Genomic DNA, 57,671 nt, shown 5'->3' with positions numbered 1-57,671 from the left:
GTGTAACCCGGACTTGAACGCACTCACCTCTTATGAGACTAAAACAATCTTTCATTCATACACCGATGTTAACAGGCAATGTTAACCGATGTAGACAACCGCTCCGCCGCGCCTGTACGCTTTCGGCAGTTCCGTCTCGAGCAGCTCGAGCCTGCGTAACATGTGGTCGAGGTCGTCCCCATGCATGTGGCTTCGCGCCCATTCTTTAAGCTGGGACACTTCGCCCAAGACAGCCGGGATGTCCTCGGACTCCACGTCCGTACCGTCCTGAAAAAGTGCGACCCACTGCAAGTTCAACTCTTCCACCGCCGGCACCCAATATTTCTGGAAAAAGGATTCCGTCGCCACTGGAAGCATAAAGGACCGTTCAAATTCGTCCTCCGGGTCCACAATAATGACGCTGATTGACATGTTATTTCACCCCAAATCGAATGTTGAATGTATAATCCGGGAATTCTTGACGCAGCTTGTTCAAGCTGTTCTCCGCGGCTGCCCGTAACGCCGGCGAGTCCCCGTCCAGCTGAAACTCGAAATGCCGGATTCCTTTGATTTGCTCCAGCGTCGGAATCTCCGCCGTTCCATCAGGCGTTGTTCGCGTCCCAACCGCCTTCTGCATCAGGTTGTTGATCCGCACCTTCGTTTTCTGGTACAACTGCTTATCTGTAAATTGCTGCGGCGTCTGCTGCGGCTTACCCGTTTTTGGATGGATACGGTCGAGCCCTTGCGCCGACTTGGCTTCATAGAAGATGCCCTTCTCCAAATCGACGCCGTCAAACTCCCCAAGCGCTCCGTTCTTGGCATCGTGGAGCTCTACCCCGCGGTACTTCGCTTTGCTCCAATGCACATAATCGTCTGCATCGTTCTTCGGCGGCTGCTCCTCGGGATCTTTCTCCTTCTTTGACGGAGGATCCTCCCCATCCGGCTTATGCGGCTTCTTGGGCAGGTCGGGTTCCGGCTTCGGCTCCTTTCGCCGTTTAAGCAGCTTCTCCAGCCAATCCTTCAGCCTGCTGCCGCCCTTCTTACCGAAGCGTTCGGCCAGCCTGCCGAACGGAACACGGCTCAGCGCCAGCGCAAGCAGCGTAGAGATCACATTTTCGGGGGTGAGCAGCCTTTTCGGATCGCGGATATCCTTAGCGATTTCGTGGCCGCTCGCCGGTATGCTCGCTGCTGTTAAAGCAATACCGAGTGCCGGCCAGAAGCTGACGAACATCAAGGACAAAGCGAACGCTCCGAGCACGATGGCGCTTTTTTCCCAAAAACCGAGGCGGTCCCACCAGTTCTGCAGCGAATCGAACATGCATGAGAAGCAAGCCGGATCGGCGGGATGGACGTGCGCCTGGAAATAAGCGGCGAAGCCCGCCAGCCCGGCGACCACCAGAAGGGCCGCGGTTACACCCGCGGCGGCACGGAAATGCTTCAGCATTCTCGTCTGCAGGTCACCCTGCAGCGCGGCGGCTTCCTGATTGCCGTATAGAAGCGAGAAGCCCAGCTCCCTGCGTTCCCGGGTCCAAGACATGACGCTCGCCAGCCGTTCCCTGCGGGTCAAGAGAGACTCCAGCATATACCACAGCTCTGACACCGGGTTGATCCATCCTTCGCCTTCCATTCTCGGCAGCCGGCTTTTCACCCGATTCAACGAGACGTAATCCAGGACGAGCCCAATTGCCAGCATCAGGAGGAACACGCCTTTCGTGCGGTATCCGCTGCCGGTCAGGTCGCTGATTTTCATAAACCAGTCCGACAATGAGCCCTGCCCGTTATAAGCGGCATGATCGATGATCGACCAGACGAGCAGCAGTGCAGGCAGGGCGAAGATGGCGGCCTTCAGCCGCTTGCGGTACCGTACAGCCAAACCAAGCCCCAGGGCGACCATGCCGGTGTGCACGGGATGACTGACCGACATGATGGTCGGAAAGATGCTTTCTTCAAACCGGCCGGGGAACAGCGTCCAAAAATCCCAATGGATTGTTTCCCCTCCAAGCATCGTCACACTGTAGCCGTACGTCCGCCCGATGATGCCGGAGTTCAGCCAGCGGCGCGTCAGCTCTTCCATCAATTGAAAGCCCACGCCCGCCCCGGCTCCGGCCAGCGTATAATCGGCAAGGCTCATGGAGGAGGCGCGCCGTGAAAAGAGCAGAAACAGACCGAGCGGCAGCAGCTTCCATACTTCCTCGAAGATCGGGGTCAGGACGGCCTGGGACCAGGTGTCCCGCGTATCCCCGCCAAACAGGCCGTGAGCCGCGAGCAGCGTCAGCGCCGTGACCGGGATGACGAGAAAGATGCCCAGCAGCATAAACATCGCCGCCTGCTTCCAGGTAAATGTTTTGCTCCGGCAAAGAAACCAAAACTGCAGCATGACATAAAAAGACCATAAATACTGAACGAGCATCGTGCGTGAATCCCGGTACAGGAACAGACCCAGGATAAAAAATAAAAGGGATATCCAGCACCATATCGTATATAAGGTTTTGAGCCAGGGGAGACGCTGGAGCGTTTCCTGCACCCACCGATAGACCCCTTCGGCGATATCCCTGATTCCGTTTCGGATATTCCAGATCGTATCCGTTTCAATCTCCTCCTTCATGGCATCACCCTGATTCTGAGGGGCTGTCCTGACGAGAGCTGTGAAGATATAAGATTCGCTTCCTCCCCAATATACCTTATATTCGTCTTGGGTTGGGCAGTGAATATGGGGATGCAAACCAAAACTGGACCATTTTCCCCCTCCAAGGGGACTAAGGTCAGCCGAAAGGCCGCCGCTAACCGGCACGACTGGTGCATAGCTCCTATAATCAATCCGCCCCTGTTCACTCGTTTCTGAAGATCTGCAGGACCGTTTCCGAGATAACCTGCTCCGGGACGTCCCCGTGCAGCGTATACAGAAAATCATCCTTCACGAAACGATACACCACTTTCTCCGTTCGGTTATCGCGAAGCTCCTTCGTCGATGGAACAGCTTTCTGGTGAGACAGAACCGGATAAGGGGACGGACCGCGCAGCCGGGTAACGGACAAACGTAATCCATTCGGGTAACGGATTCGAATCTCCGGTTCCATAAATTTATCGTCATACACCTGAACCGAACGAATCTGATCTTCATCCGGAAAACGCAGCTCGCTTCGAAGAAGCACCCGCGCGTCTTGCATCGTACTTGGGCGAAGGTTTCGGTCCAAAACATGGCCTGCACTCAAAATCATCAATACGACCAAGGCTGTAACAGACATTGCACTGATCAGTATAAAAAGAAGCTGTCTGCTTTCCTTTTCCAAATTCCTGCTCCTTCCCCAAACGGTTTGAATATACGTGTGTTTATATTAACGACTTGAGTATACGGGCAAGAGTTACGGGGGTTAACCCGATACGAAATATAAATTTAATTAAGTTGGACGCGGTCACTCCTGGAGGATCAGTTACATAGGATTTCAACTTGATATTAACCTGTACATGCGGGGCAAGACTCTGCCGGGTCATGGCGGGGATCGATACTTATTAATGAGATTTATAATTAATGTGATTAAGCAAAAATTGTAACACCCTCTTTTTCCTTTAACATCGTGCCTATGAAACCGAAAAGCACGCTCCCCACAGCGGGAATCGTGCTTTTTAAGGGTGATTCGGTAATTAATTCATGCCATTAATCATTGGGTGTCCGTCCTTTAGTTCCGAAAGTCATTTCCCATCGGGCTCCTGCGCCTCTTCCAACCTGCGGCGCTTGGCATCCCGCATTTTACGCCAGACGGAAACGAGAATGATGCAGCCGGAGAGAATGATATTGATCCAGACCGACAGAACAACCACTACATACGGCCCGGAGCCGGGCTTTACCGCCGTCAGGGAGACGAAACAGAGCAGCAGCAGGACTAGTGACATCGAAAGAACGATTCTGGACAGTGCTCCGAAGTCGCCCATCACACGCTTTTGATGGCGCCGATGTCAGCCATCTTGCGCTGCCACAGCTCATGCGCCTCCTCCGCGTAATGACAAGCCGTCTGCTCCGAGCCCACCAAGCGGAGCTGGGGCTCTTCCGAGGAGCAGCGGTCCGTGGCCATCGGGCACCGCGGATGGAAGCGGCAGCCAGACGGCGGTTCGGCCGCGTTCGGCATCTCCAGACTGCGCAGTGGCAGATCCGCCATCGCTTTGGCGATTTCGGGATCGGGCGTCGGAACGGCGGACAGCAGCGCCTGCAAATAAGGATGCTTCGGATGGCTGAGGACATCGTTGACCCCGCCAAGCTCCATCACACGTCCGAGATACATGACGGCCATGCGGCCCCTTCCGGCGATATAGCGTGCCGTTGCCAGGTCGTGCGTAATATAGATGATGGCAATGTCCAGCTTGCGGTTCAGCTCTGACATCAGGTTCAGGATCGAGATGCGAAGCGACACGTCGATCATGGAGACGGGCTCGTCGGCCACGATGATCTTCGGATTCAGCGAGATGGCGCGGGCCATCAGAATCCGCTGGCGCTGGCCGCCTGACAGCTGGTGCGGGTATTTATCGAGGAAGCGTTCCGGCGGCGTCAGGCCGACGGTCTGCAGCAGCTCGATGACCCGCGCCCGGGCCGCCTTGCGGCCGCGGACGATTTTACGCTGCAGGATGGGGGCCGACAGCGACTGGTAAATGGTCCGCATCGGATTCAGCGCGGCATAGGAATCCTGCTGCACCAGCTGAACGTCGCCGCGGAATTGGTTCGCCTTCTCGCCGCTGAGCTTCGTTACCTCCTGCCCCTTGTACAGCACCTTGCCTGAAGTCGGCTTCTGCAGGCCCGTGATGATGCTGCCGAGCGTCGTCTTTCCGCATCCGCTCTCGCCAACCAGTGCAATGATTTCGCCGGGATGAATATCCAGGCTAACATCGACGACGGCGCCCACTTTCTGAGGGGGACCAAACATGCCCTGGTTTCGTTCAAAGTACATGCTTACGCTATCGAGCCGCATCAGCACATCGGAACTCTCCGTTCTGGCCGCTTCCCGCAGCCGCTGTCTGGGCTCCACCTCAAATTCGATATTTCTGGCATTCATGACGTACGCACCTCCGCAACCGACTCGGGATTCGGGTATAAATGACAAGCGACTTCATGCCCGGCGGGCGTATATACCTTGACCGGGTTCTGTTCCTTGCATTTCGCATGCGCATACTCGCAGCGCGGGTGAAACGGACATCCCGGCGGCATGTTGAGCAGATCCGGCGGTGATCCGGGGATCCCCTTCCGTTCCGACACGTCTTCATACAAGCTCGGAACAGCTTTCATAAGCTTCGCGGTATAAGGGTGCTTCGGCCGCTTGAACATATCGTAGACGTCGCCGGCTTCGACGACGTTGCCTGCATACATCACGCCGACCCGGTCGGCGGCTTTGGCGACGACGCCGATATCGTGAGTCAAGAGCAGCATGGTAATATTCATGTCTTTGTGGATCTTTTTCAAAATATCGAAGATATAGGCCTGCGTAATGACGTCCAGCGCCGTCGTCGGCTCATCAAGGATGACAAGCTGCGGATCGAGCAGCAGGCTGAAGGCGATCATAACCCGCTGCTTCATCCCGCCCGAGAGCTCGTGGGGGAACGAATTCAGAACCCGGTCCGGATCAAGCCGGACATAGTCGAACAGATTCCGCGCCTTATCCACCATCTGCTTCTCCGTATACGATTTGGAATGGGCACGAAACGTCTCGATGATCTGTTCCTTGATCCGGACGACCGGATTGAGCGCATTTTGCGCTGCCTGAAACACCATCGACACTTGCTCCCATTTATACGCCTGCAGTTCCTTTTTGCTTAGGCTCATCACATCGCGGCCGTCAAATGTAATCGATCCGCCCGACACGCGTCCGGGAACCGAAATCGCCCGCATGATGGCGGATGCCATCGTGGATTTGCCGCTTCCGCTCTCCCCGACCAGGGCGGTAATCTGTCCTTTGGGGATGACAAAATCCGCTTCATCGACGGCCCGCAGCAGTCCTGCGCGCATCGGGAATTCGATCGTCAGCCCCCTCACTTCCACCAATGGTTCCATCATTTTCTCCTCCTTCATCGCCGGCCATTACGATCTCAGTCTCGGATTCAGCGCCTCTTCCAGCCCGTTGCTGAAAAAGATGCAGGCCATTTGGAACAGCCCCAGGCACATGATCGGCGAGATCAGGTAGATATAGCCTTTGGGGTTGAAGATGCCGCCGGTGTTCTGTACGGCCAGCTGGATCATCATCCCCCAGTTGGTCGGGGAATATGGAGCAAGACCGAGCATCATCAGACCGACGCTGGCAACGATGGCCCCCTGGGCCGCCATGATAAAGTTGATCGCCAGATACGGTGTCAGGTTCGGAAGAATTTCCCGGAACAAGATATAGGGCGTTTTAAGCCCCATAATCCGGCAGGCGACAATAAAATCTCGGTTTTTCAGCGACAGCAGCTGCGACCGAATCGCCCTGGCGAGCGGCGCCCAGGACCATGCCGCCAGAATAAAGGAGAACATGATCGGATTTTTGATCTGCACAAGCGCAGCTACGATCATCAGCACGGGAAAGCTCGGAACGGTCAGAAACAGGTTGGTGATGAACATCAGCACTGTGTCGGTTTTGCCTCCGACAAAGCCGGATACCGCTCCGATCACGAATCCCAGTACCAGCGTAAACAAGGCGGCGAACAGCCCGATCGACAGTACGTCCCGAGAGCCGTACACCAGCTGCAGGAACGTATCCCTTCCGCCGTAGTCGGTGCCCAGCCAGTGAGCGAACGACGGGCTCTTATATCGGCCGTCGAAGTTGACGGTCATGTCCAGCGACGCCATCATGGGTCCGAAGATGGCCATAAAGATGAAGATCGCCAGGATAATCATGCCTGAGAACGCTTTCTTGTTGCGGTACATCGTCTGCCAGAAATCGATAAATCCTTGACTCATCCGTCAGCCCTCCTCCAGCTTGACTCGGGGATCCAGCTTGGCGTAAATGAGGTCCGAGGCCAGGTTGGCCAGAATGACCGCGATGCTGGTCACGAGCAGCAAGCCCTGCATCAAAGTATAGTCGCGCTGCTGTGTTGCCTGCCCGATGTAATAGCCCATACCGGGATAACTGAACACATTTTCGATCAGCGGCGATCCGCCGAGCATAAAGCCGAAATTGACGGCCAGCGTCGTAATCAGCGGCAGCATGGCGTTGCGCTTGACGTAACGGCTCATCAGCGTCCGTTCGGAGACCCCGCGGATGCTGGCGGCGACGATATAATCCTCACCCAGCACGTTGACCGCGCTCCCCTTCATCGTCAGCGCCCAGGTGCCGATCGTCGTAATGACGTAAGTCAGAATCGGCAGCGCGCCGTGATACAGCACGTTTAGGATGAACGGAAGGTTGAAGCCGGGCTCCACGATCGGGTCATACGCCCCGTTGACCGGGAACCAGCCGAATTGAAAGGCGAAAATAACAAGCAGCAGGATGCCGACGATAAAGTTAGGCACCGAGGACGTCAGGATTGCATAGATCGAGATGATCGGATCCAGGACCGTCTTGCGCTTGAACGCCATCATGGCGCCCAGGTTAATGCCGATCAAGAAGCTGATAACGAGCGACACGCTGAGCACAAACAGCGTCCAAGGCAGCGCGTTGGCGATAATTTCGTTTACCGAAACGTTCTGATAGATCATGGACATGCCCAGATTGCCGTGCAGCAGTCCTCCCAGGTACCGCCCCAGCTGGGTGAAGATCGGCTCCTTCGGATTATAATTGATCATGGCCGTAATCTGGCGGTACGCTTCCTCAAGACTCATCCCGCGCTGGGTGGCAAAGTCCCTCGCCCACGTATCGATCGCACTGCCGGGCGTCATCCGCAGCAGGAAAAACGTAAGCAGCATCGCGAGGAAGACCGTGATCAGGGAAACACCGATTCTTTTTAAGACCCCTTTCAGGCTCATTCCTGTCACCTCCAAGTGTTTATCCGGCTTGTGCGGCCGTTATCTCGGCCAATACTCTTCCGGCATGTACGTTGAGTTGAAGCCGTGGTTCAGGTGGGTGATGGCCAGCTGCTCATCCGGATCGGTAGCAAGCGGCATATCCCGGTTGTATTGAACGATTTGGTCCATCATCGGGAAGTTCCCGGACATCGTTTTGGTATTCAGCCAGGCGCCTGTGGCGTTCTGGAAGAAGTTCACGCCCCAGCAGTTTTCGTTGGCGATCCAGGCCAGGTTGTCGATGATTTTGCGGCGCTCCTGTTCGTCCTGAACATAAGGGAACCGTTTCATCTCCTTGTCGATATCGTACACTTTCCCGTCAATGCCCTTCAGCTTCAGATCGAGTTTGCCGGTATCGACTTCGTTGCCGTCAGCGTCCTTCTTCTTGACGTTCGGGAAGCCGACCTTCGTTTTCGTTCCCTGCCAGAACAGCACCCGCATCGAGCTCCACGGATTCTGGAAGCCCCAGGACACGTCAACCCAGTCCATGGACATATCGTATTGTCCCTTGTCGGCGTTGGAGAAGTAGATGGTGCTGTCCACAGCCTTCAGCTTCGTCGGAATGCCGAATTTGGTGAACTGCTCCGCGGCGATCTGCGCCGAGTTCACGCCTGGTGCCCAGTTGTTCGGCGCTCCGATGATGAAGGAAGGCACCTTACCGTCAGGATCGCGCCATAAGCCGTCGGATCCTTTGGTCCAGCCGATCTCCTTCAGCAGCTCGGCCGCCTTATCCAGATTCGTCGTATAATCGGTCATCTGATCAAGCACGGTTTTGTCGACTTCTTTTTCGAGTGACGAAGGCATGATGCCCGTCATCGATATTTTCGGGTATTCCTGGCCGTAAAAGTTGCCGATTTCACGCAGCTTTTTCTTATCCAGCACATAGGTCAGCGCCTGCCGGAATTTGAGGTTGTCGAACGGCTTGTTGCGGATGTTGTACATCAGCCCCACGCTCGCCGGATCATACATCCGGTAGTGAACCAGATCCTTGTTCTGCTTCAGCAGCGATTCCAGGATGTCCTTCGGCGGGGTGCCGTCGTACCAGTCGAGCTTGCCGGCTTTGACGAGAGCGTATTGGGCCGAGAGCTCCGGAACGTTTTTGATCCAGATCTTGTCAAAATGGACCGCATCGGGTCTCCAGTAATCTTCGAACTTATCCAACAGCATATCGGTCGTCGTCACTTTTTCAAACTTATACGGTCCGGTGCCGACCGGAATTTTCGGGCCCGCACGGGTGAATTCATTCCAGTTCAGGGCAATTTTTTTGCTGAGCTCGTCCGTAATATCCAAGTTGAACGGTCCGTCCTTGGATTTGTCTGTAAGCGGTTTCGCTTCTTTCAGCAAAGCGTCGGCCTTATCCACGTATTTCTTGTAGATGTGGTAAGGAATTTGGCCCTGGAGATCCTGGGCGAGGAGCAGCTTTCTGAGTTCGGGATACGGCGCAGGGTTCATCCAGTGAAAAACAATGGTGTAGTCATCGGGGGTTTCGATCGAAGTCAAATACTTCGTCACTTCTGCCCCGTTGTTCAGCCGGTAGTACGCCCATACATCTTTACTGGTAAAAGGGGCTCCGTCATGCCACTTTACGTTCTGATGCAGATGTACGGTCGTCGTCTGCTCGGTATCCTCGGAGGATTCCGCCAGCCGGTTGTACACGTTGTTCATTGACCGGATAAAGAAGAAGAGGCCCTCAAACATGTAGCGGTTGTTCGTATCCCCGGTTCCTCCGGAGCCGAACGGGTTGCCTTGGTACAGCGGGGGCTTGGGCCATCCGCCCAAGACGTGCCAAATCTTGTCCTTGTTGTACTTGATCTGCGCATCCGGAACCGGCTGCTGCATATCTTTCACTTCGCCGGCGCTGAGCCGGTCCACCAGGCCGGGAGCTGAGGTGCCGCAGCCTGAGACGATCATACTGGCTCCGAGCACAATGCTTAAACAAAGGCCTGATATTCTTTTGCGTCCGCTCAAGAGGTTCATGCAGTTCCCCCCGTCTAGGTTATCTTCTCCGGAAGATTGGCTCCCGGAGTATTCCCTATTATAGCGAACGATTCTAAAATCAAGTTCATAAAAACGCTTACAAACTCTCCTGAAAATGTATAGAATCGTTTCGTTTTCGACGGTCGAAAACTTTTATATTCATTCTCTACCAGATGTCCGCAAACGGCTGGCACAGCCCCTGTTAACAGCAAAAAGGCCCTTTGGACAAGGACCTTCCGAGTTATTCACAGCATTAACTTTCCCCGCTGCGCCTCCATTCCATCGGGGTCATGCCCACATGCTTGACGAACAAGTCATGAAAACGGCTGGACGAGCTGAAGCCGACTTCAGAGGCGATAAATTCAACGGGCTTGCGTGAGGTGTGCAGCAGCCGCTTAGCTTCGTCAATCCGCAAGGAAATAATGTACTGTTTAGGTGACATGCCGATGCGGTCGGTAAATTTTTTGCGGAAAATGCTTTCCGACAAATAGTGGTTCGCCGCCAGATCCGACACCTTCAGCGATGTATGGTAATTCTGGTGAATTTCCTTCAGCGCTTCCTGAATCATTTGCTCTTCAGGATGCTCCGAGGGGGCTTCAGCCGCTTTGTCGCAAGTTCCCGTATGATAAGCAAGCAGCAGTGTCTCCAGAGCATTGCGCAGCAGATCGTAGGAATATTCGGTCTTCTCTTCCCGCCTGCATTCTTCCTCGATCTGGTGCATGGCGGCTAACGCGCGCTCTGCGGCGCCAGGGGTCAAAGACGCCTTCAGGATCGGACCCGGACGCTGCGAAAACGCATGCGACAACAAGTACTGGCAGTAAGGGGGAAGGTTCTGATCATAGATGTGCAGCGAATAGCCTTCCCAGGCCTTGACACAGACGTAGCTGTGCTTCAGATCCGGCGGAATGAACAGCAGATCCCCCGGAAGTACTTCTACGTTCTGTTCTCCTGCGGCATAATAACCCTCTCCCCTTACGAGGAGGGTAATTTCGGCGGATGGGTGGGAGTGGGATAGAAATAATCCCTCCTTGTGATCCTTGTCGCTCGGATTCGTATGAAAATACACGATGCTGTCCATAAATCCGATATCCATCAGCGATCCCTGTCCTTTTCAACTGTAATTGTAGAGACGGTAGCATTACGATAACATATCCCCTATAGACTGTATGTCAGACGGAAGTATGGGGACGAATGTCCCCTGCCAGCCTTGAAAAAGGGGTCTCTTCATGCATTGACGTCCGTCCCTCCTTGCATGCTCCTGCAATCTCAGCGCTTGACCCACACATCCTTGTAGTTGATTTTACCCCAGGTATCCAGGGTAATTCCTCCTAGGGATTGATCATGTCCGACGATGTGGATGCTGTGGTACATAAACAACAGATGATAGTCTCTCTTTAACTGATCTTCAATCCGCCTCAGCAAAATCCTTCTTACCGTGTAATCCGGATCCGCCAAGACCTCGGACAGCGCCCGGTCCACCCCGTCCCTCGCGGCTTCGTCCAAATGGTTGCGGATATATCCGTGATGGCAGCGGTACATTTCGATCAAAGACACGGACGGCTCGTTTCCGAGTACCTCTCCGGCATAAATCATATCGGCTTGTTTCAAGACGAAAGGGTTCGTAAGATCACGGATCGGCATCACATGGACTTCCACCTTCACCCCGATGTCTTCACAGGCACGGCGGATCCATTCGGTATCCAGCTCGTTACTGGTCATTTCGTAAGTGTACAGGGTCAGCGTTTCTCCGCGGTAGGCGGATTCGGCCAGGCAGGCTCTCGCGTGCATCAACTCTCCGCCCCGCCCGTACGCCTCGTCATGGTCATACGGATTAAAGCCCGAGGAGGGCTGTTCTCTCTTTCCTCCCAGCTCCTTGACCATCTGTTCGCGGTTAATAGCTAAATGGATTGCCTCCCGAAGCTTCATGTCATGAAGTATTCCGTCCCTCGACAGATTAAAAGTCAGATAAGTACTACCCTCTTCGAGCCGGGTCAGCAAAGTGCCCGTTTTCTTCTTACCTGTCGGTTCAAAATAGAGCACCTGCGTGTCACGTTCCTGAAGTCTGTCGGGCTTCAGATGCTCCAAATAGTTCGGCCAAACCCAAATCTCGATGCGGTCCATCATCGGCCGGCCTTGGAAATACCGCTCGTTCGCTTCGAGGATCATGCCGTTATCGCTGTTCTCCTTCATGACAAATGGGCCTGTACCTACCGGCATCCGCCGTATATCCCGGGTCGCCGCAATGCGGTCCAGATCCTTAGGTACGATGGAGAAGCGTTCCGAAGCCAGCAGATGCAGAAACAGGGCGTTAGGTTCGCTTAGGTGAAAACGTACGCTGATATCGCTAAGGACCTCAACCCTTGCCACATTCGCCATGAACCAGTCCGGCGGATTCAGCTGCCCAAAGCGCTGGAACGTAAATTGAACGTCTTCGGCCGTCATCACCTTCCCGTGATGAAACAGAACTCCTTTACGCAAATAAAAGGTCCATTCGGTGTACTCGCGATCCGATTCCCAGTAATGAGCGAGCCCCGGTTTGATCACATGACCGGTCGTGTCGAACTCCACCAGCGTGTTCAAAATCTGTCGAATCAGGTGGGTCTCCGTGCGGCGAATGACGAACAGCGGCTCGAGATCGAGCACCGGCCGGTAAAACGGGAAACGGAGAATGTCCTTATGGTCGGAAGCCTTCTGCGCACCAAACTGCCCGGCCAGCCAATCGGAAAATTGGGATTCGGCCAAGGGGTCTGTATGCGCATGCAGCAGCCCGAACGCCTCGCCGACATGTCCTTTTAAAGCCAGTTCTTTGGCTCTGTCCAGTAGCAGCTCCTGTGCATCGGCAACCAGGACGAGCCGCGACGTATTGCCCCGGCCCAAACCGCTCTGCCAATCAATTAGCCCCTGCTCCTTCATTTTCTGCACGAGCAGCTGTGCATTTCGCCGAGTGCATTCCCATATGTCCTCCAGCTCCTGCATCGTCACCTGGATCGAAGAGCCTCGGGGCTCGGAAGCAAAGTGTTGATTCAGTTTATTGTAGTAATGGACAACGTCCATATGAATTCCCCTCCTTTGCCATGAAAAGGTGAAAAATAAGTTCGCAGCTTTCGCCTTTCCCTTCGCCTTTTTCAAAATTATAATTTGACTTGTATGAAACGTAAAGAGGAGGTATTGAAACATGTTTTCGGCAGAGCCCCGGCAAGGTCCGGGCGCCTACTATCTTACGGAACACTTCTTACTTGATGCTTTCTTGTATCCGTCGCCATCCCGGCTCCGGGGGAAATGTATGAACTGGCGCTGCCCTTCTATGTATGATCTTACATAATCTTCGCTCGTGATGTCTATGTGCGCGGAGTTGATGTTCTCCCCCATACCGTTCATTTCCCTGGAAACCGGTCAATCGCCGACCGTGGATCATCTATACAACCGGGTTTCTGCTGATGACCTTCGAACGCTGGGCCGAGCCAGGCCGTGGGCCTGCTGCTGTGGACGTTGAGCATCTTGGTGATCTACACAGCCAATGGCGCTTCCGGAATGATGGTTACAAACATCATCTTGTATGCCAAATATCACTTGGAGTTCTCGCGCTATTGTATTGGGATTCGTTCTCTCTGCAGCTGAAGCAGGCTGGATTCATGACGCCGCTGGTTCACACACAATAACAAACGCCCCTAGTGTACAAATGTCTTGGACGACTTTAGGGGAAATTCCGGTAAGCTTCAACTTAAGCTAGCCCCATTTAGGTCAGACGGTTAAGTTCGGTGAGATGTTGCGCTTGCTGGTTGCCCTGACTGCTCCATATGCCGCCTAGGCTTCAGTTCTTCTTCGCTTAAGCGGTGCAAATGAGATGATGAAGCCGTACCCAATGAAGCTCTGCCCAAGCGGGAAATCCGCGCTCCGAACGATCAAATTATTTCTTGGGTAATCGCAAAATGTTCATAGGTTCGACATCCGCTTATGTCCCTCTATGTCGTTCATGCCGTTAAATGATTGAGGCAATCTGTCGAAACAGCACCGATTGAAAACGCTGCAATTTCCGATTATACTAGCTCCGCGGGTACATCAATGAACAACGAACGATTGCGGAGGATGATGCTGACATGTTCTATTTATTGCCTCTTATGCTGGAAAGAGTCGGCATCCTGATTATCGTCGCCTTTCTGCTGTCCAGAATGCCGTCGTTCCGCCAGACGCTGCATCATGAGGATCGGCTTCCCGCGAAGCTGCTGCTGATCGTCATTTTCGGCGTATTCGGTATGATCAGTAACTATACTGGTGTAGAAATTCATGGAGGTGCCATCGGCTCCGAAATCTGGCAGGCCGGCGTGCAGGTTGACAGCGCACTGGCCAATACGCGGATTATGGGCGTGGCCATCGGCGGTTTGCTTGGAGGACCGCTGGTCGGACTTGGGGCCGGGCTGATCGCCGGTTTCCATCGGCTCACGCTTGGCGGATATACCGCTGCGGCATGCTCTATATCTACCATACTGGCAGGTGTAGTCACCGGCTGGATCGGCAGGAGGTTCCGGAGGTCCGATCCCGGCGCGCCATGGCGTGCGGTTGCCATCGGAATCCTGATGGAATGCGTACAGATGGGGATTATTTTGCTGATAGCCCGCCCTTTCGACGCCGCAGTTCAATTGGTTTCGGTCATCGCCCTGCCGATGATCGTCATGAACGGATTTGGCACCCTGATGTTTATGCTGATCATTCAGTCTATCCTGCAGGAGGAGGAGCGGACTCGCGCCCTGCAGACCAACCAGGTGCTTCATATTGCCGACCGTACGCTGCCCTTTTTTCGTCAGGGCCTGAACCCGGCATCGTGCCGGGAAGCGGCAAGCGTCATTCTGGAGGCCACTGATGCGGATGCGATCTCGATCACGGATCGGGAGCAGGTGCTCACGCATGTAGGTGCCGGCTCGGACCATCATGTCCCGCTCCACAGCCTGGCGACCCAGCTTACCCGGTCCGTACTGGAACAGGGACGAATGTCTGTTGCGACATCGAAGGAAGACATTCAATGCTTCCATGATGGCTGCAGCCTGCAGGCTGCGATCGTGCTTCCGCTGCAGGTGCGGAGCGGCACCGTCGGGACGCTGAAGCTTTATTATACGAACCCGGATCGGCTGGACCGTGTTCAGCGGGAAATGGCGGAAGGCCTTGGCCGCTTGTTCTCCACGCAGCTCGAGCTGGCCGAGGCGGAGATGCAGAGCAGGCTGCTGAAGGATGCCGAAGTCAAAGCGCTCCAGGCGCAGGTGCATCCCCATTTTCTGTTTAATGCGATCAATACAATTTCAGCGCTGTGCCGGACCGATCCGGACAAAGCACGGGAGCTGCTCATTCAGCTCGGAGTCTTTTTCCGCAGCAACCTTCAAGGTGCACGGCAGATCCTGATCCCGCTCAGCCAGGAGCTGAGGCATGTGGAAGCCTACCTGACGTTAGAGAAGGCGCGCTTCCCTGATAAATTCGAGATGACATTCGATATCGAGCCGGAGCTGGCGGATTTGGAGATTCCGCCGTTTACGCTGCAGCCCTTGGTCGAAAATGCCGTGCGCCATGCCTTCCATGGACTCGGTCCCCACCATAAAGGGAGCGTATGTATTGCCGCGAGCCAGAAAGGTCATGAAGTCATGATTGTCACGGCAGATAACGGCAAAGGAATCTCGCCGGAGCTGCTGGACCGGCTTGGTGAGCAGGCCGTTCATTCGGAAGACGGTACCGGCACGGCGCTGCATAATATCCGTAAGCGGATCGCGGAGATCTACGGCAGCGAGGGCTCGTTCCAAATTGAAAGCGATGCCCATACCCCCGGAACCCGAGTCGTGATTACGCTGCCTTTGCATCTTGCACATAGGAGGGAAATGCATGCTTAAAGGATTCATTGTCGACGATGAGCCGCTCGCCCGGGACGAACTGGCTTATCTGCTCGGGCGTACCAGACAGGTTCATATTGTCGGAGAGGCCGATTCGCTGGAGACGGCGCTGCAATCGATTGCGGAGATGGCACCGGACGTCGTGTTTCTTGACATCCAGCTGGCGGAGGATAACGGCATGGAGCTGGCCAAGCAGCTCTCAGTTCTGGAGCAGGTTCCGGATATCGTCTTTGCCACGGCTTATGATGAGTATGCGCTGCAGGCGTTTGAAGTCAACGCCTTGGACTATATTTTGAAGCCGTTCGAGGAAGAGCGGGTGCGGAAAACCGTCGACAAAGTCATGAAGCTCCGCTCCGCCCGCGAGAAAAGGGCTGCCCCTTCTCCCCCGCTGGGACCCGATCGTACAGGCAAGCTGGCGGTCAGCGCGGAAGAGCGGATTCTGCTAATTGATATCGACAACATCGTCTACGTGGGATCCGAGGACGGCAAGAGCGAGCTGGTCACAACAGGCGACCGGTACAAGCTGAATGAGCCGCTGGTCCATCTGGAGCGCCGGCTGGCCGGAACTTCCGTCGTCCGGGTGCACCGGTCGTACCTGGCGAACTTGAACGCGGTCACCGAAATTCAGCCGTGGTTCAACTCCGCCTGTATCCTCGTCATGAAAGACGAATCCAAGGTTCCCGTCAGCCGATCCTTCACCAAGGAACTGAAGCAGCTGCTCGGATTGAGCTGAGGATCAACAATCTACCGTCATTCTGAGATCATACCTTTACAGGCGGCAGATGGCCGGCAGTCCCTTTGATGTCTGACTTATCTTTTGGGGGTCACCCGGAATACATCTGCCTGCCATTCACCGCCTTCTTTTGGCCGTTCATCCATTCCTCCCGACTTTTCGGCCTGAAAACACCTTGAATCGGTTTTCATCAGGTATAGTACGGATAAAATCTCTTCACCCGTTACTAGCGGGGTGTGAATAAAGGAGGAACTCCAAAAATGAATGCGGTTACAATCGTCATAGCATCCATCTGTATTCTCATGATCGCTTACCGCCTGTATGGGACGTTCATGGCCGCCAAGGTGCTGAAGCTCAGCAACAGCACGCCTACGCCGGCCCATGCCCTTGAGGATGGCAAGGACTACGTACCCACGAACAAATGGGTCACCTTCGGCCATCACTTCGCCGCGATTGCCGCCGCGGGGCCGCTGGTCGGGCCGATCCTGGCCGCCCAGTTTGGTTACTTGCCAGGCCTCTTGTGGCTGCTGATCGGAGCCGTTATCGGCGGTGCGGTTCATGACGCGGTAGTGCTGTACGCGTCCATGCGTAAGCAAGGCAAGTCGCTGTCCGAAGTTGCCAAGGAAGAGCTTGGACCGGTCGCCGGCTTTTGCACAGGTCTGGCCATGCTATTCATCATCATTATTACGATGGCGGGCTTGTCCATGGTCGTGCTCCATGCGCTCGAAAACAATCCTTGGGGTACCTTCGCCGTCGGCATTACGATTCCGATCGCCATGGGCGTCGGCCTGTACTACAAAAAAACCGGCAAGCTGAAGACCGCGACCACTGCAGGATTTATTCTGCTTATGATCGGCGTATTTGCCGGTCCTTATATTCAGGAAACGGCCATCGCCCAATGGCTGACGCTGGATGCCAAGACGCTGGCTGTGATTCTGCCGATTTATGCTTTCTTTGCAGCGGCGCTGCCGGTATGGCTTCTGCTCGCTCCCCGGGACTATCTGAGCAGCTTTATGAAAATCGGCGTGTTCGTTGCCCTTATTGCCGGCGTGTTTGTCATTAACCCGGTGATCCGCTTCCCGGCTTTTACCGAATTCGCTGGCGGCGGAGGTCCAGTCATCGCTGGTCCTGTCTGGCCTTTTATTTCGATTACGATCGCCTGCGGAGCCATTTCCGGTTTTCATGCGTTCGTCGGCTCCGGAACGACGCCGAAAATGATCAATCAATGGACCGACATCAAGGTCATCGGGTTCGGAGCGATGCTCGTCGAGTGCGTGGTCGGCATCATGGCGCTGATCGCCGCAACAGCACTGCATCCCGCCGATTATTTCGCCATCAATTCCGCCCCGGCCGTGTTCCAGACGCTTGGGATGCATGTGGAAAACCTTCCGCAGCTCAGCAAGGAAATCGGAATGGATCTGGAAGGCCGAACGGGCGGAGCGGTTACGCTTGCGGTCGGCATGTCGTATATTTTCACAAAAATTCCGTGGTTCAGCCATCTGGCACCGTTTTTCTTCCAGTTCGTCATCATGTTTGAGGCGGTGTTCATTCTGACCGCGATCGATTCGGGGACCCGCGTCTCCCGTTATCTGATCCAGGACTTTTTCGGGGAGCTCTATAAACCGCTGAAGCGGACCGATTGGCTGCCCGGCAATATTTTTGCGAGTGCACTCGCCTGCTTCATGTGGGGATACTTACTCTTTTCCGGTGATATCAGTTCGGTATGGGCCTTGTTCGGCGTCTCCAATCAGCTCATGGCTTCCATCGGCTTGATTATCGGAGCAACCGTCATTTTAAAAATCGCAGATAAGCCGATCTACGCTCTGACGTGCATCATTCCGCTTGCGTATCTATATGTCACGGTGAACTACGCAGGTTATTGGATGGTACGTCATGTGTACTTGAACCCTCAAGCTTCGGGATATAACGTTCTCAATGGTGTGCTTTCGATCATTATGCTGATCTTGGGCGTCATTATTTTAATCACAGCCATCAAAAAATGGATGGAGCTGTTAAGCTCGCCTACGTTACAACAGGGATCGTTGATTCCATAATCCGTCTAAAATATTTTTCATCTGCATACCAACCTGCCGCAAGGTCTTCCACTAAAGGCCTGGCGGCTTTTTTCGAATCATCCCCTGACATGGCAAGCCAATAATTAGCATTTGCTTCCAATATCAAGGAGTGATAATATGTATAGCGGCCATTCTGAGGCTGCATGAAATCATGATCATACAGGAAGAAGGAAGTAATTAACTACATGAATAACTCGATCCGTTTATTTAAGGTGTCCGGCATTGTGCATAAGGATCAGCTTGTCGTCTGCGTCAAGGAATGGAAGCTCCTGAAGGAAACCGGGCGTTATTACGAAATCAAATCAGAAGATGCCAGCGTCAAGAGAGTGTATAAAGAAAAGCTCGGTGTGATCCAAGACGACATCAAGGCATATGCGAACGGGCTGATTTCAAGCCACACCTTTTGTGCACATGAGGACATTGAAACCATGAAATCGCTCATTATCACGGAACTGGACTCCAAAATATCTTCCTATCTGCAAGACTTGCTGCTGAACAGAAAAGCACTGGAAAACTCTGACGAAAACTCGATTTCACTTCATATTACTGAGCTGAATCGTTAACTTATAAATGATATGAATACTTATGCAAGGGCGCCCATCGACTCGGTTGGCGCCCTTGCTGCTTGTAACGAGAATCATCTGTACCTGCGGTCCGATTCCTGAATCGGATAATCGTTGCCGCTCATATCCCGTCTTCGCATCAGCCCTTCTTCATCAAACTCCCAATGCTCATTCCCATGCGTTCTCATCCACTGTCCCGTGTCAGCGTCCCGCCATTCATACTCGAAACGCACCGAAATGCGATTGTCTGTGTAACACCACAGTTCCTTCATCAACTGGTAATCCAGTTCTTTCGCCCACTTTCGTTTCAAAAAATCCCGGATGGCCTCCCTTCCCTTAAAAAACTCGGTGCGATTCCTCCACTCCGAGTCGGGAGAATAAGCCATCGCCACCAGATCCGGATTTCTTGTGTTCCAGGCGTTCTCGGCAGCTTTTACTTTGGCAAGCGCTGACTCATGGTTAAACGGGGGTTTAATAATATTAGACATGGACTCCACCTCACGATATGAACTAACCACAAAAATGCAGTTGTTATGGTTAGTATGATATGTACTTTCCATTAACCTGTCAATCCATTATTATTAGGTTAGTTAAAAAGAATGTCAGTTGGAGGAAATTTCATGACGTTAAATAATACAGGCTCGTTTCCACTGCTCTCTGGTCATCCTTCACTGGATTTGGTCAATACCGAGCTGGTTCGCAGAGGCATCCGCCATGATCTGCTGATCCGTCAGGAAGATCTAACCGCTTGGCTTGAAGCATTAAATATGAAGGAAAGTCTGCCTTCACTTAAGCATGCATCATCGGAAATCACCAAAGAAGCGCTGAATAAAGTTAAAGAATTTCGGATTGTCGTCAGAGACATGTACGAGCGGCTGGCAGACGGCCAAGAGGTTACCCTCTCATGGATCCGCCTCATGGAAGCGTGCATTGCCAACGCTCCATTGTCCTATCACTTCCTGGACGGAAGACTCGCTCCCGTTCCGCTGGGGTCTGACACCGATGCGATCCTGTCCCTGGTCGCCCTGGATGCGCTCCGGCTGCTGGAAGCCGGTGAATTAGCGTATCTTCATCGGTGTTCCAATCCCGAATGCGTCCTGCTCTATGTTGACCGTTCGGGACGACGGAAATGGTGCTCCATGAAGATTTGCGGAAACCGGAATAAAGTGGCGCGAAACCAGGCCAAAAAAGACCACAATCAAGATATGTGATCACTAACACCACCACCAACACAAACACCAATACAAACCAAACAAGCTTTTTTTGTATTACATTAAATCTCTACCGGGACACAATAAAGGTAGTGGTTACGTAATATATATTATGTTAACCATTTATTGCGCGGATGACCAAGGCGCACTTTCAAGATGTCCTGGCTCCACGAGTTTAAACTTACAATAATCATTTTTTCCTCGTTAGGATTGCATAAGCTTTTCGTAATAGTCCAATTTGGTTCGTGCTTCCGTGATCGTTTGGTCCAGCGCCTGCCGCTGCTCCTCCAACCGGTCCAATTGAGCCGTTAGAATAGACTTCCGGCTTTGGATTAACTTCATCTCTTCATCGTCCAGAGATTCCTTGTTTCTGAAACACTGCCCGTCGGCAATAAAATCCTTAATGTCTTCCAGCGACAAACCGCTCTGTTTTAAGCATTTGATCGATAAAATTTGGTGGACATTTGCATCGCTATAGCTCCTGACACCACCCGTTCCACGCGAAGCTGGTTGGATCAGTCCCATTTTTTCATAATAACGTAGTGTGTCCAGACTAAGTCCAGTCATTGTGGAAGCTTCCCGAATGTTATACATAGAAAATCACCGCCTTTCCCCCTTATTGTAAACGCTGGAGCTGACTCCAGGTCAAGGGGAACGTCAATAGAAATGTGGTATACATGTATGTATTTGGAGTGCTGCCCTTTTACTGATAGAATCAAATTAAATTAAATGACATGAAATACTTTCGCTTTCAGAATCGTGTCAGAAAGAGAGGAGAAGTGCAGGATGAAGGTACTTCAAGTGTACACACGAGTGTATGTGAATGATATGGAGACGTCCCTTAAATTCTATGAGAACTTGTTGAATGAAGTTTCAACTTTTAGGTTCAAGTATGAAGCAGCGGGATTGGAATTAGCATCTGTGGGCGACATTTTGATTTTGGCTGGATCGAATCAGGCATTGGAGCCATTCCGTAAGACCAAGGCAACATTCAAGGTGGACAGCATTCATGAGTTTAATGACCACCTAAAGAGTTCAGGTTGCCAAATAATCCGGGATCTCACAAGAGTTCCAACGGGCACAAATTTTACGGTACAGCATCCGGATGGCGAAATTTTTGAATATGTTCAGCATCATGAGTAGGTAATCGCCCGCTATTGTGCGGGTTTCTCATTTTCCGTGCTTGGTCCAATGTTCATGATAACCAGTCAATACCCATATAATGATAGATGTTTTTTTTGAAAAATGATATTTAAGTTTACATAATAAAAGTTACGTTAACTGGATGCTATCCCAACCTCTTTGATGCCGCCCAGCGGCATTCGTGAATACTTGAATCACACTTGTTTTCATAAAAAAAAACGTCTATCGACGTACCTTTCAAAGATGACAGACCGCGTTTAGCGGAAGTTTTTCTTGCGAGATCAGGAAGCGGAAGCTCCGAAACTTATACTTTCTGATCTCATAAAAAACCCATCCCCGTATCCGGGAATGGGTTGAAATCGTTCTACGCTATGCTTGCTGTATTCGTCGTATCGTCGTTTGGAGCCGGTCCAGATCTTTTTGAAAAGGACTGAGAACGCTGTATACTTCAATGCCGGATTTCTGTTTCCACAAATGCTTCGCGAAGTTGGCCAGCGTTCCGGACGGCCCTAGATCAATGCAAATATGCTCCGATGAGTTCAGGCGCTGCATCGCTTCCGGAAAGCGGATCGGATGCCGAACCGCATCCCAGACATAGTCCGAAGATAATGACGTGATGCCCATTCCGTACAGGCCGGAAACCAGCTTCACCCGCGGCCGGTTCACATGGATTCCTGTCAGGTAAGGTTTATATGCCGATTCCGCAGCGTCAATTGATGCGGAGTGAAATCCGTAGCGCACAGGCAGCACCTGGTGAGCGATCCGAGTTTGCTTTAAATACGCTTCCGCCTGCCGGATACCCTCGCTTGTGCCGGAAACGACGAAGTGGGACTGATAATTGACGGCCGCCAGCTCGGTATTCGTATGAAGCTCTGCGGCTTGCGTGAACATCGCGGGATCACTTGCGATGGCGATCATGCCACCCGGCTCACAAGTATTCTGGACCGTATCGGCTTGATTCGCAACAAGCTCCAGAGTTGTTTCCCAATCGATGACGCCGGCAACGGCGCAGGACGCAAATTCGCCCAAGCTCGTCCCAAGAACGATATCCGGATAGACTCCGTTTTCCATTATCACCTGCGCCAGTGCATATTCCACCATAAAGATGGCCGGATGGCTGTAAGATAAATGATCCAGCGGTTCCTCTGAATTTCGGCCGCTGCCGTACAATTCCAGGACGACAGACCTGCCTGTCGACTGGTACAGCCGCCGATCCATGCGGTCCATCCATTCCCGGAATCCGAAATGCCGTTCGTAGAGTTCGATTCCCATCCGGTAATATTGAGAGCCTTGACCGGGAAACAAGAAAACGACGGATTTTGCCATAATCGAATTGACCTCCGTAAGGTAGAAAAAGTCTTGATGATGATATTCTTCTACCAACTTACCATTTCATGTTTCCTCCGTCCATCTCCCTTACAAGCGGACCCTTGATCAAAACGCATAACCGGGTTCAAGCCGCACGGTTACCCCTGTCTCCCCCGCCTTCCGCACTTGGTCCAGCAGCTCGTGAACCGCAAGTGCAGTTTGAAAATCCGGCGCCTCATGTGTGTCTTTCGCCAGATCCCGGTGGATCTGCTGGTAAATGCCCGCCACATTGTAAGCGGGTGTTCCCATTAGCTCGGCCGGAGGCAGGTGGATATGCCCGGGCAGCGTCAGTTCCTTCAGCTCTCCCCTCCCCTGCGTGCCAAGCACGATCAGATCATCGATTTGGAACATAAAGTTTTGACGTGAGCGGATGTGTAAATCCCCTTTCGTGCCGTTGATCTCGATCGCGAAGCTTCCCACGTGCGCGTTGCGGATTTGGGAGCTGAAAACGGCCTGGCCCGGCAGAATCCCGCTGACCACGACATGATCCGGTGCCGACGCACGGATGATTTCACCCGTCTCTTCCACAGGGACCTGCCGCGTTTGCGTCTTCAATATGGCCGATATTTCGGAAAATGGACCAAAGAGATACATGATCCCATCCAGAAGATGTCCGCCGGCGATCGTCAGCTGATTGGCTCCGTTCGCATCGTCCAGCAAATAAACGTGGCTTTGGTCAATCTGCTTGGAGCGGATCGGATACGTCGGTATGGCGTAATTAACGTGAACGGCAAGCACATCCCCAACGTAACCCTCTGCCAGAAGTTCCCGGACGTAGCGGATGACGGGATTGGCGCGCGACTGCAGCCCGGCGAAATGGCGAACTCCTCGGTCGCGGGCCGCCTGCAGCAATGCTGCCGATTCTGCGGTCGTCCGTCCGAGCGGGAACTCGCTGTACACATGCTTGCCGGCTTCAAGAGCCGCACGAATCAGCCGGTCATGCTCCGGAACCCGGACGGATACGGTCACCAAATCGACCTCTGGATGCAGGGCCAACTCAAGCGGATCGGAAAAGGCATGCTCAACGCCAAAGTGATCGGCGCTCGCTTCTGCGCTTTCCTGCCGCGACGTACCGACGGCTGTCACCATAAACTCGGGCAGCGCCTTCAGAGCCGGAAGATGTGCCCAACCTCCCCACGCACCGTTCAAACCGGCACCGATGATTCCGACACGAAGAGGTTGATGATTTATATTCATAAGTAAGCCTCCTAATAAATGGATAAGGGATCCACCCGCCTCCTGGCAAATTGTGGAGGGGTTTTCGGGTTGGTAGACATAGATTAATACAGTGAGTACAATGTGAAAAGAAGGCACTTTTCGGTTCGTTACGAACCCGCAGGTGCGTTAGGAGGTGGATGATGGAAAACATAAGAGCAGCGGAACCCGCATTTTCGGTAACGTCCTGCACGGCTCGGCGTGTACTGGAAATCGTTTCGAATAAATGGGCGGTCCTCATCATTTTCGTATTGGAAAAAGGCACCAAACGGTACGGTCAGCTTCAGCGAAGCATCGCCGACATTTCCCAAAAAATGCTGACCCAGACGCTCCGCCAACTGGAGCGAGACGGACTAATTGAGCGCAGCGTCCTTCCGGAGGTTCCGCCTGTGGTGGAATATACCTTGACTCCGATGGGAGAGAGCTTGATCCCCTACCTGCGCCAGTTAAACCATTGGCTGAACGAGCATTATCCTCAGATCGAACAAGCCCGGAAAGAATACGATGCGAGAGAAAAGTTTAAGGCAGACAAAAGCACGCAGACCGTTTAGGTATGCGTGCTTTTTTAGATGCATGGATGGTGTCAATACGAGTCGGTGCTGTGGCCCTTCCGTTCGGCATCTTCCACCGCTTCATGAGTGTGAGTGGCGCCCAGCGGGCCATGATGGCTGCTTGAGCCATGCTGCTTGATCCCCTCGGCGACGCGCCGTCCATATTCCTCGTCACACTGGGTCAGATGATGGATCATCTTCTCCTGTATGACCGGGCTGCAGGAAGACAGGGCGTTAACCAGATTGCTGATCAGCTCGTTCTTTTCAAAATCGTCAAACGCACGGTACGTCTCCCCGGCCTGCTTGTAATCGTTGGTTCGTTCAATGCTGGCCCGCATCAGTTTGCCTTCCACGTGCGGCATGTAGTCGATTTCCTCCCGGGGGGCTTCCTTCAAACCGTTCAGCGAGGACGGTTCGTAATTGATGTGAGGATTCTGTCCAGGCGCCATATCTACATCATACGTCATCTGGCCGTCACGCTGATTGGTGGCCACCCGTTTCTTCGGCGCGTTGATCGGAAGCTGGAGGTAATTTGGTCCAACGCGGTAGCGCTGGGTATCCGAATACGAAAGTGTACGTCCCTGAAGCATTTTATCATCGGAAAAATCCATCCCGTCGACGAGCACGCCGGTCCCGAATGCCGCTTGCTCCACCTCGGCAAAATAGTTCTCCGGATTTTTGTTCAGCACCATCCGGCCGACCGGACGCCATGGAATCTGCTCCTTCGGCCACAGTTTGGTATCGTCCAGCGGGTCGAAGTCCAGCTCGGGATGGTCGTCGTCGCTCAAAATTTGCACGAACAGCTCCCACTCCGGATAATCGCCGCGCTCGATCGCTTCGTACAAGTCCTGGGTCGCATGGTTGAAGTTTTTACCCTGTATGGCTTCCGCCTCGGCTTGGGTCAAATTTTTGATGCCCTGCTTCGGTTCCCAGTGGTACTTGATCAATACCGCATCTCCCTCAGCATTTACCCATTTGTATGTATTGACTCCGGACCCCTGCATCTGCCGGTAGTTCGCCGGGATGCCCCATGGGGATTGAACGAACGTTACCATATGCATCGTTTCCGGCGAGTTGCAGCAAAAATCGAAGAACCGCTCGTTGTCCTGGATGTTCGTGACCGGATCCGGCTTAAAAGCGTGGATCATATCGGGAAACTTGATGGCATCGCGGATAAAGAAAATTTTCAGATTGTTCCCGACCAGGTCCCAGTTTCCGTCTTCGGTGTAAAATTTCACGGCAAAGCCGCGCGGATCACGCAGCGTCTCCGGGGAATGGCCGCCGTGAATAACCGAGGAGAAACGGACGAAGACGGGCGTTCGTTTGCCCGCTTCCTGGAACAATTTCGCCCGCGTATACTTGGATACCGGCTCATCTCCTACCTTGCCGTAGGCCTCGAAGTATCCGTGCGCTCCGGCTCCTCTTGCATGCACGACGCGCTCTGGAATGCGCTCGCGGTCAAAATGCGTGATTTTCTCGATAAATTGATAGTTTTCCAGCGTTGCCGGTCCGCGGCTTCCCACCGTCCGCAAGTTCTGGTTGTTCTTCACCGGATGGCCCTGGCGCGTGGTGAGAGACATTTTGTCTTCGCCAGGAGCCATGCGGCGGTCAAGGGCATCGCCGGAACCGGTCACCGAAGTGCCGTGCTCCATAGGCTTTTGTTGTTGGTCCATATAGCTGCTCTCCTTTTCATCTTTATGTACAAAGGCTGGTTAATTTTAGATGGCAAAGATATGAAGTAGCGTTTCCAGCCGATTCCGTCTTTATGCCTTGAGCCTTCCGCGCTACTAAAGTCCGGACATCAAAAAAATCCATTTTACATCAATTTATTCCGATTGATCCCCCGACTGAAATCGCTTAGCATAATTCTGAGTGCGTCCAATAGCGTGAGTCTCGAACAGCCCACGCCCGCACTCGACACAAATCAAGTGATGTAAAAGGGATTAGAAATAGGTACGTAAGTTGATCAAGGAGGAGCAATCGAAATGGAGAGGATGTTTCATAACCACGAAGTCCGCGTAAGCCGCACTATAGAAGGCACCTGGGATTTTACCGTCGTCGACGAACCCGATTTGTCCGTTCAGGCCGGTCAGTCCTTCCCCTACCGGATGGCGGTGCCATCCTGCTGGGAGACGCATCCCGATTTCAGTACATACCAAGGCGTTGGCGCCTATCGAACGATCGTAAATATCCGGAGGGAAGCATCTGTCCGGCTTATTTTTAAAGGGGTAAGCCACACGGCCCACATCTACTGGGACGGGGTGAAAGTTGCGCAGCATTATAACGCCTACACCGCGTTTGATGTGGTCATCCCGGATGTACGGCCGGGTGAGCATACGCTGATTGTCGCAGCCGACAACCGTTTCAGCGAAGCATCCGCCTTGCATATTCCAAACGACTATTACACATACGGCGGTATCATCCGCCCAGTGGTCCTTGAGGAGCTGTATAGCCCTTACGTGCGGCAGCTTTATTTCACACCTGAACATAAAAGCGGCGAATGGAGTGCCGAGGTCCGCGCAGTCGTCAGCAATCCGAATGACATGGATCGAACGGTCCAGGTAACCGGTACTCTCGCAGGAATCGATTTTTCGCTTGGAACCGTCACCTTGGCGCCAGGGGCCGAAAAAAAGCTGCAGAAGTCGTTTGCCTTTCCGGACGTTTCTTCCTGGTCGCCGGAAGAGCCATCCCTGTATCAGCTTCATGTCCGGCTGTACGAAGACAAGGATACGGGCAGCTCGCCTCTTGATGATCTGATCGAACGGGTCGGATTCCGGACGGTGACCACCCGAGACGGCAAAATTCAGGTGAACGGCAAAGATGTGGTACTTCAAGGCTTCAACCGGCATGAAGATCATCCGATGGCCGGAGCGGCTCTTCCTCTATCTTTGATGCTGCATGATCTCGACCTGATGCGTGATATGGGTGCCAACGCTGTCCGGACGAGCCACTATCCGAACGACGAGCGTTTTCTGGATTTATGCGACGAGCTAGGTTTCTTGGTATGGGAGGAAAATCATGCGAGAGGCTTGTCCCTGGAGCAAATGCGCAATCCGAATTTCGTCTGGCAGTGCGAACAAGTCAACCGCGAAATGGTGGAACAGCACTACAACCATCCTTCGATTATCTTGTGGGCGATCCTGAACGAATGTGCCAGCGATACCGAGGAAGGCCGGGAGCACTACAGCCGGCAGCTAGGACAGCTGAGAGCGCTGGACGCCAGCCGTCCGCTGACGTTCGCTTCGCATCACAGGGAGCGGGAGCTCTGCTTTGATTTGGCGGATATCGTTTCCTTTAATCTGTATCCCGGCTGGTATACGGACGAGGATCCAAAGGCACTCTGTGAACAGGCGCGGGCATGGGCCGACCGGGCCGGTGGCGCCGGCAAGCCGATGATCATGAGTGAGTTCGGCGGGGATGGATATTACGGTTTGCGCGACAAAGCCCGGATGCGCGGCACCGAGGAGCGGCAGGCGGATATCATTGAAGCCAACCTGGCTGCATACACATCAAGCCCCTTCCTGTCCGGCATGTATATTTGGCAGTTTTGCGACTGCCGTGTCACCGATGCGACCGGCTGGCTGTTGTCCCGGGCAGGTGCCCAAAACAGCAAGGGCATCGTCGACAGGTATCGCAGGCCGAAGCTGGCGTACGACGTGGTTAAACGATATTTTAAGGGTTCGCAGAACGTAATATCGAATGAATCATGATGTTTGCACACAAAAAAAGGATGGATACGTCCGGTGCTCCACCGGGCATATCCATCCTTTGCTATTTTAAGATAATGAGTGGCTGAGCAGCCAGGTATACAATTCCTTGTTAGCGTAAGTCTCGGTCCATGAGTTGTGATTCGCGTCCGGATACACCGTAAATTTCACGTTCCCGCCGATCTCTTCCAGCGCCTTCACGATTTGTTCGGATTCCGAGAGCGGAACGACATCGTCCTTAGCCCCATGGAAGGCCCAAATCGGGATATCCTTGATACGCTCTGCATGTTTCGGTTCCATACCACCGCAGATCGGCACGACAGCCGCCCATTTGTCGGGATACATGGCTGCCAGCTGCCATGCACCATAACCGCCCATACTTAATCCCGTTAAGTAAATACGCTTTGAATCCACGCGATAGTGACCCTCCACTTCCTCTAGGAGTGCCATCACAGCGTCCTCCTCCATCCCCCAGAAAGAGTCTTCCGGGCATTGAGGTGAAATAGCAATGAACGGAAACTGCGGATCCTGACCGGCTATCTTCGGAATGCCATGCACTTTGACCAGCTCCACATCGCTCCCGCGCTCCCCCGAACCGTGAAGGAAGAGGATCAGCGGCCATTTTTTCTCAGGCTCACTTTCATATGCTTCAGGCAGATGCAGCAAATAGTCCAGTTTGACCCGCTTCGTTATTTCTTTGTCCAGCCTCTTGGCACTTTGGCTCATGCTCTTGTTCCCCGCTTTCGATTTATGTATTGGTTCCTCGGCTCCCTGTATGCCTGAACGGTGAACCTGCGCTTTCATCGTGACCGAAGTTCCCGACATGCCGACTTCCGTGAACCCGAATCGTTCGTACAGCCTCATCGCACGGTTTCTGGGGTCCACGCTTAAGGATACGAACGGTATCCCTGCAGCGTATAGTTCCTCGAACGCCCGCTGCATAAGCAGAGTTCCAATCCCCTTGCCGCGGTGTTGCGGCAGGATGGCCATGCCCAGCTCCGGCGTATTCTCGTCCACATACCCGTATCCGGGATGTTCGGAATCAAACAACCGGAGCGTGACCGATCCCAGCCGCTCCCCTTCGCTGGAGACGGCAATGAAGGCCATGTCGCCTTCCTTTCCCCAATCGTCCAAGTACTTCGATATTTCAGGGCGTGCAAGGATATCGCGGGATAATGGTGGCTCCCCTTCCGGCGTGTACATGGAAGCGAACAGCATTTCCCACAGAAACGGGAGATCCGCAGCCTCCGCCGGCCGGATGTTGATCGTTTCAGGCATATCTTCACCTCCATGATTGTAGGAGTTATATAAGTTGAAACATCGAAATGGTTTATTGGTACACTCCGTATTCTTTAGTTCAACTTATATAACGCTCGATTTAAGAGATCTGCATTCCAAGTTCAACATAACAGATCGCTGAATTGCTGGTCAATTGTGGAAATGTATCCGCTTTAAATTATGCTTGAAATCCTAAGCGGATGAACTATAATGAACATTATAGAACTGATATAAACCATTATGAACCTATGGAGGTACGAACATGGAAATTAGATACGCATCCCATCCCCAAGAAGTGAAAGCGTTTGATACGGCTCGCCTGCGTCAGGAATTTTTGATCGAGTCGATGTTTGTAGCGGATCAGCTCACGCTCTATTACACGCATGTCGATCGTTTCATCGTCGGAGGCGCGGTTCCGGTAAATCAGAGCGTCAAGCTGGAAGCCGACCCGAAAACGATGGGTGCCGATACGTTCCTGGAGCGCCGCGAGATCGGTATCATCAATGTCGGAGGACCGGGTACGATCAGCGTCGACGGCACGGACTATTCCATCGATTCGAAGGACTGCCTCTACGTGGGACTCGGTGCCAAGGAAGTAGTGTTCAGCAGCAGTGACAAAGCCAATCCGGCTAAATACTACCTGAACTCCACGCCTGCCCACAAAGCTTATCCGACGGTTAAAGCGGCCATCAGCGAAGCTTCGCCGAACAACCTGGGCAGCCTGAGTAATTCCAATGAGCGCACGATCTACCGTTATATCCATACCGGCGGAATCCAAAGCTGCCAGCTCGTCATGGGCATGACGCTCTTGAAGCCGGGCAGCATGTGGAATACGATGCCGTGCCATACGCATAACCGCCGTTCCGAGGTTTACTTCTATTTCGACATGCCGGAAGACGGCAGTGTCTTCCACTTTATGGGTGAGCCGCAGGAAACCCGCCACCTCGTCGTCCGTAACGAACAGGGAGTTATTTCCCCAAGCTGGTCCATCCACAGCGGCGTTGGAACAAACAGCTATACCTTCATTTGGGGCATGGCCGGCGAGAATCAAATCTTTGAGGATATGGACCCTGTCGGCATGGATGAATTAAAATAAGATAAAACTCGAACGAATGGATGAATAACCAATGAACCCTTTACGCCGCTACGAAAACATCATGGAACTGCTCCTGGCCAAACAGGAGGTAACGGTTGCCGAACTGAGCGAACGGCTGAACGTCACCGGCAAGACGATCCGCGAGGATCTGGCCAAGCTGGAGGACAAAGGTCTGCTTCAGCGGGTGCATGGCGGAGCGATTCTGGCGCAAAGCGACCAGCTCGGCATTTTGTCCACCAAGGAACCGCTGGCGCGCCACGCTGCGGAGAAGGCGGATATCGCCCGCCTTGCCCTATCGCGCATCGAACCGAATGACGTCATCGCCCTGGACGGCGGCAGCACAACGCTTGAAATCGCCAAGGCGCTGGACAACCACCCCCTGACCGTCGTCACCAACGATGTCCACATCATTTCGGAACTTGCCCGCAAGGACGCCATCCGGCTTGTCGTTCCCGGAGGTTACCGCGTGCGCAACATGCTGGCGGGGCCGGAAGCGGTCACCTATGTTCGGCGGCTGAATATTCACAAGGCGTTTTTGTCGGCAACGGGCCTGCACCCCGAAGACGGGCTGACGATCTACACCGGAGAGCTTCTGGACATCAAACGGGCGCTCCTCGAGACCGCGCGTACCTGTTACGCTGTGGTGGACCATCACAAATTCGGACAAAGTGCCCTGCTGACGTTTGCGAAGCTGAACGAAGTCGAAGCGATCCTTACCGACTCAGGGTGCAGCCCTGAATTCGCTGATGCCGTTCGCCAAGCGGGCGCCCGTCTCGAAGTGGCGAATGCGCAGTGAAGCATCCAACCTATCCCATGCAAAGGACTGATATACGATGTTTGATTTGACGGGTAAAATCGCCCTGGTCACCGGCACCTCCGGCGGCCTGGGACAAGGCATGGCCGTGGGCCTAGCGGAAGCCGGCGCCTCGGTCATATGCATCTCCTCGACGAACAGTGACCGGACGGTCGAGGAGATCCGCAAGCTTGGCGGGAAGGCGGAGCAAATTTCCGCCGACTTAAGCGACACGGACGCCTTGGATCAAGTATTTGCGCAGGCGCTTTCCTTCTATGGCGGCATCGATATTTTGGTCAACAATGCCGGTATCATCCGCCGTACGCCGGCAGCGGATCATGCGCGCCAGGATTGGAACGACGTGATCAATTTGAATCTGAACACCGTGTTCTTCCTAAGCCAGCTCGCCGGACGCCACATGCTCGAGCGCGGCAGCGGCAAAATCATCAATATTGCGTCCATGCTTACTTTTCAAGGAGGCATTAATGTGCCGGGATATACGGCGGCGAAGCACGCGGTTGCTGGAATCACCAAAGCGCTTGCCAACGAGTGGGCTGGTAAAGGCGTCCAGATCAATGCCATTGCCCCCGGGTACATGGAGACGAACAATACGGCGCCGATCCGCTCGGACGAGCAGCGTCTCCAATCGATTACGGACCGGATTCCGGCAGGCCGCTGGGGCACGCCGGAAGATTTGAAGGGGCCGGTTGTCTTCCTCGCTTCCCAAGCATCCGATTATGTCAACGGCCACGTTCTCTGCGTCGACGGAGGATGGTTGGCTAGATAATGCCATATTCAATAAAAGCTGCGCATTACAGAAAAGGAACCGTTCCCTTCTTCTGAAATGCGCAGCTTTTTTATATGCTGAAGTCTCCCACTTTACAGCATGTTCGAAACGTTTCCGAATGGAGCCATTTTCAAAATTCTGACCAAAGAAGCTCTTCCGTCCTTCATTTTCATCATATGTGCGGGCATGACATCGCCAAGCAGGCTGAATCATCCGGATTTGTCCGCTCATCAGACGTAACAATGTTTCAAAAGTTATAACGATGGGGTTAAACAAGCGGTTTTTTTATAAAAATGATAGTTTATTGACGAATTCCACTCCTCCTTCCCTTCGACATGTTGCGCAACGAGGGCGCGTTTTATCGACAAAACGACAAACCCTGCTGAAAATACCTATTAGCCCGTAATTGCCCGTTAAATAGAACATAACAATGTTGCGTTATAATTAACAACCATCCATAAAAAAGCGACCTGCCGCAGGAAAATTCCCCCAAAGCAAATCGCCTTTTGAACTTTCATATTACGTTCATGTTCATTTTCCAGCCATAGGAGACGTCACTGTCAGCCTAAGTACGGAGTGACTAACTTCCTTACCCGATCAATGCCGTCCCACATGTCGCCGGGACCATCATAGACGATCGTAATCGGTCCTTCATACCGATGCTCCTTCACCAGCTCCATGCACGAAATAAATTCCGCATCGTCGAGGTTACCCTGTTCGTCCTGCTGCGCTTTGGCGTGGATGGATTCGCTTCTGGCAATTGTTCTGGACAATTCCTGCAGCTTGGTCGGCCCCTTAAAATTGCCGAAATCCGTCGTCAATCCAAGCTGGTTGCCGCAGTCATCCAGCAGAGCCAGGCAGTTGTCCGCCGTGGAGGTCATTGCATGAAAATTCTCGGTGACAATGCGGACCTGTTTATCCGCCGCGTAATCGATCAGCCGCTGGAGCTGGCTGGCGGCGAGTCTGAGTGCTTCGGCATCGCCGGGATCGGCATCGCCGCCGATAATCCGGATCCGTTCTGCACCCGCAGCGGACGCAATATCGATCCAGCGCTGCAGCCACTCCATATCTGCCTCACGGCGTGTTTCATCCGGATTCGTAATGTCGCCGTAATCGGCAAGCAGCGTATAAAAGCGCATTCCCGCCTGCTGAATCGCCTCGCGAAGCTCTTGAAGATAGCTGCTGCTCGTGTCCTTGAAATGAAAGTGGCAAATTTCCATCGTGGTGAAGCCCTTGTCTCTCAGCACAGCCGGCAGTTCAAGCAGCGAGAGCTTCTCCGGCTGCTCCTCTACCCGGGTGACGTGTTCCTTCCGCTCATCATCCCACTGCGTCCAGCGCAGCGGTCCCAGATTGCGGTGCAGACTCCACGTCGTCAGCGATAAATTTGGCATCCAATCCCCACACTTTCCTGTAGTTGCTGCCCGTATTGTGAAACCATGGTACAAGTCCACTAAATCTCTTATTCCGTAAGAAATCGGGCAGTTCAATCGTATTTCCTAATGCGGTACTTGAATTGGGTAACGATAAGACACGTCTGTGGACGATGCCCTGTCGGCCCCAAACCCACTTCACCCTGAAAGCGATTGCATCTCCCCCTAATACTGTAACTTCCGATTAGCGTTGTCAATACAGGCTCGCGACATTTCAAAAAAAGGAGGGGAAACGCTCAGGTGGCATCATGAAAAATAACACCGAGCGTATACCGAATACCAGTCTGTACTGTGCTTACCCCATGACGGAGCGTGGTTCGGTAATAGCCTTTAGTCCCTTGAACCGGCCGGTAGTTCGTCGGGAAAATCAGCCCTTCACCCTGCTCGAGCGTGATCACATGCCCCCGGCTCTGCGCCCTAGGACGCTGCTCTACCAGCAGAAACTCCCCGCCGGTGTAATCCTGCTGCCTTTGATTCAGGGCGAACACGACTTGAAAAGGAAAATACGCTTCACCGTACAAATCCTGATGCAGACAGTTGTAGCCCCCGGCTTCGTACTTCAGGATCAGCGGCGTAGGCCGCAGCTGGCCTTGCCGATGGCACTCTTCCAAAAATTCGTCAAGCGATGCTGGATACCCCGCATCCATGCCGAGCTGCTCAAGCCAACGGTTGGCGGTCCGGGATAGTACCGGGTACAGATTTTCCCTGAGCTGCTGGATCGCCGCAGGCAGCGGGCGGTCATAGTATTTATATTCTCCGCTGCCGAAGCGATACCGGGCCATCGAAATCGTGCTCCGGAACAGTTCTTCGCTTGCGTAGGTTCCAATCAGCTCTTCGCATTCTTCCGGAGTTAGGATGGCAGGCAGCTTGGCATACCCTTGATCGTCTAACGTCTTCCGAAGCGCGCCCCAGTCCACCCCTTGAATCCGTTCCAGGATACTAGTTGGCATGGCGCGGTCCCCTAACCGGGATGGATTGGCCAGCTTCGAGCGCAAGCAGCCTCTGCTTCATATCGAGGCCGCCGCGGTATCCCGTAAGCGCCCCGTTCTTTCCGATGACACGGTGGCAGGGCACCATGATCAATACCGGATTGGCTCCAATCGCCGCGCCAACGGCCCGCACCGCAGCCGGGCGTCCGATCTGGTGAGCGATCTCGGAATAGGTTGTGGTCTGCCCATAGGGAATGGAGCAGAGTGCCTGCCATACCTCCCGCTGGAACGGGGTTCCCCGTTCGTCCATTGGAATCGTAAATGCTTCTCTTGTTCCCTGAAGATATTCAGCGATCTCCGTAATGTAAGGAAGCATTGTCACTTCATCACGAACCCATTCATGATTCGGATAACGCTGTGCCGCCCAGGCCTCAAGTTCATCAAACGAACCGTCGTGGGAACCGACATAACCAAGCCCTTGGGCCGTAGCGGCTGCATAAAGGCTCCAGCCGTCTCCGTTGAGCCTGTCCCAATACAGGGTTACCAAGTCAGTTTTGCTTGCTGTGATCATGTTCATATTCATATGTTTGCACCTCCAGGGCAGCGCCGTGCTGCCATATTTGCCGGAATTCCAGCGGAGTTTGGCCCGTCATTTTTTTGAACAGCGTAATAAAATACGGGACATTCGAATTCCCGACCCCCGCGGCAATCTCCGTGATGGATTGGTCCGTGTGGGCCAGCAGGTGTTTCGCTTCCTGTATCCTTTTGCGCTGGATATATTCAACCGGGCTGATACCCTGCACCCGCTTAAAGGTCCGCTGCAGATGAAAAGGACTTCCGTGACAGACATCAGCCAAATGTTCCAAAGACAGCTTATCCCGAAAATGACGGTCGATATAATCGGTGATTTGGTTCACCCATTCCTGATCGGGCAGCTTCTCGCCGGTCGGCTTGCATCGCTTGCACGGTCGGAAGCGGGCCGCCAGCGCCTCTTCCGCATGTTGAAAGATCCGTACGTTCTCCTTGTTGGGCGGCCTCGATTTGCAGGAAGGCCGGCAAAAAATCCCCGTCGTGCTGACCCCGTAAAAGAAACGGAAATCATAATCCGCATCGTTGGAGACAATCGCCCGCCACTTTTCCTCCGGAATATCCTCTTTTATCCGGCGCTTCATCTCGGTTTGGTCTATATCCCGGTCATTCCTGTGATCCTTCATCTGCCTCACCTCCATCCCCAGTATACCCTTCTTTGGATCACTTGGGATGAACTTGGGAATGTAAAAGCAAGATAACGAAATGAAAGCGTCCAGGTTTCGGTATACACTGGTAAGGTAAGCAAGATGCAAAAGGAGGACCTCTTATATGTCTACAACATGCCGACAAGAGACGATGCATTCGGTCTGGGATGCTCCTTATTTTACGGGCGTCACCACAATGAACATTTATTGCACCCCGTGGTGCGGCGGTCATCCTAAACCTGAAAATACAATTCGCTTCCATACCCGGGAAGAAGCCGAGCTTGCGGGGTACCGGCCATGCAGAAATTGCTGCTCCACTCTTCCCCGCGGCTCCTGGGAGGACCATATGCACGAGATCAAGCTCTTCATCCCTGCCGAATTCAATTTCGAGGAAAACGTAAAATATTTGCTGCGCTCCTCCAATGAATGTCTGCACCGGATCGACAACAACCGGATTTACAAAGCGCTGTCCGTCGCAGACGAGACACCAGTGATCGAAATCCGTGCCGGATACTGCCGGGAGCTGTTAGTCCGATTTCTTGGTGATACGGCCCCTTCCCGCAAATGGGTACGCGCCGAGGTGGCCCGTTATGTGCGGGAGTGGTTCGATCTGGACCGGGATATCGTCCCCTTCTATCGTTTGGCCGAATCCGATCCCCTCTTGAAAGGTCCCTTGCAGTCCTTCCGAGGCTTGCGGACCGTCGGTATTCCAGACTTGTTCGAGGCCGTCACTTGGGGAATCCTTGGGCAGCAAATCAACCTGACCTATGCCTATACGCTCAAAAGACGCCTGGTGGAGAACTTCGGAAGAAGGGTGGATTGCGAGGGAGAAACGTACTGGATTTATCCGACACCGGATAAAATCGCGGCATGTTCGGTTGAAGATCTTGCCGTGCTGCGGATGACCGTCAAAAAATGCGAATACCTCATCGATACCGCAAAGCGAATCGCCTCCGGTGAGCTCAGCAAGCTGGGGCTGCTGCAAACCGGAAGCCATCAGGCAGCTGAAAAGATGCTGACGAGTATCCGGGGGATCGGGCCTTGGACGGCGAACTACGTATCCATGCGGTGCCTGCGGTTTCCGTCGGCGTTTCCGATCGATGATGTCGGATTGCACAACGCCATGAAGCATATTTTGGGAAGGGACAGCAAGCCGTCTAAGGCGGAAATCCGGCAGATGTCCGCAGGCTGGTCGGGATGGGAGTCATACGCCACCTTTTACCTGTGGAGAGTCTTGTACTAGTTGTTTCCTATGAACACATCGAAAAGGGCCATTCACGACGAACGCGGAATGACCCTTTTTGCTTAACCTGTATGGAACAATCGCTTAATGTGTTTCAAGTATTATTCAATAAAATAGACGGGATTGGTCAGGCAGGTCATCACCTGTGGCCCCAGTTCCCCCATATCGCGTCTGGCCTCCATCCGGTAAAAGAGCCGGTCCTGGGGCAGCTCACAGGTCAAGGTTAGCTCGTCATTCACTGCCGTCCACTGCCGCTCCAGTCCTTTGTCGGACCACAGGCTGACCTGATCTCCCTCGGCCCGGCGGATCACGGCTTCAAGAAGAACGGTTCCACGCTCAGAGTTCCGCAGTACCTGATCCCCGGCGCAAGCGCCATTGATCTGAAAATCGATAAACGTGGAGTCCGGATCAAGCGTCAGCACCACATTTCCCCGGCGAATCCCTTCCAGAATTCCGGCTGCGGTTAGTGACTCCGACCGCACGTGCGCGGTCGGCCGTCCATGCTGAACCCACGGATGGGGTCCATGGAAATCGCTCCCTCCCACAGCCACGATCCGCCGGCCTTCGGCCAGCCGTTCCTGCCACCAGCGTACCGCCGTTTCGTTCAGCTCCCGCCACGGGCCGTTCCACACCTCGATCGCATCGAACGGAACGTCAAAGCCGAATTCCCACGGGCAGTCCGGGCAGAAAGGATGATTCAGCACCGCAAGCGCTCCCTTTTCCCTTCCTTTGGCCAGCTGTTCCGAAGCTTGTTCCACCGTATACACCCTGAAGTCCTCCAGCGCATCCAGCTGTCCGAGCAAATTCGCATGACCCTTATAATTGGTCATCTCGACGCCTGGGATAAGCAGCAGTTCTTCCGTCTTCACCAGGGTGTTCCGGTTTTGGGAGAATGTATTATGGTCGGTCATGGCAAGAAAGGCAAGCCCTTTATCCAGACATAAGCGGGAAACCTCGCCGACGCCGTGTTTGCCGTCGCTGTAATAGGTGTGGGCATGCAAATCGCCTGGAATCCACCGTTTATGCTTGAGCTGGATCTCGATGGAGACCGAAACCTCCGTTCCTTCATCCGGCACTTTGTAGGCTCCCAGCAGCACGGCCCACTCTCCTGAGGCGATATCGCCCGAGGCATATCCGGGGGTCGCGGTCTCCAATCCGACGAACATTTCGGTTCTGGCACCGCCGCTCCAGCCGACGATCTGCTCCGGGGAACGCAGGCCGAGGTCGATCACCGTCTTCCCGTCAGCGCGGTCGTATTGGTAAGCGACATGGATCCGTTCGGCATCAGCTGGAACGTGAAAGCGCACTTCCAGGTACGTTTTCTCCTCTTCGGGAGATATGTTCACTTGTCGCCCGATCGTTACGACTGGCAAAGGTTCCGTCTCATTCATATGTGCCTGCATGGCGTGTTCCCCCTCTTTCATCCTATTATTCTTTCGTGGCACCCAGCATGATCCCTTTCATAAAGAACCGCTGCACAAACGGATAGATGACGATCAGCGGCAGAATGGCGATCATGATTCCGGCCATTTTTACATTCGTGGTAATGAGGTAGTTGCTGGAAGACGTGCTTGAATCGATAATCATGGCTTTCAGAGCTACCTGCAGCGTATATTTCGAGCTGTCATTGATGAAAATCAGCGGTGCCGTGAACATGTTCCAGCGTCCCACGAACTCAAACAGCGTCACTGTAGCCAATCCGGCGGTCGCCAGCCTCATATAAATGGCCGCGAAGATCCAGAAGTCGCCCGCACCGTCGATTTTGGCGGATTCCGAAATTTCGTAGGGGATGCTCATGAAGAAGTTCCGCATCAGCAGGATCGAAAACCCCGAGACAAGTCCGGACAGAACGAGCACCGTCAGCGTGTTGATCAGGTGGAAGTCCTTGTTGACCACGTACAGCGGGATCAGCACCGCCTCCTGCGGAATCATCATCGTAATCAGGATGAAGGTGATCATCAGCCGTTTTCCCGGTACCCGGGGATGGATCAGCACATAGCCCGCCAGCGACGACAGCAGCACATGCAGCAGCGTTCCGAAGACCGTTACGATCGTGCTGTTCAGGAAAGGTCGCCACAAATCCAGACTGTTCCAGATCGTACGGTATCCATCCAGGCTGAATTCTTTGGGAAACAGGATGATATCCGGCCGCATGGACGCAACCCCGGAGGACAGCGAGAGCGATATGACGTTCAGGAAGGGAATGATCATCGTCAGCATCAGGCAGATAATGAACAAGGCGTTGAGCCAATCGAACACCGTCATCCGCTTGGCGTTCAAACCGTAATTCGCGTGTCTCATCATCTATTCCACCTCGTCAAATCGGGTTAGTGTCCGCACGGCAAGCGTCAAGATCAGCGTAAAGACCAGAACGAAAAAGCTCGCGGCCGCACCCACGCCGACCTGCATCTCCATAATGCCCTTCTGAAACGTATACATCATAAGCACATCGACATGGGAAGAGGTCGACGGATTGCGGAGGACAAAGACCTGGTCGAAGATCCTCAGCACCCCAAGCGTATTCAGCAGGATAATGACTTTCATCGTTCCTTTCAGCTGGGGAAGTGTCACGAATCGCACAAGCTGCCACCTGGTAGCCCCGTCCATTCGGGCTGCTTCGTACAAGGACGGATTAATCGAAACGATCGCGGCAAGAAACAGGATACAGCTGTAGCCCATGTCCTTCCATGTGGAGACCAGGATCATGACCCATCTCGCCCAGGTGGACTCGGCCAGAAAATGGATAGGTTCGATGCCAGCCACCTTGTGCAGCACCAAATTGACGATACCTGTGTCGGGCGAAAGGAGGAAGATCCACATTCCCCCGATCACGACCCAGGACAGCAAATGCGGGATGTAGAGCAGCATCTGTGCCGTTTTTTTAAACCATGCCGTCATGACTTCATTCAGGGATAAAGCGATGACCAGGGGGGCGACAAATCCGAAGACCAGAATGCCTCCCCCGATCACTACCGTATTGCCCAGCGCTTTCCAGAAAAATGGATCATGCCACACTGCCGCATAATTGGCAAATCCGATATAGGGACGTTCGCCCATCAGCTTGTAGTCCTGAAAACTGATCTGCAGGCCCCGCGCGAGCGGGTAATAACCGTAAATGATAAAGTAAATGACGACGGGAACCATCATGGCATAGAGTACGCCGTATTTACGAATCGCTCTCATCTTGTCTAACTTCACATCCTATCGGGTAAAATCAAACCGCGGGAGCTATTCGTCGATCAAATTCGCGCTCTTCAGTTCCTCCCGCATTTTCTTGACGGCATCGGCGGCGGGCATTTCCCCGGACATGGCTTTCAGCGCGTAATTTTGTACGATTTTTTCCACGTCCGGCCAGCCCGGAAGGGCTAGTTCCAATGTCGCATGCTGTTTGACCAGTTCTTGGGCGGCCTCGACGCCCGGCAATTTGTCAAACGGGGACTTGACGTTTTCGTTGTACCAGAACGGCACGCCATGGTCCATGTTGTGCTCCTTGCCCTCCGCCGTCAGCGTATATTGGCCGCCGCTCTCGGTATAATCGACGTCTTTAATACCAAGGCTGCCGAGGGTGATGCCATCCTTGGAGTTCCAGAACTCCAGGAATTTCTCTGCCGCTTCCACATGCGGCGCATTTTGCGGCACGATCCAGAAGTCGGGGTCGCCCCGGCGCATCAGGATCTTGCCGTCCGGACCGGCGGCGCTGGCGATCGCTTCCGCTTGGAACGTTGTATTCGGATCCTGCTCTTTACGCAGGTTGTTGAACATCCCAACCCAGGCATCCCAGTACGTCACCATGCCGACCCGGTCGGTCAGGAACAGGTTGCGCATTTTGCCTGTATCGTTCGTTACGAAGTTCGGATCCATGATGCCTTCCTTGACTAGCTTGGCAAACCATTCATACATCGGAATCGCTTCGTCGGAAGCATACGGGATCGTCCGCTTGCCGTCCTTCATCACATAGCGGTACTTCAAACCGGCCGCGCTCATGAACCCCTGAATGTCATATAAGCCGGACGTGCTCAAGCCGTAGGTGTCGTTTTTGCCGTTGCCATCAGGATCCTGCTCTTTAAAAGCTTTCAGCACCTGATAATAATCGTCCAGCGTTTTCGGCTCCTGCAGATGCAGCTTATCCAGCCAGTCCTTACGGACGATCGGCATCGTGCCGCCCTGGAATTTCGTGAAGACGGCATGGATTTTGCCATCCTTGTCTTTCAGCTGATCCCATTCAGCGGCGGGAATCACCTTTGGATCAGAGAGCGTGCTCGACCCTTTAACAAAATCGCTTAGATCCGTCACCGCTCCCTGTCCAACAAATTGATCCAGCTTGCCTAGGTCGCTGAGCTCGATCAGATCGTATTTCTCGCCCGAACCCAGCACGGTCAGCACTTTCTGGTCGTAGTCGCTCGCCGGCTTTTCGATGGTCACGTCTATGCCGGTTAACCGCTTAATCTCAGCCTCGAACTGTTTCATCTCATCCGGGGTTTTCCCGCCGACGTTAGCGGAGAGAATGCGAAGCTTCATTTCCGGCTGTTTGCCGGAATCCGCTCCCCCTTCCGCCGCCGTACCCGTGTCACCTCCGCCGCTGCTGCTGCATGCCGAGACCAGGAGTGAACCTGCCAGCAGGGTTGCCATCAAAATGCCTGACTTTCTTTTCATTCAAGACACCTCCAACAATGATTTTTTTAGATTATAGAATGATAAATTTTCAGCGGAGCTGAACGATTCTATAATCGCAGGAAAAACTTCCACTGGACGCGGTCTGTCTTCTTTGAAGGTACGTCGATAGACGTTTTTCTTATAGATAGCAATGTGTTAACGGTTTAATGGGTGTATGCGCAGGAACCGCGCTCCACCAGTTCGGACGGAAGGAGTATCCGCTTAACCCCGACTGCACCGGCAGTCACCTGCTCGATGAGCAGGCGGGCGGCTTCCATGCCGATCGTTCTTGCATCCAGCCTCATCCCGGTTAACGGCGGATGCATCGCGGGCGGGAAATGCTCGCCTCCGCTGAAAGCGATAACCGAAAGATCTCCGGGAATGACAAGTCCAAGCTCTTCCGCCGCTTGATAAATACCCATAGCCATAGATTCGTTGTCCGCCAGGACGGCGGAAATGCCAGCGTGTTCGCGAAGCATCTGCAGTGTCGTCTCGTATCCGAAGCGGATCGAGGTTCCATCGTCATCCGGCTTGTTCAGGATCAGTCCTGCCAGCGAATCCACACCGGATTCGCGGTGGGCCAAATAATAACCCAGTTCCCGATCCTCCGCGACGGTCCGGTCCTTCGCCGAGTTGAGAAACAAAATCCGCCGGTGCCCTTGCAAAAGAAGAAGCCTGACCGCTTTGGCGGCTGCCGCGATATTGTCGTTATCGACGGAGCATACCTGTCCGGCCAACTCGCCCGACGGGCGTCCCACAACAACGATGGGGATGTGTCGCTTCAGCCGGTCTTCAATTCGGGGATCGTCATGAATCGGGTCGAGCAAAATTTCTCCGTCCACCGGATCCGAAGCGATAAGCTCCACCTGCTTCAGAAGGGAAGGCTGCAAAATGTTGATCAATATCCGGTAGCCATGTTCATAACAAACCTCCATCATGCCGTCGAGCAGGTCGTGCTGGAACGCGTCCAGCGGCATTTTTTCGCTGCGCATGTTCAGCCCGATGATGTTGGTTTTCCGGTTTACGAGGCTTCTTGCCCAGTAATTCGGCCTGTAGTTCAATTCCTCCGCCGCCTTAAGCACACGCTGCGTGACCTCTTTGCTGATGGGACGTTTCTTGCTGAACACGCTGGATACCGTACCTTTCGAAACCCCCGCAGCTTTTGCTACATCAGCAATCGTAACCACGTTCGCCTAATCCTCTCCTTCATGTCATGGCTTGGAATTTGTCTTAAGTACAAGTCCTACATTAAACCGGTTTTGTTAAAAACGTTCCATGTTCATGAAATATGTATGTAAAACCTGAACATTCGATGATCAATTCCGGCATTAAACCGTTTTTTCTTGTCCAGCGGTTTGGCACACCCCGCCCCGAACGCTGGATTTCAGCACAAAAAACCCCTCAAAGCAGGGTTTTGCATTGATGTCTTATTCAGATATGCTGCGGTTTACTCAACAAGCCGAAGCCCGATGACACAGCCGATGACGCCCATGATACAAAACAGTCGAACCGGTGTTTTCGATTCCTTGAAAAACATCATGCCCACAACGGCCGCTCCAACCGAACCGATCCCGGTCCAGACCGCATAAGCCGTCGACAGAGGGATCGACTCGATCGCTCTGACCAGCAATGAAAAGCTCGCGATGAAACCGCCGATAAGAATGAGGTTGTTGGTCCAGTTATTTTGTTCGGATACCCTTTTGATTCCGATCACGCCGACGATTTCAAGCAATCCGGCAGCAATAAGCAGCACCCAAGCCATTAGCTGTGTTCCTCCCCGCTGGTAAGTTTTAAACCGATGATAAACAGCAATAAGAGCAAAATAATGCCGACTTTCAGCAGGCCAATACCACCGGAATAAACAGCTTCCACAACCACGGTTCCGATCGTGCCGATCCCGGCAAAAACGGCGTAGGTTGTCCCGACCGGCAGAACCTTCGCTGCACGGATGACCAGCTCAAAGCTCGTCAGCAGGGCAATCAGCACGATGATGGAGGGAATCTCCACATATTTGAAGCCTGAAGCCCAGACGATTTCGAGGATTCCCCCGATCGCCACATAAGCCCACGCCTGGTTTTTACTTAACGGTTTGCGTGGTTTCACGGGTTTCGCTGGTGTCACGGTTTTTGCTTGCTCATTCATTTCGATCCCTTCCTTTCGTCTTATCCGTTTGCTGTTCTTGCTCGTGCCGCAAATACTCGTCGACGATGCGGTCGATGTAGTTTACCGTATCTTCATCCAACCCGAGGACCTTTTCGCTTTCACCGGCTTCGGGACGAATCCACTCCCAATACTTCTCCAGCACGTCTTCCCTGCCATCAAACCAACCTTCGCCGATGGTCAGCAGCCGCTGTGCCAACTGTCTGGATACCGGTGAATCCGGCGGCTCCTCGAGGTGGTGATGGATTTCCCGCAGCAGGCCGATCCATTCATCCGACCGCGGATCATCCTCATCAATCTTCGGCAGCTTCTCGATAATCGGGAGCTCATCGGGAGCAAACTGCCGAACCCTGTTGTTCCGCTGGACGGATTTTGCTGCCGAGTCGGCTTCTCTTGAATGGAGCAACTGGATGAACAGGACCAGTTCTTCCACCGGGACGTCACCCCGGAGCTCGATTGTGCGCAGCGTCGTCAGCAGCCGGCGCTCGAGCAGCTCGAGGCGATGCTTTTCATCCTGGAGCAAATCAAGCTGCATCCGAATTGCGTGTGTCCATTTTTCAGCGTGAGCCCCCCCGGCTTCCGCCTCTAAAACGTTTCGGATTTGTCCCAGCGTAAACCCAAGCTGCTTCAAAGTCGTAATGTGATGCAGCTTCATGATGTCGTCTTCGTTGTAGTACCGATATCCGGCATCTGATACGAAAGAGGGGGTCAGGATATCCATTTCATCGTAATAGCGCAGCGTGCGGATGGAGATACCGGCCTCCTTGGCCAATTGTCCAATTTTATACATCAACTTAAGCGCCTCCCATATCCATACTAAACCCTCACGTATAGGTGAGAGTCAAGAACAAATACCGCTGGTTTCCCCGACAAAAAAAAGCACCCCTTATAGAGCATCGGAACAGCCCTGGCTGTCCAATGTCTGATAAGCGGTGCATTCGTGTACTTCGTAAGCTTTAATGAATCCCACTAAAACCGGTACGCCAAGAGGGGTACAGCGGTTTCCATCCCAGTCCGCGGGCTTTGGCATTTGCCGCACCACGTTCCCAAGGCTGCCCCTCACCTGCAGCTGTGTGCAGCAGGGAAACACCGACCGACTCCGCAAAAATCGGGAGCCAATCGGTGACCCGTGCCGGCTCGTCATCCACAATATTATAAGCACCGGACGGCCAATCCAGCGCTTGGCATGCGGCATGGGCGGCGTCCTCCACATGTACGAATGAGGAAACTCCTTCATTGGCAGACATTCGTCCCTCACGCACCTCTTCGGCCATATACCCGCCGCTCGTATACCATGTTCCGGGACCATAAAACAACCCGTAGCGAAGAATGACATGCTCCGGAATTTCCGCTGCGGTCTCCTCAAGTGCAGCAACGGCATCCACGGTACGTTTACGGGAAGGATCTGCAGATTCGACATCCAGAGGTACATTTTCTGTCGCCGGACCATCCCCCGGCTGATAAGCCCACGCAATGCTCTGGACGATGATTCGTTTCACGCCGGCTTCGCGGGCGGCATCGACCAAATGACGGGTTCCTTCCACCCGAATACGGGAGTTTTCCGCGAAAACCCGGCTGCCGAGGGATGTCAGCTGGTGGATGACGACTTCCGGCCTTGCTTCGCGGACTGCTGCAAAAGTAGCATCCCGGTCAAATGCATCCGCGACGAGGGCTTTAGCTCCCAATGATTCAATGACTTGTATGTTTTCCGGCCGATGAGTCGTACCGGTCACCGTATGGCCGGCCTGGACCAACCGCGGCACCAGCAAACGGCCGACAGCTCCGGAAGCGCCTGCGATCAAAATATTCATGCGCCCTCTCCCCTTTCATGCATCGTAAATTCCATGACACGGCTATTGTAGCATGAGTCATTGGCGGGAATAAGGGCCAATCCACAGCGAATTGGAGCAGACCAATTTGTTGATAAACCTATGTTGAACTCAGATATGCCGTGTATTTTTTCTAGATGATCTCCCCTTCATCTTCTGGCCATTCTTCGGCAAGCGGCCGAACCTGGACGGCACTGACTTTGAAATCAGGCATTTTGCAGTATGGATCAAGCTCCGGATTGGTAGCCAAATTCACGTTCTGGGCGTCTCCCCAATGCATCGGAATAAATACGGTATCCTCACGAATTTTGTCAGAATACCGGCTGCGTACGGTAACCGTCCCCCGTCTGGAACTGACGCGTACGAGCGCTCCGTCTTCAATCCGGTGCTTACGCGCGGTCAGCGTGTGAATTTCCATGAAGCTCTCCACGAACTTTGCGGCGAGCACCGGGCTGCGCCGGGTTTGAACGCCCGTCAAATAATGCGGAAGCACCCTGCCGTTGGTCATGATGAGCGGATATTCGCCGTCCGTTTCCTCGCCCTGTGAAGCAACAGGTACCGTCTGAAACCGGGCAAGTCCGTCGGAGTGAGCGAAAGAACGTTCAAATAACCGCCCTGTCCCCGGGTGGTCGGTTGACGGGCACGGCCAGTAAATGCCTTCTTCCCGCCGCAGGCGTTCGTAAGTGATCCCGAAGTAGTCGGCAATCCCGCCCTGACTGGCTTTTCTCAGCTCATTAAAAATTTCTTCTGCATCCTTAAACGGAAAATAAGCCCCTCTGCCGAGCTTTTCCGCAACCGAGCACAAGATTTGCCAATCATGGCGCGTCTCGCCCGGCGCCGGTCTGGCTGCTTCCCTCAGCAGCACGCGGCCTTCCAGATTCGTCAGTGTCCCTTCGTTTTCCATATAGGAAGTGACCGGCAGGACAACGTCCGCGTATCTTGCCGTTTCGGACAGAAACATATCGGCGACGACCAGAAAATCGAGCTTCCCGATACCCTCCTCTACCAGTGAAGCATGGGGATTGGAAACAACCGGATTCGAGCCCATGACGAATAACGCTTTGATCTGTTCCTGGTGTACGAGCTCCATCATTTCATAGGCGGATACCCCTTTTCCAGGGAGCTCTTCGGGCGGAATTCCCCAAACCTTTGCCACGAACGCGCGGTCGTTTTCATTTTCGATCGAACGGTAGCCGGGCAGCTGATCCGCCTTCTGTCCATGCTCTCGGCCGCCCTGGCCGTTCCCCTGGCCGGTAACGGCACCGTAGCCGCAGCCTTCCCTGCCGATTTTCCCGGTGGCCAGAACCATATTCAGAAAATTCCGGACCGCCATATGCCCATCGGCATGCTGCTCCACGCCGCGCGCAGTAAACACCATGCCGGTGCCCGCTTTGGCGTAAGTCACGGCGGCGCTTCTTATCTGCTCAACGCTTACGCCTGTTAACTCGGCAATCCCTTCCAAATCTATTCGGAGCAAATCAGACTTGACCTGGTCAAAATCCTTTGTGCGGCTCTGAATAAATGCCGAGTCGATCAAATTTTCGTCCAAGATGACCTTCAGCATACCGCTCACCAAAGCACTGTCGGTTCCCGGCTTCACCTGGAGATGAAGATCCGCCAGCTCCGCCGTCGCGGTTGCCCGGGGATCAATGACGATGATGAATGCCCCATTCTCTTTCGCCCGGATAAAATAAGGCATGAGGGTCGGCTGGCACTCCGCGATGTTCGTGCCGGCGAGAATAATGCATTCGGCCAGCGGGATTTCCGACAGCTGATTGGTCAGCCCCCGGTCGATCCCGAACGTCTTTACCCCGGCCGATGCCGCCGCCGACATACAAAATCTCCCGTTATAGTCGATATACCGGCTTCGGAGGGCCACTCTCGCAAATTTGCCGAGTGCATACGCCGTTTCATTCGTCAATGAACCGCCGCCATATACACCGACGGCATCGCGGCCGTACACCTCCTGAATCGCCGAGAACCGCGCTGCGACGGTGTCCAGTGCCTCTTCCCAAGAGGCGCGGACCAAATCTCCGTTCTTCCGCACCAGCGGATAAAGGAGGCGATCCCGGCTTGAAGCATGCTGGTGTGCATTCATCCCTTTCACGCACAGCCGCCCCTCGGACGCGGCATTGGGGACTCCCGTCGCCTGAAAACCCGATCGCTGCCTGGCCTCCCCTGGTGCAATCTCTACGGTCATTTTGCACTGCACGCTGCAAAAAGGGCACTGCGTATTCATCGTCAGCGTCATATGCCCACCGTCCTTTCTTCGGATTGAGTATCAGGGTGTGTATTGATCCCCACCGATCGAGCCATGTCCATCGTTTCGTGCAGCGATTCGCGCTCATCGGGATCGAACAGCTTCTCCCGTAAACGCTGAAGCCCGTATCGTTCCAGCCACTCCCATACCGGTTCCCGATAATAGGCGGAATCCCGGTACAGCGCGAGGCAGCCGAGAGCCATGTCGATGATGTCCCCGGCATCGGGCAGGACACCGACCAGTTGAGCCGACTTGACCGGATGCTCCATATGTCCGCCGGCGTACAATTCCCATCCGGCCGGGGATGCACCGATACCGAGATCATGTACAAGGACACCCGCCGGGTCGCGCGGACCCGCAGACACCGCGATGCATACCCGTGCCGGCATAAACCATCCTGTGCTTCTTCGCTCCAGTTCGAGCGCGATCCGCCCGGCCTCCGCATGCGGAACTCCTGGTGAGACGACCGGGCTTGTCGACACGCGGATCATGGGCCCTCCGCCGCCAGCCGATCGATGGATGCCGAGATAATAAGCAGCGGCCGATCGGCATACCGGGCAGCCTTCCGGGCGCTTCCAGCCCAGACGCAGCATGGCTGCTTGGACGCTTGCATCGCTGCCCGGGTACAGCACGGCCCGGACCGCTGCACGGTCCATGTCCGTGCAGCCGCAGATCGGCACCGGAGCAGCGGCCGGAGCCGGCTTCTTCCCTCCCGAGGACTTCGCCAGCTCCAGGATCGCGGCCACCATCGGCTTGCAGCCTCCGCAGGAACCGGACGCCTTGGTCCGCTCCCGGATTTGGTCCACGGTTTGTGCCCCATCCAGACCGGCGGCTTCCATAATGGCAGCTTTTGTGACACTATTGCAATTGCAAACTGTATCCTGATCCCCCATAGCTTCGGCCGTCTTGGCCAATGAAGAATTCCCCCCGGCAAGCTGTGCCTTCAAGGCGGACACCGGCGACCGCCGCTTTAAATAGCCCAACAGCTCCGTCCCTTCTGAAGTGTCGCCAAAGAGCACAGCTCCGGCAATCCTGCCGTTTTTCATCGTCACCTTCTTGTATGTCCCTTTCACGCCGTCGTAGTGCTGCAGCGCCGTTTCGCAATCTCCACCCTGGATCAGCCCGGCGGAAAATACCTCCACGCCTGACACTTTAAGCTGTGCATAAGGGACTGAGCCTGGATATGGCTCCGTGTGCCGCCCGCATAAATGCATGGCGAGTACGCGGGCCTGCTCATATAACGGAGCTACCAGGCCGTAGACAATGCCGCGGTGCTCCGCGCATTCCCCGACGGCATATACATGGTCGGCACTCGTCTGCATATAATCATCCACGACAATCGCCCGGTTTGTGCGAATGCCGCTGGCTTCCGCTACGGAAATGTTCGGACGAATGCCCACAGCCAGAACGATCAAGTCAGCCCCAAGCCGGCTGCCGTCAGAGAACTGCAGGCCTTCCGCACGCTTTCTGCCGAGAATACGCTCCGTACGTTTTTCAACCAAAAAGCGCATCCCCTGCTGGGTCAGCTCCCGCTTCAGCATCTCCGCTGCGGAGGCATCCAGCTGCCGGTTCATCAGATACGAAGCGTTATGGATGACATCGACCTCCATGCCGAGGTTTAGCAGTCCCCTTGCCGCTTCCAATCCGAGCAGTCCTCCACCGATCACGGCTGCATGCTTATAGGTTCGAGAAGCTTCCATCATCCGCTCACAATCCGCGATATTCCGGAAAGCCGTCACTCCCAGCTTGTGAATGCCTGGGATTTTGGGCATAAAGGCCGAGGAGCCGGTCGCAATAATCAGCCGGTCATAAGGCTCCACACGCCCGGATGCCGTGTAGATCCGCTGCTGGTCGGGATCGGCGCGAAGTACAGTTTCCCCTGTATACAGGGATATCCCCCGTTCTGTATACCAATCCCAATCATGGATCGTAATATCATCTACATTTGTTCCGCCTTGGAGCACTTTCGACAGCATGATCCGGTTGTAATTGGGATGGGGCTCATTTCCGAACACGGTGATCTCATACCGGTCGGGCGCAAAATCGCATATATTCTCCACGCATCTCATCCCTGCCATCCCGTTGCCGACTACGACAAGCCTAGGCTTCCCCATTGCAGTCACCTCCGCTAAAAAACTGTGTAGGCCAGGCCTAAAAATGAAAAAACCCGTCCCTTGGAGATCAAGAGAACGGGCGTCATTGCCAGTTAGCCAACAGGTACACCGTTGTACCGGATAATGGATTTGAACTGAGCATAATCGAAAACGAAATTAATGTCAACATATATTACACGACATTATAATATTCACCAAAATCACGATGGATCATGTCCAGATAACAAAATTTATGTATAGTTTATTGACACGCATTTTACATTCCACTATAATTCATTTCGAAATCACAAAGACGTGATCTTTCATCCGGGAAGAATACTTCCCATGGCAATGAGGCCGCTGGTTGTCCGCTTAAGGGCAATCTGCGGCTTTTTGTTTTGAATGCGATAAAAGATATGGAGGAGATGGAGATGAAAGAAGGCACGACGTTTTGGAAAAGTGGGCATAAACCGTCTTTATTCAGCGCATTTTTCTATTTTGACATCAGCTTTATGATTTGGGTGCTCCTCGGGCCGCTGAGCGTCATTATGATGGAGGACTATCCGATGACCGCGTCCCAAAAAGCGAACCTGGTCGCGCTGCCGGTGCTTGGCGGTTCGGTACTGAGGCTGGTCCTCGGTTTCCTGACCGATTATATCGGTCCGAAGCGCACCGGACAGCTCGGGATGCTGCTGACAATGGTGCCGCTGATCTGGGGCTGGCGTTTCGTGGACTCGCTCGGCGAGCTGCACGTCATCGCCCTGCTGCTCGGCATTGCCGGGGCTTCGTTCTCGGCTGCGCTTCCGCTCGCCAGCCGCTGGTATCCGCCGCAGTATCAAGGCCTGGCGATGGGCATCGCCGGAGCCGGGAACAGCGGCACGGTGCTGAGCACGCTGTTCGCGAACCGGCTGGCGCAGCATTTTGGCGGATGGGAAGCCGTATTCGGCATCGCCTTGATCCCGATCGTCATCGTGTTTATATTCTTCAGCATTTTTGCCAAAGACAGCCCCAACCAGCCTGCCCCCAAAAAATTGTCCGAGTACGGCTCAGTGTTAAAGCAAAAGGATACCTGGCTATTTTGCTGGCTGTACTGTGTTACGTTCGGCGGCTTTGTCGGTCTGACCAATTACCTGACGATCTTTTTTCATACGCAATATAATCTTTCGGCTGTGCATGCCGCCGATTTTACGACCGTATGCGTCATTGCCGGCAGCCTCTTCCGTCCGGTGGGCGGATATTTGTCCGATCGGATCGGAGGTGTCCGCATGCTGCTCATCCTGTATACCGGGGCAGCCATCATGCTCGCCTGCGTCTCCTCGCTGCCGCCGCTGTACGTGATCTCCATCCTTCTTTTTGCCGGCATGATGTGCCTGGGTGCCGGGAACGGCTCCGTCTTCCAGCTTGTGCCCCAGCGTTTTCGTGAGGAGATCGGCATTGTTACAGGCATCGTCGGCGCTGCCGGCGGGTTCGGCGGTTATCTGCTGCCGCTTGTGCTCGGCGGATTGTACGAGTCTACAGGGTCGTACACCCCAGGGTTTCTGATTCTGAGCGGTGTGGCCGTAGCCAGTGTGCTCGTGGTGTTTGCGGCAAAAGGTCAATGGAAGAAAACATGGTTTACTGCATCTTCCGCAAAGAAGCTAATAACGGATCCGGTGAATGCCGAATTCAAATCGTAATTCAAGATCGCTGGCGTATAACCAAGCGTCTTCGTGTATGGTGTAATGTTACGCCCCCCGGCTAAGCGTTTGGCCTGGGGGCGTATTTTGCTGTAGCCAGTCCTCTACGGCAGTTAGTCCTTTAACTCAATTCATGACCACAGCTTCTCCTTTACTGCAGCTTGGCCCGATGGGCAGACACATCCAGCCGAGCCGGCAGCTGATTAGTTTATGTCAGCTATCATCTTTTCAACACTTCGTACGCCAGAGATACCATCTGCCCCATCGGTTCGGCTGTGACCAGCTTCAGCCGGGTGAAATCCGTTCCTTCCGGAAACAGCGGGATGCCCTCGCCGAGAATTTTAGGAATGACCGTCATCACAATTCGGTCCAGCAGTCCTTTTTCCAGGAAAGCCTTGGTCAACTGCCCGCCTCCAACCAGCCATACATCCCCATTTGCCTCTGCTTTGACCTTCGGGACCAGAGAAGACAAGTCCTCGGCCGTAAACGTCACATCGGGGGAAGAAGGCTGCTCCGAGCGGGTTACCACATAGCAAGGTTTTCCTTTGTACGGAAATTGTTCCGACAGCTTAAGCACTTCGTCGTAAGTAACCCTTCCCATAATCAGTGCGCCGATGCGCCCGTAAAACTTCGCATATCCGTTGTCTCCTCCATCGCCTTCAACGTCAAACAGCCAGTCTACCGATCCGTCCGATCGCGCAATATATCCGTCCAGACTAACCGCGAGATACAGCACTACTTTCGAGCTTTCCATGTTTTTATCGCTCCCTTCTATTCATATGTTACAATGTAATTACGACATAAATTGACGTGATTAGGAGGATATCATGAATGAGCGGAGATTAGCCATGATGCGGATCATCGACTCACGGAAGAAGTTTACGGCCCGCGAATTGGCCGAGCGTTTTAACGTCTCGGTCCGGACCATCCAGCGCGACCTGGATTACCTGCAGCAAATCGGTTTTCCGCTGTACAGCGAACAAGGGGCTCGTGGCGGATACCGCGCGCTGGAGAACCGAATTCTGCCGCCGCTGCAGCTGACCCGAACCGAGGCGCTCGGTTTGTTTCTGATGCTCGAAATGCTGGAGAAGGTGCCCGATTTCCCTTTTGACGCGATCCGCTCCCACTTGGCCGTGCAATATTACGGGTCCCTGCCTTCCGACGTACAGACAAACATCGATCAGATGCGCAGCCATATTTCTTTCCGAATGATGCAGCTGCATGAGCCTGCACCTTGGACGACGGAAATTTTAGAAGCTTCGATCGCCAAACAGGAAATCCGGATCGCGTATAAGTCTGCCAAAGGCGATAAGGAGCACAACGTGTACCCCTTTGGCATTTATTTTGAGAATGGCTATTGGTATATGCCTGCGCGAAACCCGGAGAAGACGCTCCTTTTTCGCGTGGACCGGATCCAGCATGTGGAGAAAACCGGTGCGATCGATCCAGAAGTGCCGTCCCTAGCTGAGTGGATGCAGTCAACCGATGATCGTGACAAAGCCGAGGTGGTGCTGCGGTTTACCCCTTTTGGTATGCGGCTTGCCAAAGACGATCCGATTTTGCATACGGCTGCGGACGGACAGTGGAGCGGCCCGGTTCCGTTTGAAGAGTTCCTGTTTACGGCCCGGAGGCTGCTCCGCTTTGGCCCGGAAGTGCAGGTTGTATCGCCGCCCCGGCTGAGGGATTTGGTGCTCCAACTGCTGCAAGACAGCATAAACCAGTACAAGGAATAGGCAAAAAAAAACACTCCCCGCAGGGAGTGTTTTTACTGGTCTCTGACCCAAAAAGAATTGGTATACACATGCCTAAACCCTTGGACCAGCATATGGTTATGACTTGGAGAGCCGAACTCCACATCCGTGTACACTATCGACAGGCCTGTCCGCTTCGCCTCTGACAACCGATGGCGGATCAGCGCCGTCTGGCATCCCCTGCCTCTAAACGCGGGCAAGGTATAATCGTTGGCCAAATAGCCTTTCCCCGTATGGATGAACATCGATCCGATCCCGGCCAACTGGCCATTCGAATAGGCGAGGTAATTCCGAAAAACAGGGAGGGTAAAGTACCGTTTTTTTCTCGCCAAAATATCAGCTGAAACACCTCCCATCAGCTCACTGACGGCCTCCAGCAAAACGTCGACATTGCCTTCGTCCACCGGTTCAATGGTGATGCCCGGATGCACTGTTGCAGTCTCAACCGGCTCGGCCTCCAAAAATGCCAGCTGATCCGTGGGCAGAAATCCCTTGCGGTGCAATGCTAGCGCAACCTGCTCGTTCAGCCGGGTTGGTGCCATATCAAAACAAGGACGGGCATTTCTTTGCTCGTATTCGCTGACAATTTGGTCCAAATGCTCCAGATCCGCGATTCCGAATCCTTTCACCCGATTGTAATAGAGCGAATCCGGACCGGTAGCTTCGATTAGCAGCCGGGCACCGCCGATTCGAATTTCTTCCAGACGCTTGTCTTGAGAGGAAAGCGCCCGCCCTGCGTTAAACCGGGTCAGTTCCAGCTCTATTTCCTCGATATCGTTTACTTTCTGATGAACCTTTTGCTGAATCAATCCTATTCCCCCTTACTTGTTCCGAGCTGCCTCATTCCCCCGGTGCTCGTACCAGGCTGCTGCAGGCCTTGTTGCCGGATATCCGAATTGCTCCCGGTATTTTTTTCTTTCTTCGGTAAAATCAGGCCATTCCCGCTCACTGCCCGGATGGTTGGCATGATGCACCAGACAGCGAAGAGCATCCTCCAGGCAAGGATCCTCCCAGTATCCGAGATGCACCTCCATTCTGTCTATGAAGTCCGCACCGTCCAGGTCTTTAATCTCATCCAGCGAGTAGTATCCCATGTCAACCACCCTTGCGGCCACTTTCGGGCCAATCGAGGGCACGGATTGAAACATGGCCAGCCCCTTTAGCATGTTGGCGCGTTCGCGGGTGATTTCCAGCATTTGTGATAACTGTACGTTATCGAGGGTGGCAATATCGTTCAGTTTCACTTTAAAAGCTCTTAAATGGGCGCGTTCCTCCGGGGTCAGCGGGAGCTTGGGCGGTGTTTGCTTCAAGTGTATCACCTCATGAATGGACTATCGATTCAGGCAGATCTGTCAATGAACGTCGATTGGACCTCCACTGGAACCCCATTATATACCAGGAAGCTTGGGGCGACAATTTTTCTGTCGAAAGCCCGCTAAAGCTTAGCAATTCCTAAAATATAAACAAAGCCTGGTATCAACCGATACCAGGCTTTGTTCTTTATTGTCATTTCTGGTGATTTACGGGTACACGCTTGATGAACAGTGCAATCGCAAATCCGATGACTGCGATAATCATCCCGAACATAAACGCATTTGAAACGCCTGAAGTCAACGCGTCAAGCGGATTGCCGCCGGGGTGCGCCTCAGCGTAATGCTCCTGGCCCGCCGACATCACGCTGACAGCAAGCGCTGTGCCGATGGCTCCGGCTACCTGCTGCAGCGTGTTCATGATGGCTGTGCCGTCCGGGTAGTATTCACGCGGAAGCTGATTCAGCCCGTTCGTCTGTGCCGGCATCATAACCATCGAAATGCCGATCATCAGGAAGGTGTGAAGCACGATCACGAGGAACGCCGCTGAAGCGGCCGTTACGCCCGAGAAGAACCACAGGGATGCGGCAGCCACCAGAAATCCGGGGAACACGAGCCATTTTGGTCCGTATTTGTCAAACAGCCGTCCCATAATCGGCGACATGATCCCGTTGATGATTCCCCCCCGGCAGCATGAGCAGACCGGCATAAAACGCCGATTTGCCAAAACCACCTTGAAGGAACAGCGGCAGTACCAGCATTGACGACAGAATGATCATCATGCTGATGAAGATCATCACTACGCCCACGGAAAACATCGGGTATTTAAAAGCACGCAGGTTAATCATCGGCTGCTTCATCGACAGCTGACGCCATCCGAACAGCAAGAGGCCGACCACGCCAATAACCAGCGACAAGATCACTTTGGTGCTCGTCCAGCCACCGCTGCCTTCACCGGCGCTGCTGAAGCCAAACACGATGCCGCCGAATCCGATGGTGGACAGCGCGATGGACAGCAGGTCGATCTTCGGCTTGGTGATGCTGGACACATTTTGCATAAACGCAATGCCGAATACCAGAGCCAGAATCAAAAACGGCAGCGACAGCCAGAAAATCCAGTGCCAGCTGAGGTTCTCGATTAACAGACCCGCGATCGTCGGTCCAACCGCCGGCGCAAACATGATGACCAGCCCGATGATTCCCATCGCGCCTCCCCGCTTCTCCGGCGGAAAAATGACCAAAATCGTGTTAAACATCAGCGGGAGCATAATACCGGTTCCGATCGCCTGCACGACACGGGCCACCATCAGAAATTCAAACGATGGCGCTAGAGCCGCAATCAGGGTCCCGACAATCGAAAAGCTGAGCGCAGTAATAAACAGCTGCCTTGTGGTAAACCACTGCAGCAGCAATCCCGACACCGGGACCAGAATGCCCAGCGTCAGCAGGTATCCGGTTGTCAGCCATTGCGCTGTCGAAGGCGTAATATGCATGACCTGCATCAAATCACTAAGCGCGATATTCAGCGCCGTTTCACTGAACATGCCGATAAATCCGGCAATGAGCAGTGAAATCATGATCGGTAAAACTTTAAATTTTTTCTCCGTTTGCATTTGAGCTTGCGTATGCTGTACGGCTGCTTCCACAATCCCATCCTCCTGTCATATGTCCAATGTCTCTCTTATCTCTCTTTATATGTCTCTATCTATTTTCTCTGATATCTGTAATCTCTCTATTCATTCGGCCTTATTTTTCTTTCTGCGCTTCATCCGATGTATTTTTGGCCAAAAGGCGGTCCAGCAATATGCCAACATATTTGGATGCAAGGAATATAGGTCCCGTATCCTTGTTCGTCTGGGCGATCAGCAGCGAGCCTTCGAGCAATGAAAGGATGACTGTCGCGGCTTCCTGTGAACGGGACAGCTCTACCCCGGCATCCTGCAGCCGTGTGGTCAGGACTCTCTCCCACTCCTGAAGCACGCCTTGACAAGCTTCCCTCAGGGTGTTGCTGATGCAGGAGGTTTCTACCGCATTCCAGAAGCTGAGCGGGATAAACCCTTCGAAATTGGTGGCTTTGGCATCGGCCGCAATCACATCGATACAATGCTGAATGGCCTGAGACGGATCGTCGAACCGGTTAAAAGCCTCTTCCCACTTGTCGGACACCGCACTTTTAATCCGTAAAATGCATTCTTGGGCAAGCTCCTCCTTACCCTCTGGGAAATAATAATACAGTGAGCCTTTTGGGCAATGGCTTTCCTTGATAATTTGGTTTAATCCCGTTCCGTGATAGCCCTGTTTGGCAAAAAGACGTGTTGCTGTTTCCACGATGGATTCACGGGAATTGGGCTTTTCCGTCATCGCGCTTATGACCTCCTTTCAAAATTATAACGAACGGTCTACATATTATAGTCGATGAAATGCGCTTTCTGTCAACTCATTTTTTTATGAAAAATGTGGGTTGCCCTAACCTTTGCCGAAGAAAATACAAAAAAGCATTCCGACTGCCGTACAGCCGAAATGCTTTCTTTATACTCGTTTAAAACGTTACAGCGTATTTTGCTGTTTGATCCAGTCCCTTTTGAATAATGTCCTTGGCTTCGGCAGGCATCTGATTATGACCCTCGATAATGATTTCTTCCGGCGTAATTCCCCACAACATCAAGTTGGATTTCACGAACCGGATCGCTCCTTCAAATGGAGCCATGTCCTCCGTGGAGTAAATGCCGCCCCGGGCATTCAGCAGAACCACTTTACGCCCCCCAGCTAGACCGAGGGGGCCTTCGGGTGTGTATCGGA

The 57,671-nt window shown here is 53.6% G+C and carries 51 protein-coding genes and 1 pseudogene (1 of these 52 cut by a window edge); 14 read left to right on the top strand and 38 right to left on the bottom strand.

The genetic code is table 11. From position 1 onward, the window contains the following. Positions 1 to 81: 81 nt before the first annotated feature. From ABIE48_RS14900 to ABIE48_RS14850, 11 genes are all read right to left on the bottom strand, one after another. On the bottom strand, positions 82 to 411 hold the full coding sequence (locus ABIE48_RS14900) for a hypothetical protein (RefSeq protein WP_145019232.1): 330 nt from the start codon (positions 409 to 411) through the stop codon (positions 82 to 84). A 1-nt stretch (position 412) separates the two neighbouring features. Further along, positions 413 to 2,584, bottom strand: coding sequence for a PrsW family glutamic-type intramembrane protease (locus tag ABIE48_RS14895; protein ID WP_192714075.1), 2,172 nt, complete (start codon positions 2,582 to 2,584; stop codon positions 413 to 415). Positions 2,585 to 2,807: 223 nt separating this feature from the next. Further along, positions 2,808 to 3,269, bottom strand: a complete 462-nt coding sequence (locus tag ABIE48_RS14890; protein WP_354519169.1) for a hypothetical protein — start codon at positions 3,267 to 3,269, stop codon at positions 2,808 to 2,810. Positions 3,270 to 3,669: 400 nt separating this feature from the next. Continuing rightward, entirely contained in the window at positions 3,670 to 3,909 is a 240-nt protein-coding gene (locus tag ABIE48_RS14885) for a hypothetical protein (protein ID WP_145019241.1), read from the bottom strand. Then, positions 3,909 to 5,021 carry an ABC transporter ATP-binding protein gene (locus ABIE48_RS14880; RefSeq protein ID WP_354519167.1) on the bottom strand — a complete coding sequence of 371 codons (1,113 nt, stop codon included), beginning with the start codon at positions 5,019 to 5,021 and terminating at the stop codon, positions 3,909 to 3,911. Before ABIE48_RS14880 ends, ABIE48_RS14885 begins: the two co-directional genes overlap by 1 nt. After that, on the bottom strand, positions 5,018 to 6,013 hold the full coding sequence (locus ABIE48_RS14875) for an ABC transporter ATP-binding protein (RefSeq protein ID WP_222125587.1): 996 nt from the start codon (positions 6,011 to 6,013) through the stop codon (positions 5,018 to 5,020). Before ABIE48_RS14875 ends, ABIE48_RS14880 begins: the two co-directional genes overlap by 4 nt. Positions 6,014 to 6,040: 27 nt before the next feature. Then, positions 6,041 to 6,895, bottom strand: coding sequence for an ABC transporter permease (locus ABIE48_RS14870; RefSeq protein WP_192714077.1), 855 nt, complete (start codon positions 6,893 to 6,895; stop codon positions 6,041 to 6,043). Positions 6,896 to 6,898: 3 nt separating this feature from the next. After that, entirely contained in the window at positions 6,899 to 7,900 is a 1,002-nt protein-coding gene (locus tag ABIE48_RS14865) for an ABC transporter permease (protein ID WP_076165307.1), read from the bottom strand. A gap of 39 nt (positions 7,901 to 7,939) precedes the next feature. Next, positions 7,940 to 9,913 carry an ABC transporter substrate-binding protein gene (locus ABIE48_RS14860; RefSeq protein WP_192714078.1) on the bottom strand — a complete coding sequence of 658 codons (1,974 nt, stop codon included), beginning with the start codon at positions 9,911 to 9,913 and terminating at the stop codon, positions 7,940 to 7,942. A gap of 253 nt (positions 9,914 to 10,166) precedes the next feature. Beyond that, positions 10,167 to 11,006 carry a helix-turn-helix domain-containing protein gene (locus ABIE48_RS14855; RefSeq protein WP_192714079.1) on the bottom strand — a complete coding sequence of 280 codons (840 nt, stop codon included), beginning with the start codon at positions 11,004 to 11,006 and terminating at the stop codon, positions 10,167 to 10,169. Between the two features lie 173 nt (positions 11,007 to 11,179). After that, the gene (locus ABIE48_RS14850; protein ID WP_186325822.1) at positions 11,180 to 12,967 is read right to left on the bottom strand and encodes an ABC transporter substrate-binding protein; all 1,788 of its coding nucleotides are present in this window, start codon (positions 12,965 to 12,967) and stop codon (positions 11,180 to 11,182) included. A gap of 1,043 nt (positions 12,968 to 14,010) precedes the next feature. Here ABIE48_RS14850 and ABIE48_RS14845 point away from each other — a divergent pair. From ABIE48_RS14845 to ABIE48_RS14830, 4 genes are all read left to right on the top strand, one after another. Next, entirely contained in the window at positions 14,011 to 15,783 is a 1,773-nt protein-coding gene (locus ABIE48_RS14845; RefSeq protein WP_145019263.1) for a sensor histidine kinase, read from the top strand. After that, entirely contained in the window at positions 15,776 to 16,516 is a 741-nt protein-coding gene (locus ABIE48_RS14840; RefSeq protein WP_192714080.1) for a LytR/AlgR family response regulator transcription factor, read from the top strand. Before ABIE48_RS14845 ends, ABIE48_RS14840 begins: the two co-directional genes overlap by 8 nt. A 260-nt stretch (positions 16,517 to 16,776) precedes the next feature. Continuing rightward, positions 16,777 to 18,570 carry a carbon starvation protein CstA gene (gene cstA / locus ABIE48_RS14835; protein WP_145019268.1) on the top strand — a complete coding sequence of 598 codons (1,794 nt, stop codon included), beginning with the start codon at positions 16,777 to 16,779 and terminating at the stop codon, positions 18,568 to 18,570. Between the two features lie 206 nt (positions 18,571 to 18,776). Next, a complete protein-coding gene (locus ABIE48_RS14830) occupies positions 18,777 to 19,154 on the top strand; it encodes a hypothetical protein (RefSeq protein ID WP_192714081.1) in 378 nt (125 codons plus the stop codon). A gap of 74 nt (positions 19,155 to 19,228) precedes the next feature. On the opposite strand, the gene ABIE48_RS14825 is transcribed toward ABIE48_RS14830, so the two are convergent. Continuing rightward, a complete protein-coding gene (locus ABIE48_RS14825; RefSeq protein WP_145019274.1) occupies positions 19,229 to 19,642 on the bottom strand; it encodes a nuclear transport factor 2 family protein in 414 nt (137 codons plus the stop codon). Positions 19,643 to 19,774: 132 nt separating this feature from the next. Between ABIE48_RS14825 and ABIE48_RS14820 the strand changes: the two genes are divergently transcribed. Further along, on the top strand, positions 19,775 to 20,365 hold the full coding sequence (locus ABIE48_RS14820; RefSeq protein ID WP_192714082.1) for a CGNR zinc finger domain-containing protein: 591 nt from the start codon (positions 19,775 to 19,777) through the stop codon (positions 20,363 to 20,365). A gap of 204 nt (positions 20,366 to 20,569) precedes the next feature. On the opposite strand, the gene ABIE48_RS14815 is transcribed toward ABIE48_RS14820, so the two are convergent. Beyond that, positions 20,570 to 20,959 (bottom strand): MerR family transcriptional regulator, encoded by a 390-nt coding sequence (locus tag ABIE48_RS14815; RefSeq protein ID WP_192714083.1) that lies wholly within the window; start codon positions 20,957 to 20,959, stop codon positions 20,570 to 20,572. 192 nt (positions 20,960 to 21,151) lie between these two features. Here ABIE48_RS14815 and ABIE48_RS14810 point away from each other — a divergent pair, with 192 nt between their 5' ends. Then, on the top strand, positions 21,152 to 21,508 hold the full coding sequence (locus ABIE48_RS14810) for a VOC family protein (protein WP_145019284.1): 357 nt from the start codon (positions 21,152 to 21,154) through the stop codon (positions 21,506 to 21,508). Between the two features lie 369 nt (positions 21,509 to 21,877). Here the strand turns inward: ABIE48_RS14810 and ABIE48_RS14805 are convergent, their stop codons facing one another. After that, on the bottom strand, positions 21,878 to 22,834 hold the full coding sequence (locus tag ABIE48_RS14805) for an acyltransferase domain-containing protein (RefSeq protein ID WP_192714084.1): 957 nt from the start codon (positions 22,832 to 22,834) through the stop codon (positions 21,878 to 21,880). A 108-nt stretch (positions 22,835 to 22,942) separates the two neighbouring features. Further along, positions 22,943 to 24,073 carry a Gfo/Idh/MocA family protein gene (locus tag ABIE48_RS14800; protein ID WP_354519161.1) on the bottom strand — a complete coding sequence of 377 codons (1,131 nt, stop codon included), beginning with the start codon at positions 24,071 to 24,073 and terminating at the stop codon, positions 22,943 to 22,945. A gap of 161 nt (positions 24,074 to 24,234) precedes the next feature. Here ABIE48_RS14800 and ABIE48_RS14795 point away from each other — a divergent pair, with 161 nt between their 5' ends. Continuing rightward, a complete protein-coding gene (locus ABIE48_RS14795) occupies positions 24,235 to 24,642 on the top strand; it encodes a winged helix-turn-helix transcriptional regulator (RefSeq protein ID WP_145019290.1) in 408 nt (135 codons plus the stop codon). A gap of 32 nt (positions 24,643 to 24,674) precedes the next feature. Here the strand turns inward: ABIE48_RS14795 and ABIE48_RS14790 are convergent, their stop codons facing one another. Beyond that, positions 24,675 to 26,294 carry a catalase gene (locus tag ABIE48_RS14790; RefSeq protein WP_483312687.1) on the bottom strand — a complete coding sequence of 540 codons (1,620 nt, stop codon included), beginning with the start codon at positions 26,292 to 26,294 and terminating at the stop codon, positions 24,675 to 24,677. A gap of 333 nt (positions 26,295 to 26,627) precedes the next feature. On the opposite strand from ABIE48_RS14790, the gene ABIE48_RS14785 reads away from it, so the two are divergent. After that, the gene (locus ABIE48_RS14785) at positions 26,628 to 28,352 is read left to right on the top strand and encodes a glycoside hydrolase family 2 protein (RefSeq protein ID WP_192714086.1); all 1,725 of its coding nucleotides are present in this window, start codon (positions 26,628 to 26,630) and stop codon (positions 28,350 to 28,352) included. A gap of 66 nt (positions 28,353 to 28,418) precedes the next feature. On the opposite strand, the gene ABIE48_RS14780 is transcribed toward ABIE48_RS14785, so the two are convergent. Continuing rightward, positions 28,419 to 29,627: a GNAT family N-acetyltransferase gene (locus ABIE48_RS14780; protein ID WP_354519159.1), complete on the bottom strand. Its 1,209-nt coding sequence runs from the start codon at positions 29,625 to 29,627 to the stop codon at positions 28,419 to 28,421. 262 nt (positions 29,628 to 29,889) lie between these two features. Between ABIE48_RS14780 and kduI the strand changes: the two genes are divergently transcribed. From kduI to kduD, 3 genes are read left to right on the top strand one after another with little or no spacing between them, the layout of a single operon-like run. Beyond that, a complete protein-coding gene (kduI, locus tag ABIE48_RS14775; protein WP_145945774.1) occupies positions 29,890 to 30,723 on the top strand; it encodes a 5-dehydro-4-deoxy-D-glucuronate isomerase in 834 nt (277 codons plus the stop codon). A 31-nt stretch (positions 30,724 to 30,754) separates the two neighbouring features. Continuing rightward, complete coding sequence (locus tag ABIE48_RS14770) at positions 30,755 to 31,519, top strand: DeoR/GlpR family DNA-binding transcription regulator (RefSeq protein ID WP_145945775.1); 765 nt, start codon at positions 30,755 to 30,757, stop codon at positions 31,517 to 31,519. 37 nt (positions 31,520 to 31,556) lie between these two features. After that, the gene (kduD, locus tag ABIE48_RS14765; RefSeq protein ID WP_192714087.1) at positions 31,557 to 32,303 is read left to right on the top strand and encodes a 2-dehydro-3-deoxy-D-gluconate 5-dehydrogenase KduD; all 747 of its coding nucleotides are present in this window, start codon (positions 31,557 to 31,559) and stop codon (positions 32,301 to 32,303) included. A 560-nt stretch (positions 32,304 to 32,863) separates the two neighbouring features. Here the strand turns inward: kduD and ABIE48_RS14760 are convergent. From ABIE48_RS14760 to ABIE48_RS14745, 4 genes are all read right to left on the bottom strand, one after another. Beyond that, positions 32,864 to 33,694, bottom strand: a complete 831-nt coding sequence (locus tag ABIE48_RS14760; protein ID WP_192714088.1) for a sugar phosphate isomerase/epimerase family protein — start codon at positions 33,692 to 33,694, stop codon at positions 32,864 to 32,866. 275 nt (positions 33,695 to 33,969) lie between these two features. Then, positions 33,970 to 34,683, bottom strand: a complete 714-nt coding sequence (locus ABIE48_RS14755; RefSeq protein ID WP_192714089.1) for a 2OG-Fe(II) oxygenase — start codon at positions 34,681 to 34,683, stop codon at positions 33,970 to 33,972. Then, positions 34,673 to 35,245 carry a methylated-DNA--[protein]-cysteine S-methyltransferase gene (locus tag ABIE48_RS14750; protein WP_354519156.1) on the bottom strand — a complete coding sequence of 191 codons (573 nt, stop codon included), beginning with the start codon at positions 35,243 to 35,245 and terminating at the stop codon, positions 34,673 to 34,675. Before ABIE48_RS14750 ends, ABIE48_RS14755 begins: the two co-directional genes overlap by 11 nt. Next, the gene (locus ABIE48_RS14745; protein ID WP_145022939.1) at positions 35,211 to 35,834 is read right to left on the bottom strand and encodes a bifunctional transcriptional activator/DNA repair enzyme AdaA; all 624 of its coding nucleotides are present in this window, start codon (positions 35,832 to 35,834) and stop codon (positions 35,211 to 35,213) included. Before ABIE48_RS14745 ends, ABIE48_RS14750 begins: the two co-directional genes overlap by 35 nt. Before the next feature lie 187 nt (positions 35,835 to 36,021). On the opposite strand from ABIE48_RS14745, the gene ABIE48_RS14740 reads away from it, so the two are divergent. Further along, on the top strand, positions 36,022 to 37,140 hold the full coding sequence (locus ABIE48_RS14740; protein ID WP_354519154.1) for an Ada metal-binding domain-containing protein: 1,119 nt from the start codon (positions 36,022 to 36,024) through the stop codon (positions 37,138 to 37,140). Positions 37,141 to 37,241: 101 nt separating this feature from the next. Here ABIE48_RS14740 and ABIE48_RS14735 read toward each other — a convergent pair whose 3' ends face one another. The 11 genes from ABIE48_RS14735 to nirB all read right to left on the bottom strand — a co-directional run bounded on the left by ABIE48_RS14735 (position 37,242) and on the right by nirB (position 50,156). Next, on the bottom strand, positions 37,242 to 38,543 hold the full coding sequence (locus tag ABIE48_RS14735; protein ID WP_192714090.1) for a CehA/McbA family metallohydrolase: 1,302 nt from the start codon (positions 38,541 to 38,543) through the stop codon (positions 37,242 to 37,244). Positions 38,544 to 38,568: 25 nt separating this feature from the next. Next, complete coding sequence (locus ABIE48_RS14730; RefSeq protein WP_244169143.1) at positions 38,569 to 39,444, bottom strand: carbohydrate ABC transporter permease; 876 nt, start codon at positions 39,442 to 39,444, stop codon at positions 38,569 to 38,571. Beyond that, on the bottom strand, positions 39,445 to 40,323 hold the full coding sequence (locus tag ABIE48_RS14725) for an ABC transporter permease subunit (RefSeq protein WP_192714091.1): 879 nt from the start codon (positions 40,321 to 40,323) through the stop codon (positions 39,445 to 39,447). Positions 40,324 to 40,368: 45 nt separating this feature from the next. Further along, complete coding sequence (locus ABIE48_RS14720; protein WP_192714092.1) at positions 40,369 to 41,793, bottom strand: extracellular solute-binding protein; 1,425 nt, start codon at positions 41,791 to 41,793, stop codon at positions 40,369 to 40,371. A gap of 164 nt (positions 41,794 to 41,957) precedes the next feature. Beyond that, positions 41,958 to 42,980, bottom strand: coding sequence for a LacI family DNA-binding transcriptional regulator (locus ABIE48_RS14715; RefSeq protein WP_192714093.1), 1,023 nt, complete (start codon positions 42,978 to 42,980; stop codon positions 41,958 to 41,960). Positions 42,981 to 43,240: 260 nt separating this feature from the next. Then, the gene (locus tag ABIE48_RS14710) at positions 43,241 to 43,555 is read right to left on the bottom strand and encodes a DMT family transporter (RefSeq protein ID WP_089547365.1); all 315 of its coding nucleotides are present in this window, start codon (positions 43,553 to 43,555) and stop codon (positions 43,241 to 43,243) included. Continuing rightward, positions 43,555 to 43,935, bottom strand: a complete 381-nt coding sequence (locus ABIE48_RS14705) for a DMT family transporter (protein ID WP_192714094.1) — start codon at positions 43,933 to 43,935, stop codon at positions 43,555 to 43,557. The genes ABIE48_RS14710 and ABIE48_RS14705 overlap by 1 nt, the downstream gene beginning before the upstream one ends. Next, positions 43,928 to 44,743, bottom strand: a complete 816-nt coding sequence (locus ABIE48_RS14700; RefSeq protein ID WP_192714095.1) for a MerR family transcriptional regulator — start codon at positions 44,741 to 44,743, stop codon at positions 43,928 to 43,930. The genes ABIE48_RS14705 and ABIE48_RS14700 overlap by 8 nt, the downstream gene beginning before the upstream one ends. Before the next feature lie 166 nt (positions 44,744 to 44,909). After that, entirely contained in the window at positions 44,910 to 45,764 is an 855-nt protein-coding gene (locus ABIE48_RS14695; RefSeq protein WP_192714096.1) for an NAD-dependent epimerase/dehydratase family protein, read from the bottom strand. A 151-nt stretch (positions 45,765 to 45,915) separates the two neighbouring features. Further along, positions 45,916 to 48,033 (bottom strand): assimilatory nitrate reductase catalytic subunit NasC, encoded by a 2,118-nt coding sequence (gene nasC / locus ABIE48_RS14690; protein WP_354519150.1) that lies wholly within the window; start codon positions 48,031 to 48,033, stop codon positions 45,916 to 45,918. Beyond that, on the bottom strand, positions 48,030 to 50,156 hold the full coding sequence (gene nirB, locus ABIE48_RS14685; RefSeq protein ID WP_192714097.1) for a nitrite reductase large subunit NirB: 2,127 nt from the start codon (positions 50,154 to 50,156) through the stop codon (positions 48,030 to 48,032). The genes nasC and nirB overlap by 4 nt, the downstream gene beginning before the upstream one ends. Positions 50,157 to 50,566: 410 nt before the next feature. Between nirB and ABIE48_RS14680 the strand changes: the two genes are divergently transcribed. Beyond that, a complete protein-coding gene (locus ABIE48_RS14680) occupies positions 50,567 to 51,811 on the top strand; it encodes a nitrate/nitrite transporter (protein WP_192714098.1) in 1,245 nt (414 codons plus the stop codon). Positions 51,812 to 52,031: 220 nt separating this feature from the next. Here ABIE48_RS14680 and ABIE48_RS14675 read toward each other — a convergent pair whose 3' ends face one another. Further along, positions 52,032 to 52,565 (bottom strand): dihydrofolate reductase family protein, encoded by a 534-nt coding sequence (locus tag ABIE48_RS14675; RefSeq protein WP_192714099.1) that lies wholly within the window; start codon positions 52,563 to 52,565, stop codon positions 52,032 to 52,034. A gap of 73 nt (positions 52,566 to 52,638) precedes the next feature. Here ABIE48_RS14675 and ABIE48_RS14670 point away from each other — a divergent pair, with 73 nt between their 5' ends. Beyond that, positions 52,639 to 53,544 carry a helix-turn-helix transcriptional regulator gene (locus ABIE48_RS14670; protein WP_192714100.1) on the top strand — a complete coding sequence of 302 codons (906 nt, stop codon included), beginning with the start codon at positions 52,639 to 52,641 and terminating at the stop codon, positions 53,542 to 53,544. Between the two features lie 32 nt (positions 53,545 to 53,576). On the opposite strand, the gene ABIE48_RS14665 is transcribed toward ABIE48_RS14670, so the two are convergent. The 5 genes and pseudogenes from ABIE48_RS14665 to ABIE48_RS14645 all read right to left on the bottom strand — a co-directional run. Beyond that, positions 53,577 to 54,371 carry a GNAT family N-acetyltransferase gene (locus ABIE48_RS14665; protein ID WP_192714101.1) on the bottom strand — a complete coding sequence of 265 codons (795 nt, stop codon included), beginning with the start codon at positions 54,369 to 54,371 and terminating at the stop codon, positions 53,577 to 53,579. Positions 54,372 to 54,383: 12 nt separating this feature from the next. Continuing rightward, positions 54,384 to 54,881, bottom strand: coding sequence for a helix-hairpin-helix domain-containing protein (locus ABIE48_RS14660; RefSeq protein ID WP_354519146.1), 498 nt, complete (start codon positions 54,879 to 54,881; stop codon positions 54,384 to 54,386). A gap of 187 nt (positions 54,882 to 55,068) precedes the next feature. Beyond that, a pseudogene (locus tag ABIE48_RS14655) lies at positions 55,069 to 56,485 on the bottom strand (DHA2 family efflux MFS transporter permease subunit). Between the two features lie 133 nt (positions 56,486 to 56,618). Then, positions 56,619 to 57,233, bottom strand: coding sequence for a TetR/AcrR family transcriptional regulator (locus ABIE48_RS14650; protein ID WP_192714103.1), 615 nt, complete (start codon positions 57,231 to 57,233; stop codon positions 56,619 to 56,621). A gap of 178 nt (positions 57,234 to 57,411) precedes the next feature. Continuing rightward, a protein-coding gene (locus tag ABIE48_RS14645) for an FMN-dependent NADH-azoreductase (RefSeq protein ID WP_192714104.1) crosses the window boundary here: on the bottom strand, positions 57,412 to 57,671 show its 3' end. 364 nt of this gene lie beyond the right edge of the window; 260 of the gene's 624 nt are visible here — the last part of the coding sequence; the start codon falls outside the window, past its right edge; its stop codon occupies positions 57,412 to 57,414.

The organism is Paenibacillus sp. OAE614, from assembly GCF_040546645.1.
In the GTDB taxonomy this organism is placed as follows: Bacteria; Bacillota; Bacilli; order Paenibacillales; family Paenibacillaceae; genus Paenibacillus_AQ; species Paenibacillus_AQ favisporus.
Note: the sequence above shows the minus strand (reverse complement) of the source record. Positions and strands in the feature narration are given on the sequence as shown.

Coding starts and splice junctions, on each gene's coding strand:
- ABIE48_RS14900 (WP_145019232.1), bottom strand. CDS start 411: ATGTCAATCAGCGTCATTATTGTGGACCCGGAGGACGAATTTGAACGG.
- ABIE48_RS14895 (WP_192714075.1), bottom strand. CDS start 2,584: ATGAAGGAGGAGATTGAAACGGATACGATCTGGAATATCCGAAACGGA.
- ABIE48_RS14885 (WP_145019241.1), bottom strand. CDS start 3,909: ATGGGCGACTTCGGAGCACTGTCCAGAATCGTTCTTTCGATGTCACTA.
- ABIE48_RS14880 (WP_354519167.1), bottom strand. CDS start 5,021: ATGAATGCCAGAAATATCGAATTTGAGGTGGAGCCCAGACAGCGGCTG.
- ABIE48_RS14875 (WP_222125587.1), bottom strand. CDS start 6,013: ATGGAACCATTGGTGGAAGTGAGGGGGCTGACGATCGAATTCCCGATG.
- ABIE48_RS14870 (WP_192714077.1), bottom strand. CDS start 6,895: ATGAGTCAAGGATTTATCGATTTCTGGCAGACGATGTACCGCAACAAG.
- ABIE48_RS14865 (WP_076165307.1), bottom strand. CDS start 7,900: ATGAGCCTGAAAGGGGTCTTAAAAAGAATCGGTGTTTCCCTGATCACG.
- ABIE48_RS14860 (WP_192714078.1), bottom strand. CDS start 9,913: ATGAACCTCTTGAGCGGACGCAAAAGAATATCAGGCCTTTGTTTAAGC.
- ABIE48_RS14855 (WP_192714079.1), bottom strand. CDS start 11,006: ATGGATATCGGATTTATGGACAGCATCGTGTATTTTCATACGAATCCG.
- ABIE48_RS14850 (WP_186325822.1), bottom strand. CDS start 12,967: ATGGACGTTGTCCATTACTACAATAAACTGAATCAACACTTTGCTTCC.
- ABIE48_RS14845 (WP_145019263.1), top strand. CDS start 14,011: ATGTTCTATTTATTGCCTCTTATGCTGGAAAGAGTCGGCATCCTGATT.
- ABIE48_RS14840 (WP_192714080.1), top strand. CDS start 15,776: ATGCTTAAAGGATTCATTGTCGACGATGAGCCGCTCGCCCGGGACGAA.
- cstA (WP_145019268.1), top strand. CDS start 16,777: ATGAATGCGGTTACAATCGTCATAGCATCCATCTGTATTCTCATGATC.
- ABIE48_RS14830 (WP_192714081.1), top strand. CDS start 18,777: ATGAATAACTCGATCCGTTTATTTAAGGTGTCCGGCATTGTGCATAAG.
- ABIE48_RS14825 (WP_145019274.1), bottom strand. CDS start 19,642: ATGTCTAATATTATTAAACCCCCGTTTAACCATGAGTCAGCGCTTGCC.
- ABIE48_RS14820 (WP_192714082.1), top strand. CDS start 19,775: ATGACGTTAAATAATACAGGCTCGTTTCCACTGCTCTCTGGTCATCCT.
- ABIE48_RS14815 (WP_192714083.1), bottom strand. CDS start 20,959: ATGTATAACATTCGGGAAGCTTCCACAATGACTGGACTTAGTCTGGAC.
- ABIE48_RS14810 (WP_145019284.1), top strand. CDS start 21,152: ATGAAGGTACTTCAAGTGTACACACGAGTGTATGTGAATGATATGGAG.
- ABIE48_RS14805 (WP_192714084.1), bottom strand. CDS start 22,834: ATGGCAAAATCCGTCGTTTTCTTGTTTCCCGGTCAAGGCTCTCAATAT.
- ABIE48_RS14800 (WP_354519161.1), bottom strand. CDS start 24,073: ATGAATATAAATCATCAACCTCTTCGTGTCGGAATCATCGGTGCCGGT.
- ABIE48_RS14795 (WP_145019290.1), top strand. CDS start 24,235: ATGGAAAACATAAGAGCAGCGGAACCCGCATTTTCGGTAACGTCCTGC.
- ABIE48_RS14790 (WP_483312687.1), bottom strand. CDS start 26,294: ATGGAGCACGGCACTTCGGTGACCGGTTCCGGCGATGCCCTTGACCGC.
- ABIE48_RS14785 (WP_192714086.1), top strand. CDS start 26,628: ATGGAGAGGATGTTTCATAACCACGAAGTCCGCGTAAGCCGCACTATA.
- ABIE48_RS14780 (WP_354519159.1), bottom strand. CDS start 29,627: ATGCCTGAAACGATCAACATCCGGCCGGCGGAGGCTGCGGATCTCCCG.
- kduI (WP_145945774.1), top strand. CDS start 29,890: ATGGAAATTAGATACGCATCCCATCCCCAAGAAGTGAAAGCGTTTGAT.
- ABIE48_RS14770 (WP_145945775.1), top strand. CDS start 30,755: ATGAACCCTTTACGCCGCTACGAAAACATCATGGAACTGCTCCTGGCC.
- kduD (WP_192714087.1), top strand. CDS start 31,557: ATGTTTGATTTGACGGGTAAAATCGCCCTGGTCACCGGCACCTCCGGC.
- ABIE48_RS14760 (WP_192714088.1), bottom strand. CDS start 33,694: ATGCCAAATTTATCGCTGACGACGTGGAGTCTGCACCGCAATCTGGGA.
- ABIE48_RS14755 (WP_192714089.1), bottom strand. CDS start 34,683: ATGCCAACTAGTATCCTGGAACGGATTCAAGGGGTGGACTGGGGCGCG.
- ABIE48_RS14750 (WP_354519156.1), bottom strand. CDS start 35,245: ATGAATATGAACATGATCACAGCAAGCAAAACTGACTTGGTAACCCTG.
- ABIE48_RS14745 (WP_145022939.1), bottom strand. CDS start 35,834: ATGAAGCGCCGGATAAAAGAGGATATTCCGGAGGAAAAGTGGCGGGCG.
- ABIE48_RS14740 (WP_354519154.1), top strand. CDS start 36,022: ATGTCTACAACATGCCGACAAGAGACGATGCATTCGGTCTGGGATGCT.
- ABIE48_RS14735 (WP_192714090.1), bottom strand. CDS start 38,543: ATGCAGGCACATATGAATGAGACGGAACCTTTGCCAGTCGTAACGATC.
- ABIE48_RS14730 (WP_244169143.1), bottom strand. CDS start 39,444: ATGATGAGACACGCGAATTACGGTTTGAACGCCAAGCGGATGACGGTG.
- ABIE48_RS14725 (WP_192714091.1), bottom strand. CDS start 40,323: ATGAGAGCGATTCGTAAATACGGCGTACTCTATGCCATGATGGTTCCC.
- ABIE48_RS14720 (WP_192714092.1), bottom strand. CDS start 41,793: ATGAAAAGAAAGTCAGGCATTTTGATGGCAACCCTGCTGGCAGGTTCA.
- ABIE48_RS14710 (WP_089547365.1), bottom strand. CDS start 43,555: ATGGCTTGGGTGCTGCTTATTGCTGCCGGATTGCTTGAAATCGTCGGC.
- ABIE48_RS14705 (WP_192714094.1), bottom strand. CDS start 43,935: ATGAATGAGCAAGCAAAAACCGTGACACCAGCGAAACCCGTGAAACCA.
- ABIE48_RS14700 (WP_192714095.1), bottom strand. CDS start 44,743: ATGTATAAAATTGGACAATTGGCCAAGGAGGCCGGTATCTCCATCCGC.
- ABIE48_RS14695 (WP_192714096.1), bottom strand. CDS start 45,764: ATGAATATTTTGATCGCAGGCGCTTCCGGAGCTGTCGGCCGTTTGCTG.
- nasC (WP_354519150.1), bottom strand. CDS start 48,033: ATGACGCTGACGATGAATACGCAGTGCCCTTTTTGCAGCGTGCAGTGC.
- nirB (WP_192714097.1), bottom strand. CDS start 50,156: ATGGGGAAGCCTAGGCTTGTCGTAGTCGGCAACGGGATGGCAGGGATG.
- ABIE48_RS14680 (WP_192714098.1), top strand. CDS start 50,567: ATGAAAGAAGGCACGACGTTTTGGAAAAGTGGGCATAAACCGTCTTTA.
- ABIE48_RS14675 (WP_192714099.1), bottom strand. CDS start 52,565: ATGGAAAGCTCGAAAGTAGTGCTGTATCTCGCGGTTAGTCTGGACGGA.
- ABIE48_RS14670 (WP_192714100.1), top strand. CDS start 52,639: ATGAATGAGCGGAGATTAGCCATGATGCGGATCATCGACTCACGGAAG.
- ABIE48_RS14650 (WP_192714103.1), bottom strand. CDS start 57,233: ATGACGGAAAAGCCCAATTCCCGTGAATCCATCGTGGAAACAGCAACA.